General features: G+C 65.0%; 45 protein-coding genes (2 of these 45 cut by a window edge). 15 read left to right on the plus strand and 30 right to left on the minus strand.

Features of this window, described 5'->3' with window-relative positions; genetic code table 11:
* From orn to mntR, 3 genes are all read right to left on the minus strand, one after another.
* Window positions 1-582 carry the 5' portion of an oligoribonuclease gene (orn, locus tag ABQ039_RS10535; RefSeq protein WP_024939185.1) on the minus strand. 3 nt of this gene lie to the left of the window's left edge, so the window shows 582 of its 585 coding nt (coding positions 1-582); the start codon lies at window positions 580-582; the stop codon falls past the left edge of the window.
* A 70-nt stretch (window positions 583-652) separates the two neighbouring features.
* Window positions 653-1162: a tRNA adenosine(34) deaminase TadA gene (gene tadA, locus ABQ039_RS10540; RefSeq protein WP_184609547.1), complete on the minus strand. Its 510-nt coding sequence runs from the start codon at window positions 1160-1162 to the stop codon at window positions 653-655.
* A gap of 2 nt (window positions 1163-1164) precedes the next feature.
* On the minus strand, window positions 1165-1632 hold the full coding sequence (gene mntR, locus ABQ039_RS10545) for a manganese-binding transcriptional regulator MntR (protein WP_024939187.1): 468 nt from the start codon (window positions 1630-1632) through the stop codon (window positions 1165-1167).
* Between the two features lie 144 nt (window positions 1633-1776).
* Here mntR and ABQ039_RS10550 point away from each other — a divergent pair, with 144 nt between their 5' ends.
* Window positions 1777-3123: an Nramp family divalent metal transporter gene (locus ABQ039_RS10550; protein ID WP_047128762.1), complete on the plus strand. Its 1347-nt coding sequence runs from the start codon at window positions 1777-1779 to the stop codon at window positions 3121-3123.
* A gap of 523 nt (window positions 3124-3646) precedes the next feature.
* The gene (locus tag ABQ039_RS10555) at window positions 3647-4471 is read left to right on the plus strand and encodes an alpha/beta fold hydrolase (protein ID WP_184609546.1); all 825 of its coding nucleotides are present in this window, start codon (window positions 3647-3649) and stop codon (window positions 4469-4471) included.
* A 663-nt stretch (window positions 4472-5134) separates the two neighbouring features.
* Here ABQ039_RS10555 and ABQ039_RS10560 read toward each other — a convergent pair.
* From ABQ039_RS10560 to ABQ039_RS10580, 5 genes are all read right to left on the minus strand, one after another.
* Window positions 5135-6763, minus strand: a complete 1629-nt coding sequence (locus ABQ039_RS10560; protein WP_184609440.1) for an MFS transporter — start codon at window positions 6761-6763, stop codon at window positions 5135-5137.
* 85 nt (window positions 6764-6848) lie between these two features.
* On the minus strand, window positions 6849-8690 hold the full coding sequence (locus ABQ039_RS10565) for an amidohydrolase (RefSeq protein WP_349777917.1): 1842 nt from the start codon (window positions 8688-8690) through the stop codon (window positions 6849-6851).
* A gap of 113 nt (window positions 8691-8803) precedes the next feature.
* The gene (locus tag ABQ039_RS10570; protein WP_184609438.1) at window positions 8804-9241 is read right to left on the minus strand and encodes a DoxX family protein; all 438 of its coding nucleotides are present in this window, start codon (window positions 9239-9241) and stop codon (window positions 8804-8806) included.
* Complete coding sequence (locus ABQ039_RS10575) at window positions 9238-9894, minus strand: hydrolase (RefSeq protein WP_065031536.1); 657 nt, start codon at window positions 9892-9894, stop codon at window positions 9238-9240. Before ABQ039_RS10575 ends, ABQ039_RS10570 begins: the two co-directional genes overlap by 4 nt.
* Window positions 9891-10364, minus strand: coding sequence for a helix-turn-helix transcriptional regulator (locus tag ABQ039_RS10580; protein ID WP_104645794.1), 474 nt, complete (start codon window positions 10362-10364; stop codon window positions 9891-9893). Before ABQ039_RS10580 ends, ABQ039_RS10575 begins: the two co-directional genes overlap by 4 nt.
* Before the next feature lie 462 nt (window positions 10365-10826).
* Here ABQ039_RS10580 and ABQ039_RS10585 point away from each other — a divergent pair, with 462 nt between their 5' ends.
* From ABQ039_RS10585 to ABQ039_RS10600, 4 genes are all read left to right on the plus strand, one after another.
* Complete coding sequence (locus tag ABQ039_RS10585; protein WP_184609436.1) at window positions 10827-13919, plus strand: sensor histidine kinase; 3093 nt, start codon at window positions 10827-10829, stop codon at window positions 13917-13919.
* Window positions 13912-14553, plus strand: coding sequence for a response regulator transcription factor (locus tag ABQ039_RS10590; protein ID WP_024939195.1), 642 nt, complete (start codon window positions 13912-13914; stop codon window positions 14551-14553). Before ABQ039_RS10585 ends, ABQ039_RS10590 begins: the two co-directional genes overlap by 8 nt.
* A 413-nt stretch (window positions 14554-14966) precedes the next feature.
* Window positions 14967-16094, plus strand: coding sequence for a Cache 3/Cache 2 fusion domain-containing protein (locus ABQ039_RS10595; protein WP_184609432.1), 1128 nt, complete (start codon window positions 14967-14969; stop codon window positions 16092-16094).
* A 44-nt stretch (window positions 16095-16138) separates the two neighbouring features.
* Window positions 16139-16759, plus strand: a complete 621-nt coding sequence (locus ABQ039_RS10600) for a hypothetical protein (protein ID WP_184609430.1) — start codon at window positions 16139-16141, stop codon at window positions 16757-16759.
* Between the two features lie 90 nt (window positions 16760-16849).
* Here ABQ039_RS10600 and ABQ039_RS10605 read toward each other — a convergent pair whose 3' ends face one another.
* The gene (locus ABQ039_RS10605) at window positions 16850-17413 is read right to left on the minus strand and encodes a TetR/AcrR family transcriptional regulator (protein ID WP_154832108.1); all 564 of its coding nucleotides are present in this window, start codon (window positions 17411-17413) and stop codon (window positions 16850-16852) included.
* 86 nt (window positions 17414-17499) lie between these two features.
* On the opposite strand from ABQ039_RS10605, the gene ABQ039_RS10610 reads away from it, so the two are divergent.
* Entirely contained in the window at window positions 17500-18243 is a 744-nt protein-coding gene (locus ABQ039_RS10610) for an SDR family NAD(P)-dependent oxidoreductase (protein WP_104589926.1), read from the plus strand.
* Between the two features lie 593 nt (window positions 18244-18836).
* Here the strand turns inward: ABQ039_RS10610 and ABQ039_RS10615 are convergent.
* Window positions 18837-19493: a nucleotidyl transferase AbiEii/AbiGii toxin family protein gene (locus ABQ039_RS10615; RefSeq protein WP_184519000.1), complete on the minus strand. Its 657-nt coding sequence runs from the start codon at window positions 19491-19493 to the stop codon at window positions 18837-18839.
* On the minus strand, window positions 19490-19981 hold the full coding sequence (locus ABQ039_RS10620) for a helix-turn-helix domain-containing protein (protein WP_184456040.1): 492 nt from the start codon (window positions 19979-19981) through the stop codon (window positions 19490-19492). The genes ABQ039_RS10615 and ABQ039_RS10620 overlap by 4 nt, the downstream gene beginning before the upstream one ends.
* 212 nt (window positions 19982-20193) lie before the next feature.
* Between ABQ039_RS10620 and ABQ039_RS10625 the strand changes: the two genes are divergently transcribed.
* Window positions 20194-26826, plus strand: coding sequence for a DUF3320 domain-containing protein (locus ABQ039_RS10625; protein WP_184609428.1), 6633 nt, complete (start codon window positions 20194-20196; stop codon window positions 26824-26826).
* Window positions 26827-27337: 511 nt separating this feature from the next.
* On the opposite strand, the gene guaA is transcribed toward ABQ039_RS10625, so the two are convergent.
* The 3 genes from guaA to folD all read right to left on the minus strand — a co-directional run bounded on the left by guaA (window position 27338) and on the right by folD (window position 31466).
* Window positions 27338-28903 (minus strand): glutamine-hydrolyzing GMP synthase, encoded by a 1566-nt coding sequence (gene guaA, locus ABQ039_RS10630; RefSeq protein ID WP_039521782.1) that lies wholly within the window; start codon window positions 28901-28903, stop codon window positions 27338-27340.
* A 130-nt stretch (window positions 28904-29033) separates the two neighbouring features.
* Window positions 29034-30491: an IMP dehydrogenase gene (guaB, locus tag ABQ039_RS10635; protein ID WP_016903541.1), complete on the minus strand. Its 1458-nt coding sequence runs from the start codon at window positions 30489-30491 to the stop codon at window positions 29034-29036.
* 90 nt (window positions 30492-30581) lie between these two features.
* A complete protein-coding gene (gene folD, locus ABQ039_RS10640; protein WP_039521785.1) occupies window positions 30582-31466 on the minus strand; it encodes a bifunctional methylenetetrahydrofolate dehydrogenase/methenyltetrahydrofolate cyclohydrolase FolD in 885 nt (294 codons plus the stop codon).
* Window positions 31467-31515: 49 nt separating this feature from the next.
* Here folD and ABQ039_RS10645 point away from each other — a divergent pair, with 49 nt between their 5' ends.
* Entirely contained in the window at window positions 31516-31836 is a 321-nt protein-coding gene (locus tag ABQ039_RS10645; protein WP_046342931.1) for a DUF1244 domain-containing protein, read from the plus strand.
* A gap of 127 nt (window positions 31837-31963) precedes the next feature.
* Here the strand turns inward: ABQ039_RS10645 and ABQ039_RS10650 are convergent, their stop codons facing one another.
* The 9 genes from ABQ039_RS10650 to cmk form a co-directional block, all read right to left on the minus strand.
* Complete coding sequence (locus ABQ039_RS10650; protein WP_184609426.1) at window positions 31964-33820, minus strand: monovalent cation:proton antiporter-2 (CPA2) family protein; 1857 nt, start codon at window positions 33818-33820, stop codon at window positions 31964-31966.
* 172 nt (window positions 33821-33992) lie between these two features.
* The gene (gene galU / locus ABQ039_RS10655; RefSeq protein WP_016903544.1) at window positions 33993-34886 is read right to left on the minus strand and encodes a UTP--glucose-1-phosphate uridylyltransferase GalU; all 894 of its coding nucleotides are present in this window, start codon (window positions 34884-34886) and stop codon (window positions 33993-33995) included.
* Complete coding sequence (locus ABQ039_RS10660) at window positions 34886-36793, minus strand: nucleoside-diphosphate sugar epimerase/dehydratase (protein WP_024939212.1); 1908 nt, start codon at window positions 36791-36793, stop codon at window positions 34886-34888. Before ABQ039_RS10660 ends, galU begins: the two co-directional genes overlap by 1 nt.
* Before the next feature lie 13 nt (window positions 36794-36806).
* On the minus strand, window positions 36807-37784 hold the full coding sequence (locus ABQ039_RS10665) for a glycosyltransferase family 4 protein (RefSeq protein WP_104568392.1): 978 nt from the start codon (window positions 37782-37784) through the stop codon (window positions 36807-36809).
* Window positions 37784-38962, minus strand: coding sequence for a lipopolysaccharide assembly protein LapB (gene lapB / locus ABQ039_RS10670; protein ID WP_016903547.1), 1179 nt, complete (start codon window positions 38960-38962; stop codon window positions 37784-37786). The genes ABQ039_RS10665 and lapB overlap by 1 nt, the downstream gene beginning before the upstream one ends.
* 6 nt (window positions 38963-38968) lie before the next feature.
* Entirely contained in the window at window positions 38969-39274 is a 306-nt protein-coding gene (locus tag ABQ039_RS10675) for a lipopolysaccharide assembly protein LapA domain-containing protein (RefSeq protein WP_184609424.1), read from the minus strand.
* 65 nt (window positions 39275-39339) lie between these two features.
* A complete protein-coding gene (locus ABQ039_RS10680; protein ID WP_016903549.1) occupies window positions 39340-39651 on the minus strand; it encodes an integration host factor subunit beta in 312 nt (103 codons plus the stop codon).
* Between the two features lie 88 nt (window positions 39652-39739).
* Window positions 39740-41425, minus strand: a complete 1686-nt coding sequence (rpsA, locus tag ABQ039_RS10685; RefSeq protein ID WP_016903550.1) for a 30S ribosomal protein S1 — start codon at window positions 41423-41425, stop codon at window positions 39740-39742.
* Between the two features lie 183 nt (window positions 41426-41608).
* Complete coding sequence (gene cmk / locus ABQ039_RS10690; protein WP_184609423.1) at window positions 41609-42292, minus strand: (d)CMP kinase; 684 nt, start codon at window positions 42290-42292, stop codon at window positions 41609-41611.
* Between the two features lie 172 nt (window positions 42293-42464).
* Between cmk and ykgO the strand changes: the two genes are divergently transcribed.
* The 6 genes from ykgO to ABQ039_RS10720 all read left to right on the plus strand — a co-directional run bounded on the left by ykgO (window position 42465) and on the right by ABQ039_RS10720 (window position 47208).
* Window positions 42465-42590, plus strand: coding sequence for a type B 50S ribosomal protein L36 (gene ykgO, locus ABQ039_RS10695; protein WP_005913193.1), 126 nt, complete (start codon window positions 42465-42467; stop codon window positions 42588-42590).
* A 240-nt stretch (window positions 42591-42830) separates the two neighbouring features.
* Window positions 42831-43160, plus strand: coding sequence for a hypothetical protein (locus ABQ039_RS10700; protein WP_039515118.1), 330 nt, complete (start codon window positions 42831-42833; stop codon window positions 43158-43160).
* A gap of 291 nt (window positions 43161-43451) precedes the next feature.
* Entirely contained in the window at window positions 43452-44486 is a 1035-nt protein-coding gene (locus ABQ039_RS10705) for an agmatine/peptidylarginine deiminase (protein ID WP_102251924.1), read from the plus strand.
* A gap of 80 nt (window positions 44487-44566) precedes the next feature.
* Window positions 44567-45451 (plus strand): carbon-nitrogen hydrolase, encoded by an 885-nt coding sequence (locus ABQ039_RS10710; RefSeq protein WP_102256651.1) that lies wholly within the window; start codon window positions 44567-44569, stop codon window positions 45449-45451.
* A gap of 4 nt (window positions 45452-45455) precedes the next feature.
* Complete coding sequence (locus tag ABQ039_RS10715) at window positions 45456-45983, plus strand: GNAT family N-acetyltransferase (RefSeq protein WP_046342957.1); 528 nt, start codon at window positions 45456-45458, stop codon at window positions 45981-45983.
* Complete coding sequence (locus ABQ039_RS10720; RefSeq protein ID WP_167764168.1) at window positions 45976-47208, plus strand: TraB/GumN family protein; 1233 nt, start codon at window positions 45976-45978, stop codon at window positions 47206-47208. Before ABQ039_RS10715 ends, ABQ039_RS10720 begins: the two co-directional genes overlap by 8 nt.
* A gap of 120 nt (window positions 47209-47328) precedes the next feature.
* Here ABQ039_RS10720 and ABQ039_RS10725 read toward each other — a convergent pair whose 3' ends face one another.
* The 7 genes from ABQ039_RS10725 to ABQ039_RS10755 all read right to left on the minus strand — a co-directional run.
* Complete coding sequence (locus ABQ039_RS10725) at window positions 47329-48297, minus strand: endonuclease/exonuclease/phosphatase family protein (protein WP_349777774.1); 969 nt, start codon at window positions 48295-48297, stop codon at window positions 47329-47331.
* Complete coding sequence (locus tag ABQ039_RS10730) at window positions 48294-51431, minus strand: discoidin domain-containing protein (protein ID WP_349777773.1); 3138 nt, start codon at window positions 51429-51431, stop codon at window positions 48294-48296. Before ABQ039_RS10730 ends, ABQ039_RS10725 begins: the two co-directional genes overlap by 4 nt.
* Before the next feature lie 26 nt (window positions 51432-51457).
* A complete protein-coding gene (locus tag ABQ039_RS10735) occupies window positions 51458-52294 on the minus strand; it encodes a carbohydrate ABC transporter permease (protein WP_016904891.1) in 837 nt (278 codons plus the stop codon).
* On the minus strand, window positions 52291-53175 hold the full coding sequence (locus ABQ039_RS10740; protein ID WP_024940601.1) for a carbohydrate ABC transporter permease: 885 nt from the start codon (window positions 53173-53175) through the stop codon (window positions 52291-52293). Before ABQ039_RS10740 ends, ABQ039_RS10735 begins: the two co-directional genes overlap by 4 nt.
* Window positions 53172-54530: a sugar ABC transporter substrate-binding protein gene (locus tag ABQ039_RS10745; RefSeq protein ID WP_046342965.1), complete on the minus strand. Its 1359-nt coding sequence runs from the start codon at window positions 54528-54530 to the stop codon at window positions 53172-53174. The genes ABQ039_RS10740 and ABQ039_RS10745 overlap by 4 nt, the downstream gene beginning before the upstream one ends.
* 3 nt (window positions 54531-54533) lie before the next feature.
* A complete protein-coding gene (locus ABQ039_RS10750; protein WP_039527041.1) occupies window positions 54534-56153 on the minus strand; it encodes a glucoamylase family protein in 1620 nt (539 codons plus the stop codon).
* Between the two features lie 101 nt (window positions 56154-56254).
* On the minus strand, window positions 56255-57671 hold the end of the coding sequence (locus ABQ039_RS10755) for a TonB-dependent receptor (protein WP_349777772.1). The gene runs 1562 nt beyond the window's last position; the window shows 1417 of its 2979 coding nt (coding positions 1563-2979); the start codon falls outside the window, past its right edge; it ends in the stop codon at window positions 56255-56257.

Here is a 57671-nt window from a genome sequence, read left to right on the forward strand (position 1 = left end):
GGCCGGCACGTCGGCCTGGGAATCGCCGCCCAGCGCGCCCATGAACTGGCGGTAGTGGCGTAGCTCGTCGATCGAATCACGCACATCGCTCAACGCGGTGTGGGCCGAGCTCTTGGCAAAGCCATTGGCCACCGTCGGCGCCCAACGCCGTGCCAGCTCCTTGATGGTGGACACGTCCAGGTTGCGGTAGTGGAAGTAGCGCTCCAGGCGCGACATCTGGCGGTGCAGGAAGCGCCGGTCCTGGCAGATCGAATTGCCGCACATCGGCGAGGCGCCGGCGCGGATCCATTCACTCAGGAAGGCCACCGTCTGCGCCTCGGCCTGGGCATGGGTGACCTGGCTGTCGAGCACGCGCTGCCACAGCCCCGAACGGCGGTGCTGATTGCGGTTCCACTCGTCCATGGCTTCCAGCGTCGCCAGCGGGTGGGCGATGGCCAGCTCCGGTCCTTCGGCAAGCACGTTCAACTGCGCATCGGTCACGATGGTGGCGATCTCGATGATGGAATCGCGATCGGTATCCAGGCCGGTCATTTCCAGATCGATCCAGATCAGTCGGTCGTTGCCTGCAAGGGTGTCTGCCATATCGCCGTCCTGTGGAGGGCCGTCGCCGGCCGGATGCTGAAGGGCGCGCATCATACCGCGGCCGCGCCGCTCAGGGCGCGAGGGGCGGCTTGCCGCGCTTGGCCCTGAAGTAATTGGTCAGGCGCAGACCGGCCTCGGCGGCCAGCACGCCACCGCTGACCTGCACGCGGTGGTTATGGCGCGGGTCGGCGGGCAGATCGAACACGCTGCCGCAGGCACCGGTCTTGGGGTCGCTGGCGGCGAACACCACCCGCGCGATGCGTGCGTGGATCATCGCCATCGCGCACATCGCGCACGGCTCCAGCGTGACGTACAGCGTGCAGCCGATCAGCCGGTGGTTGGCCAGACGGCGGCCGCCTTCGCGCAGGGCCATGATCTCGGCATGCGCGCTGGGATCGTGGCTGGCGATATTGAAGTTCCAGCCCTCGCCCAGCACGGTGCCCCTGGCATCGATCAGGAGCGCGCCGACCGGGATCTCGTCAAAGTCGCGTTCGGCACGCTCGGCCAGTTGCAGGGCGCGTTGCATCCACTGTTGGTCGATCAGCGTCTGCGCCGCGTCTACCGACGTTTCCACCGGCATGCTCACGCGGCGCTGCCGCCCTGGCGATCCAGGAAGGCGGCGAACGCGGCCACGGTGGCTTCGCTGACATGGTGCTCGATGCCTTCGGCGTCACGGCGCGCGGTGGCCTCGTCGATGCCCAGGGCGAGCAGGAAACGTTCGACGATCTGATGGCGCTGCCGGCTGGACGCCGCCAGCGCCTCGCCGGCCGGGGTCAGGAACACCCCGCGGTACGGGCGCTGCACCACCCAGCCGTCGCGCACCAGGCGCTTGAGCATCTTGGCCACGGTCGGCTGCGCCACGCCTAAGCGCGCGGCGATATCGACCTGACGCGCTTCGCCGCCGTCGACCAGCAGATCGGAGATCAGCTCCACATAGTCCTCGACCAGCTCGGCGCGGCGCGCTTCGCGCACCTGACGGAAGCTCTCCATATGCACCTGCGCGTCGATCAGCGCCGGCGCGGCTGCTTCCAGCTTTTCGCTCTTGCCCACCCTCATCCCCGTCATCACGTCCGGCGCCAGTGCCGGGATGTGTAGTTTGAAGCACGCAGCCGATCATTACGATTTAAATTGCCAATGCTCAATAGCATAGCCCTTGCTATATCATCGGTGTGAATCCCCGCCAGCCTGCGCCGCATGTCCGTCGATCTCCGTCCTCACCCGACCTCGCCCCTCCCCTTGCCGGCCGCGGCCAATGGCGGGTTGGGCGATCACCACGCCAGCGTCGCCGTACCCAAGGGCGGGCACTGGTGGTTCCGGCTGCTGGCGTTCCTGGGCCCGGGCTATATGGTGTCGGTCGGGTACATGGACCCGGGCAACTGGGCCACCGACCTGGCCGGCGGCTCGCAGTTCGGCTATCTGCTGCTGTCGGTGATCCTGCTGTCCAACCTGATGGCGATCGTGCTGCAGAGCCTGTCGGCGCGGCTGGGCATCGCGACCGGGCTGGACCTGGCGCAGGCCTGCCGGGCGCGCTACCCGCGCGGAGTGAACCTGGCGCTGTGGGGCATCTGCGAACTGGCGATCATCGCCTGCGATCTGGCCGAGGTGATCGGCACCGCCATTGCGTTGAAGCTGTTGTTCGGCATTCCGCTGACCGTGGGCGCCATCATCACTGCGGTGGACGTGGTGCTGGTGCTGTTGCTGATGAACCGCGGTTTCCGTGCGCTGGAAGCGTTCGTGATCGCGCTGCTGTTGATCATCTTCGTCTGCTTCGGCGTCCAGATCGCGCTGGCGGCACCACCGATCGCCGCCGTGCTGGGCGGCTTCATTCCGCGTGCGCAGGTGGTCACCGACCCGCGCGCGCTGTATCTGGCGATCGGCATCATCGGTGCGACGGTGATGCCGCATAACCTGTACCTGCATTCGTCGATCGTGCAGACACGTGCGTATCCGCGCACCGATGCGGGCCGCAAGTCGGCGCTGCGCTGGGCGGTGACCGACAGCACCGTGGCGTTGATGTTCGCGCTGTTCATCAACGCCTCGATCCTGATCCTGGCGGCGGCGGTGTTCCATGCGCAGGGCCGCACCGATGTGCAGGAAATCGAACAGGCCCATGCCCTGCTCGCGCCGATGCTGGGCGTGGGCCTGGCCTCGACGCTGTTCGCAGTGGCGCTGCTGGCCTCCGGCGTCAATTCCACCGTCACCGCCACGCTGGCCGGGCAGATCGTGATGGAAGGCTTCCTGCAACTGCGTTTGCCGCCGTGGCTGCGCCGCCTGCTGACGCGCGGCATCGCCATCGTGCCGGTGGTGATCGTGACCTGGTTGTATGGCGAGGCCGGTACCGCGCGGCTCCTGGTGCTCAGCCAGGTGGTGCTGTCGATGCAGCTGCCGTTTGCGGTGATCCCGCTGGTGCGCTTCGTGTCGGACCGTGAGTTGATGGGCGCGCTGGTGGCACCGCCGTGGCTGGTGCGCATCGCCTGGGTCATTGCGGCGGTGATCGTCGGCTTGAACCTGAAGCTGCTGTGGGACACTGCGCTGCAGTGAGTGGCGAGCACGACCGGCGTGGTCGATGCGATGCGGCAGCTGCGTGCGCTGCAGAGCCAGGCAGGATGCACGGAGGAGCGTTGATCGGCGCTGCATTGCGTTCGTGCGAGCTGGATACCCGGATGATCCATTACGGCGCATCGACTGCAGCGAACGAGCTGATCCGCAACGCTGGGGATAACCGCTGTAGAGCGCACGCAGATGCAATCTGCGCTGCGACGCAGGCGGTCTACTGCTCGCATGCACCGGCACGCCCGTGGCCTGCGTCGCACCGCGTGGCGCGGGCCCATGCAAGCACGATGCGTATCGCATCGTGCCATCGCCGGGCTGCATGCCCCTCGCCCCAGGAATGTTTATGGATCCGTTAGAGGCGCATCCGGCCGACGCCGGACGCCGCAGCTTTCTCATCACCGGCACGGTCGCCGTAGCAGCGTTGTCGCTGCCCGCGTTCGCCACTGCCGCACCTCCCGCACGCGCCCCCGCCACCACCCCACCCCACTCGTCCACTCACGGAGTCAACCCGATGTCCAATTTCGTCAAACGCCCCGACGGCGCCAATATCTTCTACAAGGATTGGGGCAAGGGCCAGCCGGTCGTCTTCGCACATGGATGGCCGCTCAGCGGCGATGCCTGGGACCCGCAAATGCTGTTCATGGGCCAGCACGGCTACCGCGTGGTCGCACACGATCGCCGCAGCCATGGCCGCTCGTCGCAGACCTGGGACGGTAACGACATGGACACCTATGCGGACGATCTGGCTGCAGTGATCGACGCGCTGGACCTGAAGGACGCGATCCTGGTCGGCCATTCCACCGGCGGTGGCGAAGTGGCGCATTACGTTGGCCGCCATGGCAGCAAGCGTGTGGCCAAGGTGGTACTGGTCGGCGCAGTGCCGCCGCAGATGGTCAAGAGCCCGACCAATCCGGGCGGCCTGCCGATGAGCGTGTTCGACGGCATCCGCGATGGCGTTGCCAAGGACCGTTCGCAGTTCTATCAGGACCTGACCACGCCGTTCTTCGGTGCCAACCGTGACGGCCACAAGGTCACCCAGGGCATGCGCGATGCGTTCTGGCTGCAGGGCATGCTGGGCGGTCACAAGGGTCAGTACGACTGCATCAAGGAATTCTCCGAGGTCGATTACACCGCCGACCTGAAGAAGATCGACGTGCCGGCGCTGGTGGTGCATGGCGACGACGACCAGATCGTGCCGATCGATGCATCGGGCAAGTTGTCGGCCAAGATCATCAGCAACGCCGAACTGAAGATCTACCCCGGCGCGCCGCACGGGCTGACCATTACCCATGCCGATCAGTTCAACAAGGATCTGCTGGCCTTCGCCAAGCGCTGATTCTTGCTTCACTGCGTAAGACAAAGGCCGGCTCGTGAGAGCCGGCCTTTTGTTTTGGTGCGCGTTGCTTTGCTGCGCGCAGATCCGTTGTGATCAGGCTGGCGGCCTCAGCGTCGATAGGCCTGCTGCCAGTGGCGCCCCAATGCGCCCCCTGCAGGCGAGCTTGCGGACCCACGAGGTGCGCGCAAAGATGCAGAAACAGCAAGCGGGATGGCGACGGTGCACCTTCGCAGCGTGGTCGCAACACCGCGCAACGGACCAGCTTCAGGCATGGACCGTCCAGCCACAGGTGAGCACAGCAGCCAGTGCCCGCAAGAAACCGCCACGCAGCACGACCACCAGCAACGCGATGCTCAGCCATGGCGGTGCCAGCAATGGCAGGTCAGGCAGTCGCAGCCAATGTCGATCGGCAGCGCGAGCGATACGCCCACCGCTGAAGGACACGTGCGCTGCCCTGGCTGGCCGTAAGCCGATCGGGCGCAGCCAGCAGGCGGGTTGCGCCCGGTCCGCTTGGCCAAAAGGCGCTCCAGCCCTGGGTCTGCGCAGGCCGGTTACCAGCGCCGGCAACCGGCCTCACGCACGGCAGGCGCGGCCAACCTGGCAGCAGAAAGCGACATCGATTTCAGCGCCGGGCCGATCGGGAGCGTCGTGCTGATGAAGTTCTCAGATATCGGCATGGGCGTGCGGCGGCACCGCCACACCGCCGCCACCGACGAAGTGGCGGACCACCGGCGCGCGCTCGCCTTGATGCAGGGCGCGGATCTGCTCCTGCAGCTGGCGGTCGTCGCCGGTGACGCGCTCGTGCTGACGCAGATGTTCCAGCCACGAGGCGACGATGAAGTATTCCAGTTGCACGCCGGGTGTTGCCGCGTCTTCGGCGATACCCCAGACCACCGCACCATCACGACGCCGCGCGTTGCCCAGTTGCGTCATCAGCTGCAGGAAAGTTACGCGCGCATCGGCAGCGATGCGGTATTCGACCGTCACCAGCACCGGGCCGCGATCGTGTTCAACCGCATCCGATTGCGCCGGCACAGGCCAATGTCCGCCAGGGGCGAGGTCCAGCTGTTCGGTGCCGGCAATGCGCGCGCGCTTGACCAGCAGCGCCGCGATCACCGCGCCAACGGCGGCAATCTGCAGGGCTGTCGCGATCGAGGTGCGTTGCGCCAACGCGCCCCAGACCAGCGAGCCGGCCGCCATACCCGCAGAAAACACCACGATGTACAGCGACAATGCGCGTGCGCGCACCCAGGCAGGCACCGCCGTTTGCGCGGCGATCTGCAAGGACGACAGCACGGTAATCCAGGCCATGCCGTTGACCACCATCACCACGCACAGCACTCCGATCTGACGCGACAATGCCAGCCCCAGCAATGAGGCTGCGCACACGATGGTGGCCACGAACACCAGTAGGTCGCGGTCGTAGCGCGCACGCAGGCGTGGCAACAGCAGCGCGCCACTGATCGCACCGATGCCGATGCAGCCCAACAACACGCCATAACTGCCGGCACCCAACTGCATGTCGCGACGGACCACCAACGGCAGCAATGCGGTCAACGCGCTGGCGAACAGGAAGAACCCGGCGGCCTTGATCAGCACCGCCTGCAAGCGCCCGGCGCGTGCGGCGTAGCGCAGACCGGCACGCAGGCCCGCGCCGAAGCTCTCCGGCGGCAATGCAGAGACATGCGCATCGCGACGCCAACGCCACAACACCAGCAGCATCAGCCCGAAGGTCACGCCATTGAGCAAAAATGCCCACGGCGGCCCGAATTGCGCCACGATCAAACCGCCAACCGCTGGGCCGATCGAGCGGGCGATGTTCATGCCGATCGAATTGAGCGCTACCGCCGAGGCCAGCATCGGCCGCGGCACCAGCTCCGACACGATTGCCGCCTGCGCAGGCATCGCCATTGCCGCGCCCATGCCCATTGCAAAGGTCAATGCCACCAGTACCCGTGGGGTTAGCAACTGCAGATGCGATAGCAAGGCCAAGGCTGCGGCCACCAGCAACATCCAGCCCTGGGTAAGCATCAGGTAGCGGCGGCGGTCGACGATGTCGGCCAGCGTGCCGGCCACCAGTGCGAACAACACCACCGGCAAGGTGGTGGCCGACTGCACCGCCGCGACCATCAATGGCGAGCCCGTCCGTTCGGCCATCACCCAGGACGCGGCGACATCGTTGATCCAGGTGCCGATGTTGCTGCCTAAGATGGCCAGCCATAAGGCACGAAAGATCGGCTCGCGCAGCGGCGCCCAGGCACCGCTATCGGCGGGTGCGGCAGAAGAAGTCATCGCGGCAAGGCTCCAGTGGACGGGGTGAGACAAACAAGGTGACGGGCCTGGATGCGCCGGCAGGCGCATCGCTGTGGTGCCGATCTCAGAACGCGAAACACGCGCAACCCAATGCGCCCCAGAAGCCGCGCAGATCATCGCTGGGCGCAGCATGCTGCGCTGCATGTCCATGCGGCCCGTGCGCGCGACAGCCATGGCCATGCGTGTGCGTGGCACTGGTAAGCCCGCTGGACGTACCGCCCACGTGATAGCCGCCAAACCGGTTGACCGGCGACCAGTCCGGCATCGCCGGCGGCAAGGTGGGCGCCAGTGCGGCGAAGTCGCCGTCGCCATGGACGACGCGCCCACCCAGCACGGTCAGCACGCTGGTGATGTCGGCAATGGCGGCATCGTCGACGCGGAAGTAATCGTCGGACAACACGATGAAATCGGCCAGTTGCCCCGCCGCCAGCGTGCCCTTGTGGCCCTCATCGCCGGAGAACCACGCGCTGCCCTGCGTCCACAGCCGCAATGCCTGCTCACGGTCGAGCAGGTTCTCTTCGCCGTACAACGCCAGACCGCCCACCGTGCGTCCGGTGACCAGCCACGACAGCGCCACCCACGGGTTGTAACTGGCCACGCGCGTCGCATCGGTGCCGGCGCCCACCGGCACGCCGGCGGCCAGCATGCGACGCACCGGTGGCGTCTGCTGCGCAGCCTGTACGCCGTAGCGCTCGACAAACGCTTCGCCCTGATACGCCATGCGGTGCTGCACGGCGATGCCGCCGCTCAAGGCGCGAATGCGGTCGATATTGCGTGGCGTGATGGTTTCGGCGTGATCGACGAACCAATGCAGGCCATCGAACGGAATGTCGGCACTGACCTTTTCGTACCCATCGAGAATGCGTCCGATGCTTTCGTCGTAGGTGGCATGGATACGGAATGGCCAACGCTTTTCGACCAGCAACCGCACCACCTGCTCCAGCTCGGGCTCCAGTTCCGGCGGCAGCTCCGGGCGCGGCTCGCTGAACTGTTCGAAATCCGCCGCCGAAAACACCAGCATTTCGCCGGCGCCGTTGTGCCGCAGCAGATCGTCGCCCTTGCGCACCGGCAGCATCTCGGTCCAGCCGCGGAAGTCGTCGACTTCCTTGCCCTTGTTCTGGGTGAACAGGTTGTAGGCGATGCGCACGCTCAACTGGTCGGCCGCGTGCAACTGTTCGATGACTTGGTAGTCCTCCGGATAATTCTGGAAACCGCCGCCGGCATCGATCACCGAGGTGATCCCCAGCCGGTTGAGTTCGCGCATGAAATGGCGGGTGGAATTGGCCTGATATTCCATCGGCAGTCGCGGGCCCTTGGCCAGGCTGGTGTAGAGAATCAGGGCATTGGGCTTGGCCAGCAGCAAGCCTGTGGGATTACCCAGCTTGTCGCGCTCGATGCGCCCGCCGGGCGGATCGGCAGTGGCCTTGTCGTAGCCACAGGCGCGCAAGGCCGCGCGGTTCAGCAGGGCGCGGTCGTACAGATGCAGCAAAAATACTGGTGTATCCGGTGCGATGGCATTGATCTCGTCCAGGGTCGGCAAGCGTTTTTCGACGAACTGATGCGCGGTGAATCCGCCGACCACACGCACCCATTGCGGCGCTGGGGTGCGGTCGACCTGCGCCTTCAACATCGCCATCGCATCGGCAAGCGAGCGCACGCCATCCCAGCGCAGCTCCAGGTTGTAGTTGAGCCCGCCGCGAATCAGATGGGTGTGGCTGTCATTGAGGCCGGGCAACAGGCGTCGGCCTTGCGCATCGATGCTGCGGGCGCCAGCTGCCAGCGCCATGATCTGCGCATCGTCGCCCACCGCAACGATGCGTCCATCGGTCACTGCAATGGCGGTGGCGCTGGGCTGACGTGGATCGAGGGTGGTGATGCGTGCGTTGCGAACGACCAGATCGACCATCGGAGACTTCCCTGAAGCAGACCAGGCGCCGGGCAAGGAGCCCAACGCAAGACCGGCGGCGGCGGCCTGCATCCACAGGCGCCGCCCGGCATGGTGATCATTCGGTACGCCGCTCATGCCGCACCACGCCTGCGCAGCCCATCCAGCGACCATGCGCCACCGCCAGCGGCAACCAGCCCCAGCAACACCAGCAGCCACATCAGCGGGTATTTCATCCCGCCGTGCATCCAGAACCAGCCCTTGGGCAAGGCCACCACGACGGTGGTGGCGATGAACACCGCCGCCAGTGCAGCACTGACGCGCGTCCACAGACCAAGTAACACCGCCAGCCCAGAGAGCGTCTGCACCGAGGCCAGCAGCAACGGCAACGGTTGCGCAGACGGAAAGCCGAATTGCTGTAATTCAGCGGCAAATCCAGCCAGCCCCGGCCCACCAAACCATCCCAGCAACTTGCCCAGGCCATGCGGCAACAGGAAACCGCCGCCGGCAATGCGCAGCATCAGCAATGCCGCTGCAAGGCCGGCGTTGCCACGTGGTGCCGATGCGTTCAATGCCCGCCTTCCTGCGCGCCGAACATGGTTTTGGCGTACTGAATGCCGATGCCGTAGCCGCCCGCATGCGCACGCGCGATGCCGGTGGTGAGGTCGTAGGTGTCGCTGCGTGCCCAGTCGCGCTGCAGTTCCAGCAGGTACTGCACGCTGGTGATGGGCGCGGCGCCGGCCTGCACCATCCGCGTCACCGCGCGCTCGTGCGCTTCGTCGCTGACATCGCCGCAGGCATCGGTGATGACGTAGACCTCAAACCCCTGCTCGACCGCCGACAGCGTCGGGCCGACGATGCAGACGCTGGTCCACAGCCCGGCAATCACCAGACGCTGCTTGCCGATGGCGTTGATGCGATCGATCACACCCTGGTCTTCCCAGGCATTCATGCTGGTACGATCAAGCACCGGTTCGCCGGCAAAGATCTCCGGCAGCTCGGGAAACAGCGGGCCGGAGAACGACTTCTCTGCAACGGTGGTCAAGATCACCGGCACCTTGAAGCCTTTGGCGCCCTTGGCAATCAGCGACACGTTGTTGCGCAGCGCCGAGATGTCGATGGTATGCGTGGCGAACGCCATCTGCGATTGATGGTCGATCAGGATCAGCGCGTGATCACCGGGCGACAACAGGGACTTACCGGGGACGGCGGTGGCGGTGGTCATGCGTGATGCTCCAGGGAGGATGAAAAAGAACCGGCGCTGTGCCGATGCGCACGCGGCTGGGCACGCGCGGCGCAGGGATCGTTCGCCACTTGCGCGGCAAAGCGCGCCGGCGTGCAGCCGGTGGCGTTGCGGAAGCTGCGGACGAAATGGCTTTGATCGAAGAAGCACAGATCGGTGGCGATCTGGCTGATGGTGTGGCCGCCTTCGCGCAGCATGGCCTGGGCGCGTTCGAGGCGACGACGACGCAGATACTCCATCGGGCTGGCGCCCAGCGCATCGCGAAACACGCGCGCAAAATGGAAGCGGCTCATGCAGGCGGCGCCGGCTAGTTGCGTCACGCCGATGGGCTCATACAGATGCGTGTCGATGTACTGCAGCGCTCTGGCCACGGCACGTGCGCGCGGGGCGTACAGTGCGTTGGTGTTGCCTGCATGCAGATCGGGGCGGCCGGCGGCAGTCAGACGTGCCATATGGCGTCTCCGGCGGGGAATGGCGCCATGGTGGGGCGAACCTGCCGATCGCTCCACCCCTGATGGTGAGGCCGATCGCTCACTCTTTCGGGTGAGCGACACCCGTGCTGCCACAAGCACGCATGGGATCGCATGGGTGCATCGCCATGGCATGCACCGCGCATGCACGCCGATGCAGCGGCGATACCGCGCCGTTGTTTCTGTCGCGCTTTGCAGTGTCCAAGCCGACACCCGCACCACACGCAAACCAAGCGGACGCCAGCGCACGAATGCCACGCTACAAGGCGGCGTCATCACTGCTGCAGCCAACCGATGGCATCCAGCTCGGCGCACACTGCATCGCAGCGACACGCACGCACCCCACGCAACATGCCGGTCCATGCGTAGCCGATTTCCTGCCCGACCTGCCTCCCCCGAAAGAGGTGGTGGTGCTTGGCCCCGATCTCGCCCGACAATGCTGCAATGCCGCGCGAGCCCCCCAACCGATCCCACCTGCTCTGGCGCCTGTGCGTGGCGGTGATCGTTGTGATGTGTAGTTGCGGGTGGCCGTGCAACACCGTGTACGCCCAAGGCATCGCCGCAACGCGTGCGGGGCTGCTGCAATTCCACCACACCGCCTGGAGCACCGAGCGCGGCGCACCGGCCGATATCTGGGATATCCAGCAAGCCGAGGCCGGGCCATTGTGGCTGGCGACCGGATTTGGGCTGTTTCAGTTCGATGGCGACCGTTTCGCGCGGCAGGCGGCGCCGGATGGCGAGGCCTATGCATCGCACAACATGACCACGCTTGCGCTGGCGCCGGACGATACCGCCTGGATCGGCTACTTCAACGCCGGCATCGATCGCGTTGCCGACGGTCACCTGACGCACTTCAGCCCGGGCAAGGACGTGCCAGCCGGCATGGTGTTCCGCATTGAGCACGATGGCAGTGGGCGCTGGTGGGCCGCCATCGATGGCGGTTTGTGCTGGTTCGATGGGCAACGCTGGCAGCGTGCAGGCGCCGACTGGGGCTACACCGCCGAGCGCGCGCATTGGCTGCTGCGCGATGTGCGCGGCACGCTCTGGGTCAGCGACGGTACCCAGATTCTGTCGTTGCGGCCTGGCGCCAAACGCTTCGAACCCAGCGGCCAGCAGGTGGGTCTCTACGTCACCATGGCCGAAAGTCCGGGCGGAGCGATCTGGGTCGCAGACCCGTACCGCGGCGTGTTTGCGTTGACCGATGCGCAGGGCCACGTGCTGCCCGCCACGGCCCGTGCCCGGCTGCAATTTCCCGGGCTGTCCGCGCGGCGCATCCGGTTCATGCGCGATGGCGCGCTATGGGGCAGCGACTACGCGGCGCATGGCCTGTTCCGGATCGCCTTGCCCACATCGCCCACGCCGGTGCTGGAACGCTTCGGAACCGTACAAGGCCTGACCTCGGCCACTGCCGGCCCCTTGCTCGAGGACCGCGAAGGCAATCTGTGGGCCGGCACCAATCTGGGCCTCAACCGGTTCCGACACCGCGCGTTGCTGCCGTTGGCGTCCTTGCTGCCGGGCCAGGCGATGGCCGTGGCGACCTTCAATCCCGCCCCGGGCACCGCCGCACGCCCGCTCCTGGCCAGCCTGCGCGATGGCCGGCTGCTGGCCTTGAGCCGCGATCGCGTGGAAGGTTTGCAGCGTGGTGCGTCCCACCACATCCTGGATGTGCCGGCGACCGCCAATGGCTGGGTGCTTGGCGAGCACGCCTTGCTACGTCTGCAGGTCGGCCGCGTGCAACCGGTGGCGCTGCCGCTCGGCCTGGCGACCGGCGCCATCCGCGCCTTCGTCGTGGACAACCGCAACCATCCCCGGATCTGCCCGGATGCCGGCGGCCCCTACGCTTTCGACGGCAACGTCTGGCAGCCGCTGCCCGATCTGCAGGATAGCCCGTGCACGGTGCTCGCCAATACGCGCGATGGCGGCCTGTGGATGGGCACCATCAAGGGCGATGCGCGCCTGCTGCAGGGCCGGCAGGTGACGCGCTACAGCGCAGAAGATGGCCTGTCGGTGGGGCCGATCACCGCCATCTGGCAAGGCCCGTCGCTCACGCTGGTCGCCGGCGAAACCGGGCTGGCAGCGCTGGGCGCCGACGGCCGGTTCCGGCAAGTGGCCGATCAGACCAATCCGCTCCTGCAGGGCATCACCGGCATCGTGCAGGACCGGCACGGCACGCTGTGGTTGAACGGCAACCGCGGTGTGGTGCAGATCGCTCAACGTGCGCTGCTACAGAGCGTGCAATCGGGCTTGGTCAGCCCGGCGCTGCGCCTGTACGACATCATGGACGGGTTGCCCGGTGTCGCCCAGCAGGCCACACCGGTCCCCACGGCCATCGCCGCCGACGACGGCCTGTTGTGGTTCACCACCAACCAGGGCCTGGCCTGGCTGGACCCGGAACAGACCTACCGCAACCCCACCGCGCCGGAGGTCTTCATCACCGACGTGGTCGCCGACGACCGTCCCTACCCGCGCACCGCCGGGCTGCGCCTGCCCAAGTGGACGCACCGCCTGCGCATCGGCTACGACGCTGTGAGCCTGACCCGGCCCGAACGCGTGCGCTTCCGCTACCGGCTGGAGGGCGTGGACGCGCAATGGCAGGACGCCGGCAACCGTAACGAGGCGTTCTATACCAACCTCGCGCCCGGCCGTTACCGCTTCCGCATTGCCGCCGCCAACAACGATGGCGTGTGGAACGCGCGCGGCGACGCGCTGGATTTCGTCATCGAAGCGGCCTTCGTGCAAACCTGGCAATTCAAGGTGTGCGTTGCGCTCGCCCTGCTGCTGACGCTTGCGATGCTGTGGCGCATGCGCACCCGGCGTATTGCCGGACGCCTGCGTGCACGCCTGGAAGAGCGCTACCGCGAACGCGAACGCATCGCGCGCGAGTTGCACGACACCTTGTTGCAGGGCACGCAGGGCCTGATCCTGCGGCTGCATGCCGCCAGCCGCTCGTTGCCGCAGGACGACCCGCGGCGGCTGGAGCTCGAACAGGCGGTCGACCTGGCCGAGAATGCGCTGGTCGAAGGCCGCGACCGCGTCAACGGCCTGCGCGACAGTTATTCGCTGCGCCAGGATCTGCCCGCCGCACTGCAGCGCGCACGCGAGGCCACCATGCCACCGCCGTCTGCCGAACTGCAGGTGTCGGTCGAAGGACGCCCGGTGGCGCTGCGTCCGATGGTGGCCGACGAAGTGTTCCAGCTTGGCCGCGAAGCATTGGCCAATGCCGATCGCCATGCAGGCGCCGCGCGCATCGCGCTGGAACTGCGTTACGGTTCACGTGACTTCGTGCTGCGCATCCGCGACGATGGCTGCGGCCTGGATCCGGACGTGCTGCATGGGCATGCACGCACCGGCCACTGGGGGCTGACCGGCATGCAGGAACGCGCCAAACGCATCGGCGCCAAGATGCAGTTGTGGTCGCGTCCAGGCAGCGGCACCGCAATCCAGATCACGCTTCCGGCCCGCACCGCCTATGCGACGCCACCGCGCTGGTGGTGGCGATTTCGACCTGCACGATCCACGGAGAGCTCCAATGGCTGAGATGGTCAAACCGACCGACGTGCTGGTGGTAGACGATCATCCGCTGCTGCGCGACGGTCTCAGTGCCATGCTCGCCGCCGAACACGACATGCGTGTGGTCGGCGAAGCCGAAGACGGCGAACAGGCCGTGGCCTGCTACGCCAGCCTGCGCCCGGACGTGGTGCTGATGGATCTGCAGATGCCGCGCGTGGATGGCGTCGAAGCCATCCAGCGCATCCGCCGTGTCGACCCCGCCGCCAAGGTCATCGTGTTGACCACCTATACGGGCGATGTGCGTGCGGTGCGCGCACTGCAGGCCGGCGCCTGCGGCTATCTGCTCAAGAGCGCGCTGCGCCGCGAGCTGGTCGACACCATTCGCGACGTGCGCCGCGGCCAGCGGCGGCATGTTCCGGCGTCGGTGGCCGAAAACATCGCCGCCCACGTGCTCGACGACGCGCTATCCGCCCGCGAGACGGAGGTACTGAGCCTGGTGGCCACCGGATGCTCCAACAAGCAGATCGGCAATGCCTTGAGCATTTCCGAAGAGACGGTCAAGGCGCATATGAAGAACATCCTGGCCAAGCTCGGCGTGCGCGATCGCACCCATGCGGTCACCGTTGCCCTGCGCCGGGGAATCCTGTCGCTGGAAACCTGAGCCGCCTGCGACCAGGCAGATCGCAAGCGCAGGTCGCTCTTCAAACACCGCTACATCCGGTCATCGCGGTAGCGCGGCAACGGCAGGCGCGACACAAAGACGCCACCGCGCGCATCGGCCGGCTCACCGACGGCACCGCGATGGATCGCCCCTGGAGGGCTAGCCGATCTTGCCGCCCACCGCGCCCGCCAGCCCGAACTCTGTAACCCGGTCCACCATTCTTGAACACAAGGCGCACAATGCGATCGACGCGCACTGTCAAATCGATCGGCTTGAGCTATCGTATGCACCGCCAGCGGCGTGGGGGCCGCTTCAGCATCATGCGCAACAGCCGATAACGGCTAGGTCCGACCGCTGCCGGGGGGCTGCGACGGCGTTCGATCCAATCACTAAACGCGTTCAGGGGAATTGCGATGCTTCGTCACTCTTTGCGGGTGCGCCTGCTGTTGCCGGTGCTGGCCTTGGTGCTGGTCGTGGTGGTGGCACTGACGGTCATCCTGGCCATTACCGAAGCGAACCGGGTCAAGTTCGAGACCGGCGACGCGATCGAGCGCCAGTCGGTGTCCTTGCAGACCCTGTTCTCGGTCACCCGCGCGATGATGCTCGATCGCGTCAATTCCTCCATGCGCCAGCTGCGCAAGGAAGCCAACGCACACGGCGCCGCCAGCGTCGGCAACGAAGTGCGCGTGGGCGAGCGCAGCGCCAACGACCTGCTGCTGGGCCAGAAGGCGCAGGCCAACGTCTTCGACATGCTCGACGAGGTCACCGCCATCCACGAAGGCACCGCCACGCTGTTCTCGCGCACCGGCGATGACTTCGTGCGCATCTCCACCAACGTCAAGAAGGACGACGGCAGCCGCGCCATCGGCACCTTGCTCGATCCCAACGGCCAGGCCGCCGCCAAGCTGCGCAACGGCGAAAGCTTCTACGGCGTGGTCGACATCCTCGGCAATCCGTACGTCACCGGCTACGAGCCGATCTTCGCCGGCAACGACAAGCGCGTGATCGGTGCCTGGTACGTCGGCTACAAGGCCGACACCCAGGCGCTGGAAAACGTGGTCAGCAGCCGTCGCGTGCTCGACTCCGGCTTCATCGCCGTGTTCGACAGCAAGAACAAGCTGCGCTTCCAGTCCACCACCGGTGCCACCACCGACACCGCCACCATCGAGCGGATCGTCAAGGAAACGCCCAACGACTGGGTCGTCACCAAGCAGGAAGTGCCCGATTGGGGCTTCACCCTGGTTTCGGCTTATCCCAAGAGCGACGTCAATGGCGTGATCGTGCGCCAGTCGCTGTGGATCGCCGGCATCGGCCTGCTGGTGTGTGCGCTGTTGCTCGGCCTGCAGTGGGCGTTGATCTGGAGCCGCGTGTTGCGCCCGATCCAGCACCTGACCACCGTGGCCGAAGAGCTGAGCCTGGGCAAGTGGAACCACACCATCGACGAGGTCAACCTCAAGGATGAAATTGGTACCCTGGCGCGCGCCATCTCCCGCCTGTCCAACAGCGTCCGGCTGGCCATGGAGCGGCTCAGCAAACGCTGAGCTGCGCGCACCCATTCCGTACCAGATGATGCAAGGAAGACGCCATGTCCACTGAATTCCGTCCGCTGATCGAGGTCCTGCGCGAGCTCAAGGCGCTGGCACTGAAGAAGGCGTCCGGCTTTCTGTTCATCGTCACCGAGGAGAATCACTCCTGCATCATCCGCCTCAATGCCGGGCAGATCGAGGAAGTGGTGTTCCGCATGCTGCGCAATGACGAGGCGGTGCAACGCCTCACCATGGTCAATGCGGCCAAGGCCCGTTTCCAGGCCGACCCCGGCGCCGGCATGGGCAAGCCCTCGCTGCTGAGCGACGACTCGCGCCAGTGGTTGATGGGCGGCTTCGAACAGGATCTGGGTGGTGCGCCGGCACCACCGCGTGCGGCGGTTGGAGCGGCCCAGGCACAGGCCGCAGCAACGCCGCTCGCCGCACCGAACGCAGCACCTGCAGGCGCTGGCTCCCCACCCGACGAGCGCGTCCGCGATGCACTGGAAAAAGTCGCGCTGAATTATCTCGGCCCGATCGCGGGTATGCTCTGCGACGAAGCCTGGGACGCATCGAGCGACATCGAACAAGTGCTCAATCAGCTGGGCGCCAACCTCTCCACGCCGCAGGAAACACAGAAGTTCATGGCCGATGCGCGCGTGGCGCTGGCCAAGCTGCGCTGACAGGCAACTGCAGTGGATCCAGGATCAAACCGCGCATTGCGCGGTTTTTTTTCGCGCCCACTCGTGCGGAGATAGCGGAATTATCGCTGGCTAATCCAGACTTTTCACGCTTATGCCATTCAAGAACAAGTCGACGAAATGCCCGATACGCGATTTCGATGATTGGTCATTTTCGACTGCAAGGGAGATGGCAGTCACCACGCAAATGAAATCCTCATACGTGACGTCGCCACGGATCGCACCCGCGTCCTGCCCGCGCTGAAGCAGCCGGCGCCCTTCATCGGTGATCGCATGACAGCCGGGTGTCCCGCATTGGATAACAGCCCCGATCGAAGCAGCAAGGCTCTGATAAATGCTCGTGTTCCTGGCAAGTTCTTCCAGGTACGCGCGTACCGCCTCGCCTGGAGCAAGGTCTCGGTCGCGCGCACGGCTGGCTTGCGCCAGCGACAGGAAACGCTCGTTGCTGGTCGCGGCTAACAGTGCCTCGCGCGTGGGAAAGCGACGATACAGCGTACCGATGCCGACACCTGCGCGCTTGGCAACTTCCTCGAGCGGGACACCAGCTCCTTTTTCCAGAAAGAGCGCTTCAGCTGCAGAAAGGATGAGTTCCCGATTTTTCTGCGCGTCAGCCCGAAGGGCAGGTTCATCACTCATACGTTTTCCTCCCTCTCTTGTCAAGTGGAGGTTACCTCCATATCATAAGTGGAGCAATCCTCCACATTTGAAGAAGGCACCGGAAGATGACGAACCGTTTCGAAGACAAAGTGGTGGTGATCACGGGGGGCAGCGACGGCATCGGCCTGGCAACGGCGAAGCTGTTCGCAATGGAAGGCGCGCACGTGTACATCACCGGGCGTCGGCAGGACGCACTTGCCGAGGCCGTCAAGGAGATCGGCTACGGAGCAGTCGGTGTGCAAGGCGATGTCACCAATTCCGACGACGTCGCGCGGCTTTACGAACGCATCCAACGCGATCACCACAAGGTCGATGTCGTGTTCGCCAATGCGGGCATCTACGAGGTCGTCTCCCTCGATGCGATCGACGCTACGCATTTCGACACGACCTTCGACGTCAATGTGAAAGGCATGGTGTTCACCGTGCAAAAAGCGCTACCGCTGATGACTGCGGGCAGCGCTATCGTCCTCAACGGCTCCATCGCCGGCAGCAAGGGCCTGCCAGGCCAGTCTCTTTACAACGCCAGCAAGGCCGCGGTGCGCTCGTTCGCTCGAAGCTGGACCACCGACCTCAAGGAGCGAGGCATCCGCGTAAACGTCGTCTCGCCTGGTGGCACGCAGACGCGCCTGATACGCAGCTACCTCGATTCGCAGCCCGAAGTTGAAGAGGCGCTGAGCAAGAGTGTTCCGCTCGGGCGGTTGGCCGAACCGAACGAGGTAGCACGGGCAGTCCTCTTCCTGGCATCCAGCGAGAGCAGCTTTGTCGCCGGCCATGAGCTTTTCGTCGACGGTGGTGTCGCTGCAGTTTAGGCATTGGGCTAGGCGCGTGCGGTGCATGGCGATCCTGCTTGTCGAAGCCGTGCGGATCGTGCAGGCATGACTGCGGCTCTGGTCGAAACGCTTCGTCGAGCGCAGGGTATCCCGCTATGTGGTCTTGTTTGACGCAGAGACCTGACGCAGCCCGCGCGTCTAGGGCACGGTCCTGTCATCCAGCAACAGCACGAGCGCAGGCCAGCATCCCATCATCCGCGAAGGTCGAACGTACCTAAGTGCAGCACGCCTCACCCTCCCCCGCCAACGGCGGGGTCCGGGCGCATGCGCACCCGGACTATTTCACCATCATCGATACTTGCGTCATCTTTTCGACGACCGGCGACAGTCCTCGAAAGGCCGATGTCACTCCTCCTCTGTCATCAACGGGCCTCGTAAATCCCTATGATTTAAGGGATTTCTAGTGAGGGATTTCTAGTGATCGACAAATGTATACCGTCGCGATCTACCGTCAAAACACGCGTTTAATGCTGGTGCGGGTTATAGAGCGACCTGCGCGGCGTAGACACTTCCGGGCTTATTGTCGATTTAGCGCGCTCCACTACGACCGGGAACGACCACACGCTAAGGGATTACAGTTCGCCCAGGAAATCCCCGACCACGGCGACGCAATGATCGAAGCTGGGCGTGTAATCCAGCATGGCGATGGCCTTGAACGCGGCGCGCAGGCCGGCATGCGGCGCTTGGATCTGGGACAGAAACGCCTCCCGATGGCGTAGGAGAAACGGCGTCGCCGCCAGAAGCTGCTGAGGCTCGCGCTCAATCACGAGCGCCAGGTCGAAAAGATCACGCGCCGTGACCCGATCGCCACGGTGATACATCTTCTTGGCAATGATTTCGGCGGCTGTCTCCACCTTCACGGCGCGACCGCCGATATCCCAGGTGTCCCAGGCGTCGTTCAGCAGATTGGGAGCGGCAACGAAGTCGACCTCGCCCTCCTCGAACTGCAGTTTGACGAAGGCGCCTGGCTGCTCAGTATAGTCCTGCGTCAAGTCCGCCGCCGAGTCGCTCAAACGAGGCGTGACAAAGCCGAGGTACTGCGGATCGGGCACGAAAATGTCGATATCCTTGCTCAGCCGATGGCGGTGACGGAACATCAGCACGGTTCCACCGCCCAGGGTCCAGAACGGGTCCGTGATGCCGCCGTACTGGCTGATCTCGTCGATCAGCACCAACGCCCGCGGGAAAAGCCTCTCCCATGGACCGCCGGGCAGTGCCACGGGCTTCATGCCCACAGCGCCCGACGGTGCACGGACAAGGACCCGGCCAGCTTCGCCACGTTGCGCCAGACCTGCCTTGGCGGCAGGTGTGCACGCGAGGCCGCCTCTTCCACGGCCATCACGACGATGGGCACAGGCGCCTCGTCGAGTAAATGTGTCAGGTGAGGGGCAAATGGAGCAGGCACTTCGCCACTCGCCAGGGCCTGCTCCAGCGCCTCGGGCGCCAGTTCACGTGCATAGCTGACGCTCACCGTCTTGGCCGCCATCCACAGGCCGCGCTTCTTACGCCTCGCTTGCGTATCGAGCTTGGGACTGTCCAAGCCCAGTACCGCCGTCACCTGCCCCACACGGTTGACGCCAAGATCGCTCAGCGTGCCATTTTCCAGGCCGACCAGGGTCTGGCGAGACAGTCCGCTCAAGTGTGCCAACTGCGCCTGGGACAGGCCCAGCTCAGTGCGCCGGGTCCGCACGGTATGGCCGATATCGATGAGGTTCATGGCAGGCGCGATCGCTAGGTTAAATGTCTAATATTTTTTACATAATATACCCAGTTATCACCACCTGCAAGAAGGCAGATTTGGCAAGCCGTCGTCCCTATTTCGCTGCGATGGCTCTTATCTAGCCGATATCTTTGCCAACTGGCGCTAATATCCTGGCAGGGCGTAACGGGGCGTAATGCGCGTTATGACAGGGCACTGCAGGGGATTCCATGGACGAGACACAACTGGAAGATTCGGCCACCGCTGCCGAATTGAAAATCGACGTTACCCTGATCGCCAAATTGAACTTGGCGGACTTTCAAAATGCGGTCCCACTGTTGCGGGATCTCTGGCTGGTCAACGAGACCGATCAGAAGCATGAGCAGGTCGAGTTGGTCCTGACGTCCGATCCGCCCTTTCTGAAGCCGCGCCGTTGGCGGATCGACGCGCTGGCCGCGGGCTCCCGCTATCCGATCCGCGACCTGGACCTGAATCTGGACGGCGGATTGCTGGCGCGGCTAACCGAGGCCGAGACGGCCACGGTCTCGCTGGCCTTGCGCTCCGTGGGCGCGGATGCGTCCATCCCGGCCCTCGCGCAGCGCGACAGCCATCTGGAGCTGCTGCCACGCAACCAATGGGGCGGCATCTCGCATCTGCCGGACTTGGTCGCCGCCTTCGTCCAACCCAACGATCCGGCCGTGGATCGGCTGCTCAAGCGAACCGCCGAGGTGTTGCGGCAGAACGATCGCAACCCCGCACTGGATGGCTACACCGGCGGCGCCAAACGCGCCTGGGAACTGGCTTCGGCCCTCTGGGGGGCCACGGCTGGCATGCAGTTGGACTATGCCCTGCCCCCGGCCAGCTTCGAGCAGTCGGGCCAGAAGGTGCGCAGTCCCAGCCAGATCGAAAGCTCGGGGCTGGGGACGTGTTTCGACCTCACGTTGCTGTTCTGCGCCGCACTCGAGCAGGCAGGGTTGAACCCCCTGTTGGTCTTCACAGAGGGCCATGCCTTTGCAGGTGTCTGGCTGCAACCAGAGGAGTTTTCCAACACGGTCGTCGACGACGTGACCGCTTTGCGCAAGCGCCTCAGGCTCAAGGAACTGGTGCTGTTCGAGACCACCCTGATCACCCAGCGCCCCACTGTCCCTTTCAGCTATGCCACCGAACGCGGTGCCCAGCAGGTTGATGAATCTCAGGATGCGGGATTCCGCCTGGCTGTGGACATCCGCCGGGCGCGGCTGCAGCGCATCAAGCCATTGGCCAGTGCGGAGACGGCAGTTGCTACGGCGTCGGACACCGAAGGGTCACCGTCCACGCCCGCCGTGCCAAAGATCGAAGACGCGCCTGACCTGCCTGACAACGCGCCGGCCAATGCGGAAGATGCCAGCCAGCTCGATCCCAAGGACCGGCTGCTTCGCTGGCAACGCAAGCTGCTGGATCTGTCGCTTCGCAACAACCTGCTCAACTTCAAGGCCGGCAAGAAAGCACTCAAGCTGGAAGCACCGGACCCTGGCGCGCTGGAAGACCTGCTGGCCAGCGGCCAGTCCCTGAAGCTGCGCACGCGTCCGGACCTGATGAACGGTGCCGATCCGCGCGATCAGACCATCTACGAAGCACGCGAACGCGAGAACGTGCGCCGTGCGCACGCGCTGGAAGCCCTGCAGAAAGGCGAGGTTTTCGTTGGCGTTCCCGAGATCGAACTCGATTCACGCCTGGTCGATTTGTTTCGCAGCGCTCGCACGACTTTGCAGGAAGGTGGTGCCAACACGCTTTATCTCGCCCTGGGCTTCCTGTCCTGGACCCGCGAAGACCGTGACGGTCAGCGCTACCGCGCGCCCTTGATCCTGGTGCCGGTCAGCCTGCAGCGCAAGAGCGCCCGCTCGGGCTTCACGCTCAGCCTGCATGACGACGAGCCCCGCTTCAATCCGACCTTGATCGAGATGCTGCGCCAGGACTTCGAACTGAGCCTGGGCACGCTCGAAGGCGAACTGCCGCGGGACGATGCCGGCCTGGACGTCGCTGCGGTATGGAAGGCTGTCGGCCACGCCATCAAGGACATCAAGGGCTGGGAAGTGACCGAGGACGTGGTGTTGTCCATGTTCTCGTTCGCCAAGTACCTGATGTGGAAAGACCTGGCCGAGCACAGCGAACAGTTACGCGAGAACCCGGTCGTGCGCCACCTGCTGGACACCCCGCGCGATGCCTATCCACTGGGCGCTCCGTTCCCGCAAGTGCGCGAACTGGACCAGCACTTCGACCCCAGGCAGGTGTTCTGCCCCTTGCCGGCGGATTCCTCGCAGTTGTCAGCTGTGCTGGCCGCCTCGCAGGGCAAGGACTTCGTCCTGATCGGTCCACCGGGGACTGGCAAGAGCCAGACCATCGCCAACCTGATCGCCCAATCCCTGGCACAGGGCCGACGCGTCCTCTTCGTATCCGAGAAAATCGCGGCGCTGGATGTCGTCTACCGGCGCCTGCGTGAAATCGGCCTGGGCGAGTTCTGCCTGGAACTGCACTCGAGCAAAGCCCGCAAGCTCGACGTGCTGACGCAGTTGCAATCGGCTTGGTCCAGCACTGGCCAGGCCGATGCCGAGCAATGGCGGGCCGAGGCTGAGAAACTCAAGCGCCTGCGCGATGCGCTGAACATCTATGTGGAACGCCTTCACCAGCGTCGCCGCAACGGCTTGAGCCTGTTCGGTGCCATCGGCACCGTCAGCGCGGGACACGACGTCCCGACACTTCACGTGGCCTGGCCCTCGGCCGATCAGCACGATCATGCTGGCATCGAACAGTTGCGCAGTGCCGTGGACCGCCTGGAAGTCAACGCACAGGCCATTGGCCATGCCGCGCTGGCGCAGCACCCCTTGGCCCTGGTCGGCCAGGGAGACTGGTCGCCCACCTGGCAGCAGCAACTAATCGCCACTGCACGTGATGTGCTTCCCGCCGCCCAGGCGACGATCGAATCCGCCCAGGCGTTTGTCCAGGCCGTCGGCCTGCCCTCGCCCACCTTGACGCCCGAAACCTGCGAAGCGCTGCTGCTCCTGGCCCAACGCCTGCCTGTGGCGGCGGGACATGATTGGCGCTTTGTCCTGCGGCCCGACGCACGCAGCCTGAGCCAACGCCTTCAGGAAGGCGCGGCACTGGTGCGCCGCCATGCGGAACTGAACATACAGCTGTCCACGCCGTGGCCCGCTTCTGTCATAACCGCCTGCGCCGACGGGCTGGCCCTGCTCGCCGAGCACCGGCAGACTCGCGCAGAACTCGGCGAGCCCTGGCCGATACGCATCACCGTGCAGCTCAACCAAGGGCTGGGCTTGCTGGCCCAACTCGGCGAGCACCACTCGGCACTATCGGCTCCCTACGGCAAGGCGATCGAACAGCTCGACGTCGCCCAGTTGCAGCAAATGTGGGAACAGGCCGAGCAGACGTTCTGGCCCAAGTCCTGGCTGGGTAAACGCAAGGTCACAGCACAACTGTCCAGCGCTATCACAGGCGGCGCGCAGCCCGACGTCGCCAACGATCTGCAGCATTGGAAGGCCATCCGCGCCTTGCGCCAGCAGATCCAGGCCATCGCTCCAGGCCAGCAATGTGCGGACGTCTGGGCAGGACTGGAGACACAAGAGGACAAGATACGCACGGCCCTGCGCTGGCAAACCGCCCTGGCCGCCGTACGCGAAGGCCAGCCCTGGGAGGACGACGGCTTCGATGCCATCGCCAACGGCCAATGCGGGGCCGCCCTGCAAGCCGATCTGCAACGAGCACGGCGACTGCGCCAGCTCGACCAAGACATTGCGGCACAGGCATCGCTGGAAACGGCGACCGACGGCCTATGGGCAGGCCACGCCACACCAGTCGACCGCATGCGTGCCGCACTCGACTTCCTGAGCGACTGGCGCAGCCATGCCCAGCTAGGTGCGTTGGATGCCCACAACTTGGTTGAGGAAGGCGCTTGCGGCCCCACGCTGACACGTGACCACCAAACGCTTCGCCAGCGGGCCGATACGGAACAAGCACTGGCCGCCCTGGACGACTTGCGCGAGTCCACCGCAGGCCTGTGGAAAGGTCTCGCCACCCACCTGGATGACCTCGAGCAGGCCTGCCAGCTCCGAGAGGATCTGGCTGCCGTGCTGGCCCGCCTGGCCACCACGCCCGAACAGATCTCTGCCTGCAAGGCACCGCTGCATACGCTATTGGGCGATGCCAATGCACTGCTGGAGCCCGGTGGTCGAATCGTGCTGGCCGGCGCTCGATACGTGGAGAAATGGGAACAGCTACTACCCCGGCGCGAGGCACTCGCGACAACCGGACATTTTGCCGAGGCCGCCCAGGCGCAGTGGCAGTCCATATCACTCGACGGGCTGATCGAGCAAAGCCAGTCCATCGTGCGCGCCGAACACGGGCTGCGCAGCTGGTGCGCATGGCGCCAGGCGCGCGACGAGGCGCTCGCACTCGGGCTGGCCACCCTGGTCCAGGCCATCGAGCAGGGCCAGGTCGGCCCGGACCAGGCACGCCGAAGCTTCGAGACCAACTACGCACGCTGGTGGCTCAACGCCGTGGTCGATCACGAGCCGGTCATTCGCGGCTTCGTCAGCGCCGAGCATGAACAGCGCATCCGCGATTTCTGCGAACTCGACGAACGCTTCACCGCCATGACCCGGGACTGGCTGCGCGCCCGCCTGTGCGCCGACCTGCCCTCGCAGGACAACGTCAGCCGCAACTCCGAATGGGGGCTGCTACGGCACGAAATGGGCAAGAAGCGCGCGCACCTGCCCTTGCGCGAACTGATGGCTCAGATTCCCGTGGCGCTGACCAAGCTCACGCCCTGCTTGCTGATGAGTCCGCTGTCCATCGCGCAGTATCTCCAGGCCGGAGCCAACGCGTTCGACCTGGTGATCTTCGACGAAGCTTCGCAGATCCCGGTCTGGGACGCGATCGGCGCCATCGCCCGCGGCCGCCAGGTCGTCATGGTCGGCGACCCCAAGCAGTTGCCGCCCACCTCTTTCTTCGACCGCGCCGAATCCGGGCTGGACGACGAAGACGTCGAGGCCGACCTGGAGAGCATCCTCGACGAGTGCATCGGCGCCAACTTGCCGACACGGAATCTGAACTGGCACTACCGCTCCCGTCATGAAAGCCTGATTGCGTTCTCCAATCATGCCTACTACGACGGCGAACTGGTCACCTTCCCCTCACCCGTCACCAACGATCGCGCGGTCAGCCTGCAGCCGGTCTCAGGCACCTACCAGAAAGGCGGTGCGCGGACCAACCCGGCCGAAGCGAAGGCGCTGGTCGCCGACGTGGTGGCGCGCCTGACGGCGCCCGGTTTCCGCGAAATCGGGCTTACGATTGGAGTGGTCACCTTCAATGCGGAGCAGCAAAAACTGATCGAGGACCTGCTCGACGAGGCACGCCGCCAGGATCCAAGGCTAGAGCCCTATTTCGCCGAGAGCGAACTGGAGCCGCTGTTCGTCAAGAACCTGGAGAGCGTGCAGGGCGACGAACGCGATCTCATCTATTTCTCCATCACCTACGGCCCGGACCCCGCAGGCCAACTGGCTATGAACTTCGGTCCACTCAACCGCCAAGGCGGCGAGCGCCGGCTCAACGTGGCTATCACCCGCGCGCGTCACGAACTGCGCGTATTCGCCAGCGTCCGCGCGGAGCAGATGGATTTGGCGCGAACCCAAGCCATCGGCGTGCGCGATCTCAAGCACTTCTTGGAATTCGCCGAACGCGGCGCTCGCGCGCTGGCGGAAGCGAACAGAGGCAGCCTGGGGGGCTTCGACAGTCCCTTTGAACAAGCCGTGGCCACCGCCCTGACCCGGCGCGGCTGGCAGGTCCAGCCACAGATCGGCGCCTCCTCGTTCCGCGTCGACCTCGGCATCGTCGATCCCGACGCCCCCGGACGCTACCTGGCCGGTGTGGAATGCGATGGCGCCACCTACCATCGCAGCGCCACCGCGCGCGACCGCGACAAGCTGCGCGAGCAGGTTCTGCGCGGCCTGGGATGGGACATCGTGCGGGTCTGGTCCACCGACTGGTGGATTGATCCGGCCGGCACGCTCGACAGGCTGGACGCCCGGCTGCAAGCCGTGCTCACGGCCCAGCGCAAGCGGCGCTCCGAACAGGCCGAGCACGAAGCTGAGGCCGAGCGCCTAGCGCAGGCGGCCATCGCGCAAGCTATGGCGTCAGTAACGAAGCCAGACGAGGAAACGGCGGCCCCAATCCAGGATGCGGGTCCGGTCGCACCAGAAGTCCCGGCGACAGCTCCATCGCAGCAAGTCGAGGAAGTCTTTGCTCGCCAGGTCTCCGCAGCACCAGCCCATGCCGGTATCGCAGAAACAACGCCACCCGAAGCCTCGCTCTATCGGGTCACCCACCCGGCCGAAGCGGTCGCCGGCGCTAATCCCGATCGCTTTTTCGACGGCGATTACAACGACACCCTACTGGCCATGATCGCCCACGTCATCGATCATGAAGGCCCCGTGCTCGACGCCCTGCTGGCTCGCCGCATCGCCCGTGCCCACGGCTGGGTACGTACAGGCGGGCGGATCCGCGAACGCGTGTTCCAACTTGCTCGGGCCCGCCATCGGACGACGGATGAAGAGGTCGGCACGTTCTACTGGCCCGAGCATCTTGATCCTGCAACGGAGCCGCCTTTCCGAGCGCCTGCCGACGAGGACAGCGTGCGAGCGGTCGACGAGATCAGCCTGCAGGAACTGGCTTCGCTGGCCCGTGCTGTGATCGCACAAGGAACGAAAGACGAAGCTGTGTATTACGCAATGGCGCGGAGACTGAGCCTCCAGCAGCTGCGGGCCTCCAGCCGAATGCGCTTGGAGCAGGCCGTGCATTCGACAGGGCATTAGGTAGACATTCTCAGGAGGGGAGCCATGCCACACCAGGAGGCGCTATCGTCGAACCCGGAACAGGGCCTTGCAACGCCCAAGATGGTCCCGGCGGAGCCTTGGCCGCAGGCATCCTCCGAGAGCAGCGAGTGATTGGATGGCGCCACAGAACTACTTGACCTGTCACGTCAGCAGCGCAACCTGCTACTCCTGCGGCCCATCTTCCAACTCGAGCGCTACAAGGCGATGCTTGGTGATGAGGCTAGTGGGGACAGGACACTGTTCCACGGCATCGATGCCCACTACCTCGCGTTGTCAGCGCAAATGTGCAAGGCCACGAAGATGTCCATCGCCTGCCGCGACAGTAGGAAGGTCTGGATCCGACCTCCGGGGGGCTTACCGTCAGTTCTGTCGCCGACCCGTTCTGCTGGTCGGCAATAGCCACAGATAGAAAACTCAACTTATACTTTTATAATCAAAAAGTTAAGTTACTTCTACCGATATCGGGCGATAGCCCCCGAAAGACGCTCCGTCACTCCCACTCGATCGTCGCCGGCGGCTTGCCGGAGATGTCGTAGACCACGCGCGAGACGCCGCGCAGTTCGTTGATGATGCGGTTGCTCACCGTGCCGAGGAAATCGTACGGCAGGTGCGCCCAGTGCGCGGTCATGAAGTCGATGGTCTCCACCGCGCGCAGTGCGATCACCCATTCGTAGGCGCGTGCATCGCCGACCACACCGACCGACTTGACCGGCAGGAACACCGCAAACGCCTGGCTGGTCTTGTCGTACAGATCGGCCTTGCGCAGTTCGTCGATGAAGATCGCATCGGCCTTGGCCAGCAATTCGGCGTATTCGCGCTTCACTTCGCCCAGGATGCGCACGCCCAGACCCGGGCCCGGGAACGGATGACGGTACACCATCGTGCGCGGCAGGCCGAGTTCGACACCGAGGCGGCGCACTTCGTCCTTGAACAATTCGCGCAACGGCTCGACCAGGCCCAGCTTCATGTGCTCGGGCAGGCCACCGACGTTGTGGTGACTCTTGATCACGTGTGCCTTGCCGGTCTTGCTGCCGGCCGACTCGATCACGTCCGGATAGATCGTGCCCTGCGCCAGCCACTTGGCATTGGCCAGCTTGTTGGATTCCTCGTCAAAGATATCCACGAACAGGTTGCCGATGATCTTGCGCTTGGCTTCCGGGTCGCTGACGCCTTCGAGCTTGGCAAAGTAACGATCGGCCGCGTTGACGCGGATCACCTTCACGCCCATGTGCTCGGCGAACATCGCCATCACCTGGTCGCCTTCCTGCCAGCGCAGCAGGCCGGTATCGACGAACACGCAGGTCAGCTTGTCGCCGATCGCCTTGTGCAACAGCGCGGCGACCACCGACGAATCGACGCCACCGGACAGGCCCAGGATCACTTCATCATCGCCCACCTGCTCGCGCACGCGCGCGATCTGGTCGTCGATGATGTTGGCCGCCGTCCACAGCGTCTGGCAGCCACAGACATCGACCACGAAGCGGCGCAGCAAGGTCTGGCCCTGCAGCGTGTGGGTGACCTCGGGATGGAACTGCACGCCGTACCAGCGCTTGTCCTCGTTGGACATCGCCGCCACCGGGATGCGGTCGGTCACCGCGGTGACGGTGAAGCCCGGCGGCACCTGCGACACGTGGTCGCCGTGGCTCATCCACACATTGAGACGCGATGCGCCGGCATGATCGGTCAGCCCTGCGAACAAGGCATCGGCGGCCACCACATCGACTTCGGCATGCCCGAATTCGCGCTGGTCCGCCGCCTCGGTCGCGCCGCCCAGCTGCGCTGCCAGCGTCTGCATGCCGTAGCAGATGCCGAACACCGGCAAGCCGCTGTCGAACACTTCCTGCGGCGCGACCGGCGCACCCGGCAAGGTGGTCGACTCGGGACCACCGGACAGGATGATGCCTTTGGCGCCGAAACCGGCGATCTCCGCCGGGTCATGATCCCAAGCCCAGATCTCGCAATACACCCCGATCTCGCGGATGCGCCGCGCAATCAACTGGGTGTACTGCGCGCCGAAATCGAGGATGAGGATCTTGTCGCTGTGGATGTTGGTCATTGGGGCCGGGATTGGGAATTCGGGATTGGAGATTGGCAACAGCGGGATGGCGGCGATGCGCCCTGCCGAAGGAGATGCGGCGGGCTAATACCAATCCCCAATCCCGAATCCCCTATCCCGCGTGGAGGCATCAGCCCATGCGGTAATTCGGCGGTTCCTTGGTGATCTGCACGTCGTGGACATGGCTTTCGCGCTGGCCGGCACCGGTGATGGTGACGAACTTCGGCTTGGTGCGCATTTCCTCGATGGTCGCGCAGCCCACGTAGCCCATCGTGGCGCGCAGGCCGCCGATCAGCTGATGGACGATGCCACCGACCGGGCCGCGATACGGCACGCGCCCTTCGATGCCTTCCGGCACCAGCTTGTCGGCATCGCTGGAATCCTGGAAATAACGGTCCTTGGACCCCTTCTCCATCGCGCCCAGGCTGCCCATGCCGCGGTAGCTCTTGTAGCTGCGGCCCTGGAACAGCTCGACCTCGCCCGGGGCTTCTTCGGTGCCGGCGAACAGGCCGCCGACCATCACCGTGGAGGCGCCGGCGACCAGCGCCTTGCCGATGTCGCCCGAGTAGCGGATGCCGCCATCGGCGATCAGCGGAATACGGTCCTGCAGCGCCTCGGCGACCATGTCCACCGCGGTGATCTGCGGCACGCCGACACCGGCGACCACGCGCGTGGTGCAGATCGACCCTGGGCCCACGCCGACCTTGACCGCATCGGCACCGGCGTCCATCAGTGCCAGCGCGGCATCGCCGGTGACGATGTTGCCGCCGATCACCTGCAGCTGCGGATACGCCTTCTTGACCCAGGCGACGCGATCGATCACGCCCTGCGAGTGGCCGTGCGCGGTATCGACGATGACCACGTCCACGCCGGCCGCAGCCAGCAGTTCGATGCGCTGTTCGGTGTCGCCGCCCACGCCGACCGCCGCGCCGACCAGCAGGCGCGTGGACCCGTCCTTGGCCGCGTTGGGGTTGTCGGTCTTCTTCTGGATGTCCTTGACCGTGATCAGGCCGCGCAGCTCGAAGCTGTCGTTGACCACCAGGATCTTTTCGATGCGGTTGCGGTGCAGCAGCTCCAGCACTTCCTCGTCACTGGCGCCTTCGCGCACGGTGATCAGGCGATCCTTCTTGGTCATGATGTGGCGGACCGGATCGTCGAGCTTCTTCTCGAAGCGCATGTCGCGGCTGGTGACGATGCCGACCAGTTCGCTGCCATCCACCACCGGCACGCCGGAGATGTTGCGCGCGCGGGTCAGCTTGAGCACCTCGCCGATGGTCGTGTCCGGGCTCACCGTGAACGGCTCGGTGATGACGCCGGATTCGAATTTCTTGACCCGGGCAACTTCGCCCGCCTGCTGCGCAGGGGTCAGATTCTTGTGGATGATGCCGATGCCGCCCAGCTGGGCCATGGCCACCGCCAGGCGGTGCTCGGTCACTGTGTCCATCGCGGCCGAGAGAATCGGCAGTTTCAGGCGCAGATCGCGGGTCAGCCGGGTTTCCAGGCTGACGTCCTTGGGCAGGACGATCGAATGAGCGGGGACGAGGGAAACGTCGTCGTAGGTGAGAGCTTCAGCCTGGATGCGGAGCATCGGCGGACCCGAGTTTGGGGAAGCGCGGCATTTTACCCTGAAAGCCTTCACGAAGACACAACGCGACTGCAATGCAGCGTTACACGCGCCTCAGCCAGCCGCGTCGGCCGCTTCCAGCGTGTTCTGCATCAGCGTGGCGACCGTCATCGGCCCGACTCCACCCGGCACCGGCGTGATCCAGGCCGCACGTTGCACCGCTGCGTCGAAACCGACATCGCCGACCAGGCGGCCGTCGTCCAGCCGATTGATGCCGACGTCGATCACCACTGCGCCCGGCTTGACCCATTCGCCCGGAATCAGGCCCGGGCGACCGACTGCCACCACCAGGATGTCGGCATTGCGCACGCTGGCTTCCAGCACCTCGGGCGGGGTGAACTTGTGGCAGCTGGTGACCGTGCAACCGGCGATCAGCAGCTCCAGACCCATCGGCCGGCCGACGTGATTGCTCACGCCCACGATGGTCGCGTTGCGCCCACGCACCGGCTGATCGGTGTGCCCCAGCAAGGTCACAATGCCGCGCGGCGTGCACGGACGCAGGCCGAATTCGCGCAGCGCCAGGTGCCCGACATTCTGCGGATGGAAGCCGTCGACGTCCTTGCGCGGATCAATGCGCTGGATCAGGCGATTGGCATCGGGGATGCCCGGCAACGGCAGCTGGATCAGGATGCCGTGGATCTTGGGATCGGCATTGAGCTGGTCGATCAGCCGCGCCAGTTCGGCCTCGCTGGTGCCCTGCGGCAAATCGTAATCGAAGGCCTCGATGCCAACCTTTTCCGCGGCACGCCGCTTGTTGCGCACATACACCGACGAAGCCGGATCCCCGCCGACCAGCACCACCGCCAGCCCGGGGCGCGTCTTGCCGGCGGCCAGGCGCGCATCCACGCGCAGCTTCAGCCCGTCGAGCAGTTCCTCGGCGATGCGGCGACCATCGAGAAGGCGGGCCGGAGCAGAGGCAGCTGGCGCGGAAACGGTCATGGGGCGTCAGGTGTAGAGTCGAAGGCCGTCTATTGTCCCCGATTCCGTCATGACCGACACCACCTCGACACCCGATTCCATCACCACGTCCATCGAAGCGGCCGCATTTCGCCGTCTGTTGCAGCATCTCAACCAGCAGCGCCCGGATGTGCAGAACATCGATCTGATGATCCTGGCCGGCTTCTGCCGCAACTGCCTGGGCGACTGGTACCGCGAAGCCGCCGAAGCGCACGGCCAGCCGATGAGCAAGGAGCAGGCACGCGAAGCGGTCTACGGTATGCCGTTTGCCGACTGGAAACGGCAGCACCAGAAAGACGCCACGCCCGAGCAACTGGAAGCCTTCGCGGCCGCTCAACGCCGGCACGGCTGAGCCGGTCGACTTGTCAGCTCAGGCCGGCAGCTTGGTGCCGGCCGCTCTATCACCCCAGGTTTTTTCTCGACCAGCCGAGGCAATCCCAGCGCCGAACCCGCTTCGGCGCTCGCCAGCTGCACACGACTCAGTCGCGGGTCACGGCTTCGGGCTGAGTGGCCTGCGGTACCGCATCGGGATTGAGCGTGCGGCTTTCGCGCCGCGGCGGGGTGAACGGCGTAGGCTTGGGCACGGTCGGCGTGAGATTGCCGTACATCAGCCCTGCCACGGCGCCGGCACGCGTGTTGCCGGCCGCAATCTCCAGTTCGAACCGCTCGGCATCGCGACGCCGGATCTCGCGCGCGATGGTGACCGCCTCGTCCTCGTCCACGCCCAGCTCGACCAGGGCCGCCTGCCCGAACGCCACCGCCGACTCGAAGGTCTCGCGAATCTGGTAGTCCACCCCGGCGGCGACCAACTGCAATGAATGCTCACGGTCGAACGAGCGCACCAGCAACCTGGCGTGCGGGAACTCGCGCGTTGCCAGCTCGACGATGCGATTGGCCGCCTCGCGGTTGTCGATGCACACCGCGATCGCGCGTGCGCTATGCGCCCCGGAGGCGTGCAGCACATCGAGCCGGGTACCGTCGCCGTAGTAGATCTTGAAACCGAACTGTTCTGCGCTCTGGATCATCTCGATGTCGTTATCGATGATGGTCACATCCACATCGCGTGCCAGCAGCGACTGGCTGGCAACCTGCCCGAAGCGCCCGAACCCGATGATCAGCACGCTGCCGGTCTGCCCACTGACGGCGTCCACGCCTTCCAGCGACGGCTGGGCGGCCGGCGTCAGCCGTCGCTGCAACAGCACGAACAGCGGCGTCAGCGCCATCGACAACACCACGATCGCCGTCAGGCTGGCGTTGACCTGCGCGTCGATGACGCCGGACGCCGATGCCGCCGCGAACAGCACGAAGGCGAACTCGCCGCCCTGCGCCATCAGCACGCCCCGATCCAGCGCCTGGCGATGGTCGCTGCGCATCAACCGCGCCACCGCGTAGATGCACACGCCCTTGCCGAGCATGAGCGCCAGCACACCGGCCACGATCAGCCGCCAGTCTGCCGCAACCACATGCAGGTCCAGGCTCATGCCGACGCCCAGGAAGAACAGCCCGAGCAGGATGCCGCGGAACGGCTCGATATCCGCCTCGATCTGATGCCGGAAGGTGGATTCGGACAGCAGCACACCGGCCAGAAACGCGCCCATCGCCATCGACAGCCCACCGACCTGCATCAACAGCGCCGCGCCCAGCACCACCAGCAAGGCCGCCGCCGTCATCACCTCGCGCGCCTTGGACGCGGCCAGGATGCGGAACAAGGGATTGAGCAGCCAGCGCCCCGCCACCACCAGGCCGACGATGCAGGCCAGACCGATGCCGATGTCCTGCCAGCGTTGCGTCGCCGCCTGCGGGTCGCCGTTGGCGCCCATCCAGGCCACGATCGCCAGCAGCGGCACGATCAACAGGTCCTCGAACAACAGGATCGCCACGATCTTCTGGCCCGGCGGCAAGGCGACATCGCCCCGCTCTGCCAGCAACTGCATCACCACCGCCGTAGAGGTCAGCACGAAGCCGGATGCGGCCACGAATGCCACCGGCGGCGCGAAGCCGAGCAACAGGCCGATGCCGGTCAGCACCAGCGCGCACACTGCGATCTGCAGCGTCCCCAGGCCGAAGATTTCCTTGCGCAGGCTCCACAGGTGCGATGGCCGCATTTCCAGCCCGATCACGAACAGGAACATCACCACGCCCAACTCGGCCACGTGCAGGATCGCCTGCGGGTCATCGAACAGGCCCAGGCCGAACGGACCGATCGCCAGACCCGCAGCCAGGTAACCCAGCACCGAGCCCAGGCCCAGACGTCGGAACACCGGGATGGCGACCACGGCAGCGCCCAGCAGGGCCACCACGTTGATCAGTTCGCTGGATTCGGCAGGCTGGCTCATGCCGAGGATTCTAGCCGCAGGCGCGTACCACGGACTTGCACCAGCGTGCCGCGCTGGCAAAGCCGCCTGACGTGTCGATCAGCCAGTGGTACGGCGTTCTCGCCCAGCGAGGCCCCAAACGACGAACGACGCCGGATGGCGTCGTTCGTGGATGCAGGCGATGGCCAGGCAATCAGCCGCGCGCGTCGGCCTCGGCCAATGCGGTGCGCAGGATTTCCTTGGCCGGCCCGCCATGCTTTTCGTGCTCGAGCGCGAAATGCACGGTGGCCTCGATCAGACCGATATGCGCGCCGCAATCGAAACGACGGCCCTCGAAGCGGTAGGCGTCGACGGTTTCCTGCTGCAGCAGTCCGGCAATCGCATCGGTCAGCTGGATTTCGCCACCGGCACCGGCGCCGGTCTCTTCGAGCAGTTCGAAGATCTTCGGGTTGAGCACATACCGGCCGACCACGGCCAGATTGCTCGGTGCCACTTCCGGCTTGGGCTTTTCGACGATGGCGTTGATGCGCCCCTTGCGACCATCGAACGCATCGGTGGCCACGATGCCGTAGCTGGCGGTCTTGTCGTGCGGCACATCCTCCACGGCGATGACGCTGCCGCCCGAGGCTTCTGCCACATCGGCCATCTGGGTCAGCGCACCGGCGCCCCGGTTCCAGATCAGGTCGTCCGGCAGCAACACCGCAAACGGCTCGTCACCGACCACGGCCTTGGCACACAGCACGGCGTGACCCAAACCGAGCGCTTCAGCCTGCGTCACGAAAATGGCGCGCACGCCTTCCGGCAAGGCATGTCGCACCAGCTCCAGCTGTTCGAGCTTGCCGGCGCGCTCGAGCTTTTGCTCCAGCTCGTAGGCTTTGTCGAAGTAGTCGGCGATCGAGTGCTTGTAGCGATTGGTCACGAAGATCAGCGTGTCGCAACCGGCCTGGATGGCCTCGTCGACGGCGTACTGGATCAAAGGTTTGTCGATGATTGGCAGCATTTCCTTCGGCACCGTCTTGGTTGCCGGAAGAAAGCGGGTCCCAAGACCTGCGACGGGGAATACGGCCTTGCGAATACGCTTGCTCATTAAAGTCTTCTGACCTCACGTGCGGGGAATGGAACGACCGTATCAGATCGCGCGTCGACTTTCCGTCGAGCAGCCGCAAAATCCGGCATCAGACTGCCCAGCACAGTCTCCATCGCCTTGATGTCGTAACGGTTAACCGCCTCACGCAAGCGCGTCACCAGCTGCAACACCTGCTCGTGCGAGAACTCGCGCACACCGGCTTCCAGAATCTTGGGATGCGCGGTTGGGCGATAGTCTTCGTCGGAATAGAACAGGGTTTCGTGCAGCTTCTCGCCCGGACGCAGACCGGTATAGAGGATCGCCACATCCTTGCCGGGTTGCTTGCCGGCAAGACGGATCATCTGCTCGGCGAGCAGGCGGATCGGCACCGGCTCACCCATGTCCAATGTATAGATCGCGCCATGCGAGGCAGAGGCCGCGGCCTGCACCACCAGCTGGCAGGCTTCCGGAATGGTCATGAAGTAACGCGTCACATCCGGATGGGTCACCGTGACCGGGCCCCCCTGGCGGATCTGCTCGCGGAACAACGGCACCACGCTGCCGGCCGAATCCAGCACGTTGCCGAAACGCACGGTGATGAAGCGCGTTGGCGCATCGCGCGCGTCCAGGCTCTGGCAGATCATCTCCGCATAGCGCTTGCTCGCGCCCAGCACGTTGACCGGCTCGACCGCCTTGTCGGTGGAGATGAAGACGAAGGTCTCGATGCGTGCGCGCTGGCAGGCGCGCGCCACGTTTTCGGTGGCCAGCACGTTGTTGCGTACCGCCTCGCGCAACTGCTCTTCCAGCAGCGGCACCTGCTTGTAGGCGGCGGCATGAAAGACGGCATCCGGCAGCGCGGTGTTCAAGGCATGCGCGACCACCGCCGGGTCGCCGCAATCGCCAAGCACGCGCACCACCTCGATATCGGGGAACAACCGACGCAGGTCCGAATCGACGGTCAGCAACGCCAGCTCATCGATCTCCAGCAGCACGATGCGGCGCGCACCGTGCCGGGCGCACTGGCGGCAGACTTCCGAGCCGATCGAACCACCCGCGCCGGTCACCATCACCGTCTTGTTGGTCAACCAGTCGCGAATCAGGCGCCAATCCGGGGTAACAGGTTTGCGGTTGAGCAGGTCCTCGATCGCGACTTCTTTCAGTTCGCCAGGCAACGAGCGCCCTTCCAACACGTTGATCAGCTTGGGCACCATGCGGAACGGCAGCCCGGTACTTTCGCAGATGGCCACCACGCGCTGCATGCCCGAGGCATCCAGTGACGGGATCGCGATGACCAGCAATTTGGCCGCCGTCTCCTTGGCGATGGCTGCAGCCTGGTCCAGGTTGCCCAGCACATTGAGGCCCTGGATCTTGGCGCCATGCAGATTGTTGGCATCGTCCAGATAGCCGACCGGCACGAATGCGCCGGTGCGGCGCAGATCACGGACCAGACCTTCGGCGGCACGGCCTGCGCCAAGGATCAAGACGCGTTGCGCAGCATCGCCGGAGTGCGCGATCTGGTAATCCTTCCAGGCGCGGTACAGCAGCCGCGGCGTGCCCAGCAGCGCAGACAGTGCGAACGGATAAACGACCAGCACCGACAACGGCACCCCGTCCAGGCGGTCATAGGACAGCGCCAGCACGATCGCGACCAGGCCGAGAAAACTCGACTTGAAGATGTTCCACAGGTCCGGCACCGAGGCGAATCGCCACAGCCCGCGATACAGGCCCATCTTCCAGAACACCAGGCCTTGCGCGACCAGGACCACCGCGGTGCGCCAATCCCATAACGGCAGATCGGGAGCCTCGCGCAGCATGGAGTAGCGGCCTGCATGCAGCAACTGCCAGCACACCCACACCATCAACAGGTCATGCAGCACCACCGCTGCTTGCGGCAGGGCCTTGGTCAAACGGTCACGCCAGGAAATCATAAAAGTCCGTTACTCAGGAATTGCGCAATCCATCGCGCAGGAAGTGCCAGATTGCGGTGGCACCCAGTCCCCATACCAGGGCTCCGGATACCTGCAGCCAAGTTGCATCATGACGAAGTAACACATACAAGCAGACGACGGCGACGCTGAAAGCGAAATAAATACCGGTTACCGGAACGTGCGTCTCAAGCCTGCGTGCCAGACGCTGATAGAGATGTTGGGCGTGTGGCTCCCACCACCGTTGCCCGGCGAGCATGCGAGACAGCAGCGTGAAGCCGGCGTCTACAAGAAATGCTGTCAGTGGCAACCAACTGATCCACCAGCTCACCTGGCCGCTGGCCACCGTCAGCGCCAGCAGCGCAGCCAGCACATATCCCAACGCACCACTGCCGCCATCACCCAGAAAGATGCGCGCACGCGGAAAGTTGAACGGCAAAAATCCCAGGCAGGACGCGGCGACGGCAAGACCGGCCCACGCCCAGGCACCAGGCAAGACCGCAGCAAACGCCAGCGCGGCCAGCGCCGCCTGGCTGCTGGCCAGGCCGTTGATGCCGTCCATGAAGTTCCAGACGTTGATCAACACTACCGACGCCATGGCGGTGAGCACGCCATCCCAGAGCCTGCCGGTGTAATGGCTGACCAGCCAGCCCAGCATGACCGACGCCAATAGGTGGATCGCAAAACGCAGCCTGGCCGAGAGCGGACGATGGTCGTCCCACCAACCCACCCCGGCCACCAGCACCAGCCCCGCCGCGAACCAACCAAGAATCGGGCCTGCAGCCGGCCAGATCACGCCGGCTGCCACGCACCCGGACAGCAGCGCCGCCACGATTGCCATGCCACCGCCACGTGGGGTCGCGACCACATGGCTGCGGCGTTCACCCGGATGATCGAGCAGCCGCCGATGCAGCGCGTAACGTCGCAACAACCAGGTTCCCAGTGCCGCGACCGTCAGGTGCAACAGACACCACCACAGCCAGGCCTGCGGCATCAGACCACCGCGTAGTTCAACAGCGGCTTGACCGTGCCCCATTCCTTGCAACTCGGGCATTGCCAGTGATGGGTCTTGGCGCCGAAGCCGCAGCGGGTGCAGCGGTAACTCGGGTTGCGCACCAGCAACTGGTCGGTGATGTGCTTGAGATCCTGCAAGGTGCCGACCGGGTCGCTGCCTTCGGCCAGGGTCAGGTCGATCAACGCCGATTCGCCGCGGACCGAGGGCCGGTCCTTGAGCTGGCGGCCCAGGTAGGCCAACGCAGGTGCCACACCATCCTGGGCTTCCATCAACTGGGTCAATGCCAGCACCGGGGCGATGCCGCGATAGTGCTCGGTCATCTCGGACAGGAAATTACGTGCGCCGGCGATATCGCCGACCCGGCGATAGGCCGCCATCAATGCGGGAATGATCTCCGGCAGGTATTCCGGATCGTGCCGCGCAGCGCGCTCGAACGCGCGCACTGCCGCTTCGTCGTGTCCGCGCTCGGCTTCGATGCGTCCCTCCAGAATGCCGGCGCGCACCGAGGTGCCATCGGCCTGGTAGGCGCGCGCGATCGCCTGCAATGCTTCGTCGGGCTTGCTCAGGCCACGATAGCGGTCGGCCAGCTCGCACTCGAATTGCGAAATCAGCTTGCCCATCGGCTCGCCGGTGACTTCTTCGTAACGGGTGGCGTTGTCGATCGCCTTTTCCCAGTCGCGCTCGGCCTGATAGATGCCGATCAGGTGACGCAGCGCCTGCGGCGCACGCTGATCCAGTTGCGCCAGTTCGGTGAACACGGTCTCGGCACGATCCAGCAGGCCGGACTTCATGTAGTCCTCGCCCAGCGCCAGCAAGGCCTGCACGCGCTGCTGATCGGTCAGGTCGGCGCGTTGCACCAGGCCCTGATGCAGCCGGATCGCGCGGTCGACCTCACCGCGGCGACGGAACAAATGCCCCAACGCGACCTGGGTCTCGAAGGTTTCCTTGTCCAGTTCGGCGATATGCAGAAACAGCTCGATCGCCTTGTCCGGCTGCTCGTTGAGCAGATAGTTCAGGCCACGAAAGTAGGTGCTGGACAGGCGACTGACCTGGGTATCGCCGTGGCGTTGACCACCGCGGCGGCCAACGACCCAGCCCCCCAGCGCTGCCAACGGCACGAACAGGAAGAACCAGATCCACTCGGTCAGAAAGTCCATACGCGCTTACAGTCCATCAAAGGGGCGCGGCTCGACTGCGGCAGGCGTGATCGGCCTGGCGTCGGCACGACTGACTGCAACCGCCTTGTTGGCCTGGCGCAGCTTGGAATAGAGGGGAATGACCACGCTGACCAGCACCATGCCGGCGCCGATCAACACACCGACCAGCAGCGCGACGATGATCGCGATTCCGGAGGTCGTGTGCACACTGGAGAAAAGGAAGTCGAGAGTGACGTCCTGGGAATTGACCGCACCAATGATCAGACCGACCAGCAGGAAGGCCAACATCACCAGCAAGCGAAACACCTTCATGGCCAGACTCCGTCGAAAGAGGCTTAGCTTAACCGAGCCGACATAAACGCAGCGGCAGAATGACCTCAGTCAGCCGCATCCAGCAGATCGACCGGGACCACGGAGCTGACACGCTCGCGCAATTCCTTGCCAGGCTTGAAATGCGGAACATGCTTGCCCGGCAACGCGACCGACTCGCCGGTCTTCGGATTACGGCCAAGACGTGGCGGGCGGTAATGCAGCGAGAAGCTGCCGAACCCGCGGATTTCGATCCGATCACCATCGGAGAGCGCCTGCCCCATCATTTCCAGCAGCGATTTGACTGCCAGATCCACGTCGTCCGCCTTCAGATGCGCTTGACGTCGCGCCAGGATTTCAATCAATTCGGACTTGGTCATGGGAAGACTTGCTTTTTTCGACTGACACATCGGAATCGGCCCGGGCAAGCCCGGGCCGATCCATCACGCTCTTGCGAGCGCTACGCGCTTACTCGGACTTGTTGCTGTTCAACTGTGCACGCAGCAGCGCGCCCAGCTGGGTCATGCCACCGGATGCGGCCGAAGACTGGTATTCCTCCAGCGTTTCGCGCATTTCGGCATCGTCCTTGGCCTTGATCGACAGCTGCAGGGTGCGGCCCTTGCGGTCCATGCCCACGAACTTGGCTTCGATCTTGTCGCCGACCTTCAGGTGCTGGGTCGCGTCGTCCACACGCTCGTTGGCGATGTCGCGTGCAGCGACGTAGCCTTCGATGCCGTCGGCCAGGTCGATCGTGGCGCCCTTAGCATCCACTTCACGCACCACGCCTTCGACCTTCGAACCCTTCGGGTTGGACGCCATGTACTGGCCGAACGGATCCTGCTCCAGCTGCTTGACGCCCAGGCTGATGCGCTCACGTTCCGGATCGACTGCCAGCACAACGGCTTCCAGCGTGTCGCCCTTCTTGTAGTTGCGCACGACATCTTCGCCGGTGGTGTTCCAGCTGATGTCGGACAGGTGGACCAGGCCGTCGATGCCGCCGTCCAGACCGATGAAGATGCCGAAGTCGGTGATCGACTTGATCTGGCCGGACACCTTGTCGTTCTTCTTGTGGGTGGCAGCGAAGGTTTCCCACGGATTGGCGGCAACCTGCTTCATGCCCAGCGAGATGCGGCGACGCTCCTCGTCGACATCCAGCACCATCACTTCGACTTCGTCACCCACCTGCACAACCTTGGACGGGTTGACGTTCTTGTTGGTCCAATCCATCTCGGAGACGTGCACCAGACCTTCGACGCCCGGCTCGATCTCGACGAATGCGCCGTAATCGGTGACGTTGGAGACCTTGCCGAACACGCGGCTGTTGGCCGGGTAACGACGTGCGATGTTGTCCCACGGATCTTCGCCCAGCTGCTTCAGGCCGAGGCTGACGCGGTTACGCTCGCGATCGAACTTCAGCACGCGCACGTCCAGCTCGTCGCCGACGTTGACGACTTCGGACGGATGGCGCACGCGCTTCCAGGCCATGTCGGTGATGTGCAGCAGGCCGTCGATACCGCCCAGGTCCACGAACGCGCCGTAATCGGTCAGGTTCTTGACGACACCCTTCAGGATCGCGCCTTCCTGCAGCTTGTCCATCAGCTGCTCGCGCTCTTCCGAGTGCTCGCTCTCGACCACGGCACGACGCGAGACCACCACGTTGTTCCGCTTGCGGTCCAGCTTGATCAGCTTGAACTCGAGTTCCTTGCCTTCCAGGTAGGCCGGGTCGCGCACCGGGCGCACATCCACCAGCGAACCAGGCAGGAACGCGCGGACATCCTTGATGTCCACGGTGAAACCACCCTTGACCTTGCCGCTGATGCGACCGGTGATGGTTTCGTTCTTTTCCAACGCCTCTTCCAGCTCGTCCCACACCATTGCGCGCTTGGCCTTCTCGCGCGACAGCACGGTCTCACCGAAGCCGTTCTCGATGGAATCGAGGGCAACCTTGACCTGGTCGCCTACGCCGACATCGATCTCGCCAGCGTCATTACGGAACTGCTCGATCGGCACGATGCCTTCGGACTTCAGGCCAGCGTTGATCACCACCACGTCGCCGCGCACTTCCACGACGGTACCGGTGACAATGGAGCCCGGCTTCAGCTTCGCCAGATTGGCTTGACTGGCTTCGAACAGTTCAGCAAAAGATTCTGTCATTTGAATTTTACTCAGTTGAACACACGGGCGTTGATCGTCGAATGCGACAGATGCCAAGCGCCCAGCCTGTTGGTCGACTCCGGACAGCGAGTCGGTTAAGTAGTAGTAGAACCGCCACACGGGATGTGCGACGGAGCCTTGGAACGCCTTACGGTCGGCGGGACATGCCCGCTTGCGGAACGCTTACGACGACGTGCGAACGGTCAACAACCCGACCACACGTTGGACGACATCCTCGATCCCCATTCCGCTGGTATCGATCAGCACGGCGTCTTCGGCCGGCCGCAATGGCGCCACCACCCGCTGCGCATCACGGGCATCTCGAGCCATGATCTCGCGCAGCAGGTCGTCAAAGATAACCGAAACACCCTTTTCCATCAACTGTTTATGGCGACGGGCCGCACGTTCTTCGGCACTGGCGGTCAGAAACACCTTGAAGGCGGCATCGGGGAAGATCACCGTGCCCATGTCACGCCCGTCCGCGACCAGGCCGGGGGCCTGCCTGAATGCGCGTTGGCGTTCCTTCAACGCGCTGCGCACCTCGGGAATGGCCGCAATCGCCGAGGCAAGTGCGCCGGTGGTCTCCAGGCGCAGTTCGCCGGTGGCGTCCACGCCATTGACCAGCACCCGCAGCCCCGCCTCACCGGCATCGTCGAACTCCACCCTGGTGTCGAAGGTGCAGCGCACCAGCGCAGCCGGATCGGAGACATCCAGATCGGCCCAGCTCGCTGCCACGCCCACCGCGCGATACAGTGCGCCCGAATCGAGGTAATGCCAGCCCAGCCGGGCGGCCACGATCCGGCTCACGGTGCCCTTGCCGGCGCCGGAGGGACCATCGATGGTAAGGACGGGCGAAAGGTCGGTCATTCAGGTTTCCGGAAGGTCATCAGGCGGTAGTGTAGCGCCGCTCGCGGGGATTGCGATGCAACCACTTGAAAGCACGACGAAAAGCCGGTTAGAATTGCCGGCTTAATTCCGGGTGCACCCTCGATTGCGGGCACTCTTCCATCGAATCCAACCGTTTACGCCGAGGTGTGCCATGAAAGTCCTGTCCTCCCTGAAGTCTGCGAAGACCCGTCACCGCGACTGCAAGGTGGTCCGCCGCCGCGGCAAGGTCTTCGTGATCTGCAAGTCGAACCCGCGTTTCAAGGCGCGTCAGCGCTAAGCTTTCGCCGCGCGTGCAAGACCCGAGAAAGCCGCCTCCGGGCGGCTTTTTCTTGGCCGATCCTTCACGCCGACGATTGCCTGATGCAGGCTGGACTGCGCGGATGCCCGCCCGGCTCCGCGTGACGGTTGCGCTGGCAGGCAACACGCCGCGGCGTTGTGTACCACCGATCAGCAAGCACGCCGGCCCTGGTTTTGCTGTAATCACCATCCGAATCTTGTCCACTGGGGAGTAGATGACATGCGCAACCGTTTGTTTGTCCTGCCGCTGATCGCGCTGATGGGGATCAGTGCCGCTGCGTCGGCCGATACGCTGCTGATCGACCGCGCACAGCAGAAGCCTGCCGCTGCCCTGCCCTTGCGCGGCGACAGCATGAGCCAGGTCGAAGGCCGTTATGGCGCGCCGCAGGAAAAGCTGGCGCCGCGCGGTGGCCAGAAGCGCCAGTGGCCGACCATCCATCGCTGGGTATATCCGGCCTTCACCGTGTACTTCGAAAAGAGCCGGGTGATCGACGTGGTGGCCAACCAGGCCGATGCCAACGAGATCGGGCCCAAGCCGCCGATCAAGTGATCGCGGGTTGTTCGGGTTCCATCGGAGGGTGACTGCAACAGTGGTTTGATCCAATGGTGTGCGGGAAGCGATCACTGCGAGTCGGTAAGGCGAGTCCTTCGCAAGGGGCGATTCGACGCGAATTCCTCGAACGAGCCGATTCAACGCGAGTCCCTCGCAAGAGCCGACTTAAGGCGAGTCCCTCGCAAGAGCCAACCTAAGGCGAGTCCCTCGCAAGAGCCCGCACATCCATGTGCGGGGATTGAATTAACGGCCCGGCGTTGCCTGGCATTGATTAGGTAGTTGCAAGTTATGACCGATAGCGTTCGCTTTCCTGCCGAGTGGGAATCTCAGTCCGCCGTGTTGATTGCGTGGCCGCATGCGGGTACCGATTGGGCCGAGCGTCTTGCCGAGGTGGAAGAGACCTATATCGCGCTGGTCACGGCGATTTCCCGTTTCGAGCCGGTGATCGTGTGCGTGGCCGATGACGACCTGCAGATCTACGCGGAAGCGCGGCTGCGCTCGGCGCGGGTGGACATGGCGCAGGTGCGCTTCGTGGTTGCGGCCTACAACGACACCTGGCTGCGCGATTCGGGCCCGATCACACTGCGCCAGGACGGCGGTTTCCGCCTGATGGATTTCCGCTTCACCGGCTGGGGCGGCAAGTTCGAGGCCAGCCTGGACGATCAGCTGGTCACCTCGCTAGATGCGGCGCAGGTATTTGTGCCCTCGCAGGTGCAGACGGTGGACTTCGCGCTGGAAGGCGGCGCGATCGAGACCGATGGTGCGGGCACCTTGCTGACCACCTGGAAGTGCCTGCACGAGCGGCATCCGCAGCGCACACGCGATTCGCTGAGTGCCGATCTTGCCGCGTGGCTGGCGCAGGACCGCGTGCTGTGGCTGGATCACGGCTATCTGGAAGGCGACGACACCGACGCGCATATCGATACGCTGGCACGCTTCGCCGGCCCGGATGCGATCGTCTACCAGGGCTGCGATGTGGCCAGCGATTCGCATTACACCGAACTGCAGGCGATGGGCGCCGAACTGGCTGCGTTGCGCAAGGCCGATGGGCAGCCGTATCGGCTGTTCGTATTGCCGTGGGCCGAGCCGATCCTGGACCAGGGCCGGCGTCTGGCCGCCTCATACGCCAACTTCCTGATCGTCAACGGGGCGGTGCTGATGCCGGCTTACGGCGACAAGGCCGATGCGCGCGCGCAGGCGGTGCTGGCCGAGGCGTTTCCGCAGCACGTCATCGTGCCGGTGCCGTGCCGCCCATTGATCTGGCAGAACGGCAGCCTGCATTGTCTGACCATGCAGCTGCCCGCCGGTCTGCTGGCTGCCTGAGTCACTCCTGTTCCGGCCGGCAGGCCGGTGTTACACCATCGCGCGCTACCTTAGTGCGCCACTTCGCTGGACGAATCGCCATGACCCGTCATCTCCTTCCCGTCGCGCTGATCCAGGAGCGCAACCACGGCGACGCCGCGGCCAATCTGGCCATCATCGAATCGCGCGTGGCCGAAGCCGCCGCTCAGGGCGCCAAGCTGGTGCTGCTGCAGGAACTGCACAACGGTGCGTATTTCTGCCAGCACGAGTCGGTGGACGAATTCGAGCTGGCCGAGCCGATCCCCGGCCCCAGCACCGAGCGGCTGGGCGCGCTCGCCAAGCAGCACGGCGTGGTGCTGGTGGCCTCGCTGTTCGAGCGCCGCGCGGCCGGGCTGTATCACAACACCGCGGTGGTGTTCGAAAAGGACGGCCGCCTGCTCGGCAAGTACCGCAAGATGCACATCCCGGACGATCCCGGATTCTATGAAAAGTTCTATTTCACGCCAGGCGATCTGGGCTTTGCGCCGATCGATACCTCGGTCGGCCGCCTCGGCGTGCTGGTGTGCTGGGACCAGTGGTACCCCGAAGCGGCGCGCCTGATGGCGCTGGCCGGTGCGGAGCTGCTGCTCTACCCCACCGCGATCGGCTGGGATCCGGATGACCAGCAACCGGAGCAGGAGCGCCAGCGCGATGCCTGGGTGCTCAGCCATCGCGGCCATGCGGTCGCCAACGGGGTGCCGGTGCTGTCGTGCAACCGCGTCGGCCATGAGCCCTCGCCGTTGGGCGCCTCGGGCATCCAGTTTTGGGGCAACAGCCATGTGCTGGGGCCGCAGGGCGAATTCATCGCCGAAGCCGGACAGGACCCGACGGTGCTGGTCTGCGACGTCGACCTGCAGCGCAGCGAACACGTGCGCCGCATCTGGCCGTTCCTGCGCGATCGCCGTATCGATGCGTATGGCGACCTGCTCAAGCGCTACATCGACTGACCGCATGCCAGTGGAGTTGCGCGAAGTCCGCGACGCGGACATCCCGGCCATCACCGCGATCTATGCGGAGCAGATTGCCGGGGTCAACAGCTACGAATACAGCGCACCATCGCGCGATGAGATGGCTGCACGGGTGCGCGCGAGCGTGGATGCCGGCTACCCCTATCTTGTTGCCGAGCGCGATGGCGTGGTGGTGGGCTATGCCTACGTCGGCGCCTATCGCGCACGCGCCGGCTACCGCTGGACCGTTGAGAATTCGATCTATCTCGCCAGCGCCGCGCAGGGCCACGGCATCGGCAAGGCCTTGCTCGGCGAGCTGATCGCACGCTGCCAACAGCGCGGCTATCGACAGATGATTGCGGTGATCGGCGATGCCGACAACCTGGCATCGCGACGGCTGCATGAACGTTTTGGTTTTCGCACGGTCGGAGTGTTCACCGGTATCGGCCGCAAGCATGGTCGCTGGCTGGACGGCGTGCAGATGCAACGCGCGCTCGGCTCCGGTGACACCGCCCCTCCTTCTGATGAATGACCCCATGACTGAGCAAACCACCCACGTTCTGGACGATGCGCTGTCCGGCCAGCCGCATCGCATCGTCGAACGCGATGGCGTGCGCTATACCCTGCTCGGCACCGCGCATGTCTCGCTGGCCAGCGTGGCTGCGGTGCAGCGGGCGATCGGCAGCGGCCGCTACGATGCGGTGGCGGTGGAACTGGACGCGCAGCGCCTGCAGGCGCTCAGCGACCCGGATGCCCTCGCCCGCCTGGACCTGGTGCAGGTGATTCGCAAGGGCCGGGTGGCCTTGTTTGCGGCCAACCTCGCCCTGGCCGCCTACCAGCGCCGCCTGGCCAAGCAGCTCGGTATCGAGCCGGGCGCGGAATTGAAGGAAGCGGTGAATCTGGCGCGCGCGCAAGGCCTGCCGGTGCACCTGATCGATCGCGAGGTCGGCCTGACCTTCAAGCGCGCGTCCGGGCGGCTGGGATTCTTCGGCAAGATGAAACTGGCCGGCGGCCTGCTCGGCGGTCTGTTCGCGGCTGACGAGGTGGGCGAAGAGGAAATCGAAAAGCTCAAGCAGGGCGACATGCTGGAGGCGAGCTTCGGCGACTTTGCCAGCGAAAGCCCGGAGCTGTACGAGACCGTGATTGCCGAGCGCGACCAGTACATGGCCACGCGCCTGCGCGAGGAAGCCACCACCGATCAGCGCGAGATCCTGGCGGTGGTCGGTGCAGGACACCTGGCAGGTCTTGCACGCCACCTGGAACAGGACACCGCCGCACCCGGCCCATTGCGCGAATCGCTGGAATTCGTGCAGCAGCGCAAGCGCATTCCGTGGATCACGCTGGGCATCCTGGCGATCATCATCACCGGCATCGGCATCGGCTTCTGGCGCGGCGGCCTGAGCATGGGCGCGGACCTGTTGTTGCAGTGGGCGATGTATACCGGAGGACTGGCCGCGCTGGGCTGCCTGCTGGCGGGCAGCCACCCGTTGAGCATCCTCACCGCGGCGGTGGTGGCGCCGTTCAAGCCGTTCCGTCTGAGCGTGCCGACCGGTGCATTCGCCGCCCTGGTCGAAGTGCATATGCGCAAGCCGGCCTATGGCGATTTCCTGTCGCTGCGCGACGATGCGCAGACCTTGCGCGGCTGGTACCGCAATCGCGTCTCGCGCGTGGTGCTGACCTTTCTGCTGACCAACGTCGGCAGCATGGCCGGCGTGTGGCTTGCCGGTGTGCAGATATTCAATCGCCTGCATGGGTGAGCGTGGCGGCGCTGCAATCCGTTGCTTCTCGTAGGAGCGCACCTGGGCGCGATGGGCGTTATCGGTAACGCCCCATCGCGCCCGGGTGCGCTCCTACGGCATTCGATCGCTTGCGCGCGGCTACGGCGCGGACTGCGCCTGTGGCGCGAGCTGCAGGCGCACCCAGACGCCGTAGTGATCCGAGGCCCAGCGCCCTTCGGCATACGGGGTGTCGAACAGGATGCGCGCTTCGCGCGCCAGCAGGCGGTTCTGCTGGAAGAACACGTGGTCGATCCGCGCTGGCGTGTCGAACACATGCAGGTTCAAGGTGCTGACGGTGGCATCGCTGTTGCGATGCACGCTGCCGTAGCTGTCGCCGTAGCCCTTGCGTAGCGCTTCCAGATCCAGGGCGTCGGCGGCGGTGTTGAAATCGCCGGCGATCACGACCGGTGCCTGCTCGCTGTTGGAGGCAATGAAATCCAGCAGGTCGGCGACCTGACGCGTGCGTGTGGCGGTGCCACGTGCATCGGCACGTTCGTTGAGGTGGGTGACGTAGACATTGATCGGCTGGCCGTCGACATCAACCTGCAGATGCGCGGCAACACGGTAATCGTCCAGCGGCTGCAGCAGGCGCTGATGCCGGGCCAGCACCGTGCGCCGGCTCAGCAACGCGTTGCCGTAGCGCTTGGGCGCACCGACCGGATCGGCCGAGGCGAAGGTGTAGTCGTAATCCAGCTTGCGCGCCAGCCAGGCGGCCTGGTTCTCCACGCTGCCGCGGCGCTCGATCACTTCCTGCAGCGCGATCACGTCCGGCGCCAGTTGCTTGAGCTGTCTGGCGATATAGGCGCGACGCGCCGGCCAGTCTTCGCGGTCGTGATGCAGGTTGAGCGTGACCAGGGTCATCTCGCGCTGCGCCGCGCCCGGCGACTGCGCTGCCGGGGATGCGTGTGCTGCCTGATCGGTCTGGTTGAGCTGTGCGGGTTGTACGGCCTGCACGGCCTGCGTGGCGTGTGCAGCGACAGCGCACAGCAGCAGCGCCAGCCACGCGACCGGCCACCCGACACCGCGCCGCACCAGCGCTGCCCGGGTCGGTCGAGCTGCGTGGATCATTGCGAGGCGCGCTCGGCCCGCCGCACCGCGCTGGGCACATCGATCTGCACATTGGCCGGCAGCTGTTGAATCCGCAATTCGCCGTTCTGCCATTCGGCAGATTCACCGTTGATGCTGGCCTTGCCCGGCGTGCCCTGGTACGGCCACGGCAACACCACCCCGCCCGGCGGCAGGATCAGGCCGGGCTGCAGTTGCAGTACCAGCTGCTTGTCGGTGCGCTGCAAGGTGTAATTGAGGCGCCCGTAGGGTGTGCGCAGCTCGGCGATGCCGATGCCCTTGCCCTCGAACCAGCGCGTCGGCGTGCCGGCAGCGATGACCAGGCTGGCGTCGGATTCGCGTCCGTAGGCGAACATGTCCAGCACCGAGCGCACGAAATCCGAGGCGACCCAGGCATGCGGCAGGTCGCCGACGAAGAACGGCGTGCGCGGCGTGCGCGAGACCACTTCCGCCCATTGGTTCCAGGGTTGCGGCGCACGGTCCTTGAAGAAGAACGCGGTGGCGTCCCAGGCGCGGTCGCGCCAGCCCAGACGCACGAACGCGGCCACGTTGCGCCATTCGTAGGGCGTGTAGTCCTTCCATGCGCGCTTGCCGTCGCGGCGATCGGAAAACTCCTTCCAGTAGCGCTCGAAGGTATTGGTCAACAGGTCCTGCGGCAGGCGTTGCTGCTCGCCGCCAGGGGCCAGCGCGATGGTGGTCGAGGTCGCATCGAAGTCGCCCAGCTCGGCCGAGCCGGGCAGGAAATCGAGACTGTGCTGGCGCACCGCCGCCCCCAGCGAGGCGACCAGGTCGCCACTGAATTCGTCGCGTGCGGCGCTGAAGCGGGCGACCTCGTCGGGCTTGTCGAGTGCGCCGGCCAGCATCGCCGCATCCTTGTAGCCGCGCAGCGCCCAGAAGTTGTCCCAGTACGAATGCACCGGCTTGGCCGAATACCCTTCGTGGCTGATCGACACCGGCATCATTCCGTAGAAGGCCGGATTGCGCATGAAGTTGTCTTCGGTGCGTTCGCTGGCGCGCAGCTTTTCCATGTAGTCGTAGGCGCCGGTCACGTGCGGCCACATCTTTTCCAGGAACGCCTTGTCGCCGGTGTAGCGGTAGTACTCGGCGATGTTGAAGATCAGCTCGCCATGGCTGTCGTTCTCGGGCACCGGGTCGCTGCCGCGGTCGTCCACGCAGCACGGCACCATGCCGTCGGCGAACTGATACGGGGCGAACCAGTCGACGTACTCGCGCACCACGTCTTCGCGGCCGAGCCGCAGCAGGCCTTCGGAAATCATCGCGCCGTCGCGGATCCAGCTGCGCGAATACGAGCGCGTGCCCGGCTGCAGGCGCGGGCCGATGCGCGAGATCAACATGTGCGCCAGCGCGGTGCGCAAGGTGTCGACCACCGGCTTGCCTTCGGCCGGCACGCTGATGCGCACGCGATCGAGCTTGCTGCGCCACTGCTGGGCCACCTGCTGCTGCGCCTTGTCGGCATCGAAGCCGGCCGGCAGTTGCGCGGTGCCGGTCTGCGGAATCACCAGCGCCACCTCGCGCTGTTGGCCGGGCTCCAGCTTCCAGCGATACAGCAGCACGCCCGAAGCCAGGCCGGTGTCGTCCTTGACCTGGGTGATCGTCGGCGGCGTGGCGGCGGTGAGATGGCTGACATCCATGCCGCTGTCGAAGGCGCTGGCAAAGCCGGCATCCGGACGTTGTGCGGCGAATACCCGCGGCTTGCCGTTGACGCTGACCTGCGCGCCCTCCACCGCCAGTTGTTCGATCCGGCTCACGCCGCCCAGGGTATTGAGGAACTGCGCCGGCGGGTTGACCTGGAACGGCCGCACCGCCAACGCCAGCGTGAAGTCGCGCGCCTCCTTGCCGGTGTTGTGCAGCTGATAGCGTGCGACCAGTTGCGCCTGATCCGGGGTGCCCTGCACGAACGCGGTCACGCGCAGGTTCATCAGGTCGTGGTGCCAGTCGACGCTGGGAATCGGCAGGTAATCGTCCTGCAGGCTCTGTTCGCTGCTGACGTCGGACCAGTGCAGCAGCTTGCCGCCGGTGACCACGAACGGCTCGATGCTGAAGCCGCCCTTGCCCACTTCCACCGCGCCGTCCTCGCCGATCAGGCCCTGCTCGGTGCCGCCATCCAGACCCAGGATGGTCCAGTACGGCTGCTCGCCGGAGAAACCGCGCGGATAGCTGCCGCGCGGCATCTGCGCGGCCAGCGACTTGATGAAGTCGTTCGGGGTCGCCGCAAACGCCAGCGGCTGCAGCTGCACTTCCTTGATGCCGTAGCGCCAGTTGGGGCCGTCCTTGAGATCGAAGCGCAGGTAACGCGCCTCGGTGTCCGGCAGCGCCAGCCAGTCGGTGCCACCGGCACCGGCCGTGACGGTGCGCAGATCGCGCCAGCCGCGCCCGTCGCTGGACGCGCGCACCACGTATTGCGAGGCCTGCAGGCCGGGGACCCACTGCACCACCGCGCCGCCGAATTCGCGCACCTTGCCCAGGTCCAGCGTGACGGTCTGTTGCTTGACCGCGCCGCTGAGCCAGAAGGTCTCCGGCTTGCCGTCGGCCAGGCGTTGTTCCAGTGCGGGCGCGGTATCGGTGATCGCCTCGGCCTTCAACGGCGAGGTGTCTTCCGGCGGCAGCGGCGTGAGCGTCAGGCGGTCAAAGCACACCGTGCCCTTACCGCCGACCTTGTTGTAGATGGTGAACTCGACATCTGCGCTGCTGCGCAGTTGCTTGTCCTGGCCCGGGCCCCAGGCCTTTTCGATGTTGCGCTTGCGATAGCCGACGGTGGTCCAGTTCTTCGGGAAGTTGAAGCCGGGCCGGTTGACCCACCACACGTTGTCGCCGCTGGCATCGATCAGCTTGACCTGCAGATCGTTGGACGGCGAGTCGCCGCGCAGCGCAAAACCGATGCGGTAATTGTCCGGATAGTCGATCGGCAGGTTGCGACGGATGCCGACATAGCCGGACACGCCGTTGAAGTTGTAGTCCAGGCACAGCGCATGCCCGCTGGCACTGGTGGCGACCGGCCGCAGCGAGCCGCTGACCTGGTTGGACACCACCAGGCGCCAGGCGCCGATGTCGTTGAAGCCGTCGAGCACGCGTTCCTGCGCCTGCGCCGTGACCGCAGAGGTGGCAACAGCGGTCATGGCAAACAATCGCAGGAACATTGGCTTCACCCCTTCACACTCCCCAGCAGAAGACCTTGGATGTAGTAGCGCTGCAGCGCGACGAACAATAGCAGCACCGGAATCACCGTCACCACTGCGCCGGCCATCATCAGCTCCACGTCCATGATGTGCTCGCGCGACAGTGCGGCCAGCGCCACCGGCAAGGTGTACTGCTCCTGGTCGGTCAGCACGATCAGCGGCCACATGAAATCGTTCCACGAGCCCATGAAGGTGAAGATGGTCAGGGTGACCAGCACCGGCTTGAGCATCGGCAGCACGATCTGGAAGAAGATCCGCATTTCGCTGGCGCCGTCGATGCGCGCGGCCTCGATCAGTTCATCGGGAATGCTGCGCGCGTACTGGCGCACCAGGAAGATGCCGAACACCGTCGCCAGCGCCGGCACCACCACCCCGCCGATGTTGTTGACCAGATGCAGCTGCTTCATCAACAGGAACAACGGCAGCATCGCCACCTGCGCCGGGATCACCAACGCGGCCATCAGGATCTTGAAGATGCGCTCGCGGCCAACGAACTGCAGCTTGGCGAACGCATAGCCGGCCATGGTGTTGATCAGCAGCGAGCCGAGCGTGATCAGCCCGGACACCATCAGGCTGTTGGCGAAGTTGCGCGCCATGCCGGTACGCGCGAACAGCTCGTGGTAGTTGGCGGTGGTGAACGCCGAGGGCAGCATCGGCGGCGGGAAGCGGCTGGCCTCGCCGGTGGGCATGAACGACACCGACAGCATCCACAACAGCGGCGCCAGGCTGACCAGCGCCAGCAGCAGCAGGCCACCGTTGATCAGCACGCCATTCCAGCGCGATTGGCCGACATCACGACTCATATCAAATCCCTCTTGCGGCCGAAGCGCAGCATTACGGTGGTCACCGCCAGGATGATCAGGAACAGCAGGAACGCCACCGCCGACGCGCGGCCGAGGTTCCACCACTTGAAGCCTTCCTCGAACATGAAATACAGCACGCTCACGGTGCTTTGCAGTGGGTCGCCGCGGGTCATCACGTAGGGCTCGGCGAACAGCTGGAAATAGCCGGAGATGGTGATCACCCCGACCACCATCAGCACCGGGCCGAGCATCGGCAGGGTGATATGCAGGAACTGCTTCCAGCGCGAGGCGCCATCGATGCGCGCGGCCTCATACAGGTCCTGCGGGATCGCCTGCAGCCCGGCCAGGAAGATCACCATGTTGTAGCCGAAGTTCTTCCACACCGCGAACAGCATGATGGTCGGCATCGCCCAGCGTGGGTCGCCCAGCCAGTCGATCGGGGCGATGCCCAGATGGCTCAGACCGAAGTTCACCAGGCCGTACTTGATGTGGAACAGATAGCGCCAGATCACCGCCACCGCCACCAGCGTGGTCACCACCGGGGCGAACAAGGCGGTACGGAACAACGCCTTGAAGCGCGAGGCCTTGGCATTGAGCAGCAATGCCGCGCCCAGCGACACCCCGATCGACATCGGCACGCCCAGCAGCACGAAATACGTGGTGTTCCACAACGACTTCCAGAACAGTGGCGTCTGCAGCAGGTCGATGTAGTTGCCCAGGCCGACGAAGCGCAGATGGCCGCTGTCGGCCAGTGCGTACAGATCGAAGTCGGTGACGCTGAGCACCAGCGCGGCGAACACCGGCACGCCGAAGAACATGCCCAGCACCAGGATCGACGGCGCGGCGAACACCCAGCCGGCGACGGAATTACGCTTCATCATCGTGCCGCTCCCTCGCCCGCTGCCGGTGCTGGCGCTGCGGCAGGTGTCGCCGCAGGCGTTGCCGGTGCACCGGCCGGACCGACATGCCCGCCCTCCTGTTCGAAGATCCAGCGGCGCTTGGCCAGGATCTCGTCCACGCGTTTATCCAGTTCCTGCACGGCGGCCTCATGTGATTGGCCGCCACGCACCACGCGCTCGGTCACCAGGCGCATTTCCTGCACGATGCGCTCCCACTCCAGCACCTTGGGCGTGGCCTTGACCCGCTCCAGCTGGTCGCCGAAGGCATGCGCCAGTTCGTCGTTGGCCAGCGAGGGCAACTTCCAAGTGCTGCGACGCGGCGGCAGGTCGCCGATGATGGCGTGGAAGCGCGCCTGCACCTGCGGCTGCGACAGGTATTCGATCAGCTTCCAGCTGGCGTCCTTGTGCTGCGACGACTTGAAGATCACCAGGCTGGAACCGCCGGCAATGCCCGCGCCCAGGCCGTTGGGTCCCGGTAATGGCGCGGTACCCCACTTGCCTTCCATGCCCGGCGGCTGGCGCAGCTTGAACTCGCGCACGTTCCACGGGCCGGACAGATAGAACGCGTAATAGCCGTTGAAGAATTCGTACCAGACGTTGGAGACCTGGGTCTCGGAGACCTTCGGCGCCCAGCCTTTCTGATACATGGTGTCGTAGAAGCCCAGCGCCTTGCGGAAGCCCTCGCCGCGGAAGTTGCCGTAGTTGTCATGGTCGCGCAGCAGGCGGTCGTCCTGCTGCAGCGCGAACGACAGCTGCTGCTCGAACTCGTTGAGCGGCATCAGGATGGCGTAGCGGTCCGGGCCGACCTTGCGCTTGATCGCCGCCATCACCTGTTCCATCTCGGCCCAGGTCTTGGGCATCTCGCTATAGCCGGCCTCGCGCAGCAGGTCCTTGCGATAGAACAGCAGCCGGGTGTCCACATACCACGGCACGCCATACAGGGTGCCGTCGACCAGATTGGTGTCCCACACGCCGGGAAAATAATCCTGCGGGTCGACGATCCTGGAACGCGCCACATACGGCTGCATCGGTTCCAGCGTGTCTAGCAGGGCGAACTCCGGCAGCCAGGTGTTGCCGAGCTGGCACACGTCCGGCAAGCCATCGGCGGCAAAGGCGGTCAGCAGTTTTTCGTGCGCCGCCGTCATCGGGATGTTCTGCACATCCACGTGGATGTCGGGGTTCTGCTTCTCGAAGTCGGTCACCAGCTCGGCGACCACTTCGGCCTCCTTGCCCATGGCCCAGAAGCGCACGGTGGTCTTGCCGGGGTCGGAGCGTTCGCATCCCGCCACACCCAGACACAGTGCGGCGGAGATCATCAACAGTTTCAAAAGTCGCACGGATTACTCGGGTTTTTGGCGTTGCGAGGGGTCTTGCTGGGCCTGGGCGGCGGCGGCACGCGACTCGGCCATGCCCAGCGCGCGGGCGGCGGCCTTCTGCTCGTCCTTCTGCGGCGCCGGCTGCGGCTCGCCTTCGGGGGTGAGCCAGCCGCCGGTGAAGCCGGCGCGTTCCAGACCGGCCCGGATGTAGGGGTTCTTCTTCATCACGGTCCAGACGAATTCGTTCTGGTAGTTGGCGATCATCGCCAGGATCGGGCCCTGGTCGATGGCGATGTAGTCGCTGGCCACCCAGCCACGGTCCGGCACCATGCGCCCGGTCTTGAGCGGGATGTCGTAGTTGAAGCTGGGATTGAACGAGTCCAGAAAGCCGTAGCTGGAATACAGGAAGTCGCCATAGCGCTTGTGCATTTCCTCGGTGGCCGGGATCACCACTTCCGGGGCGAACACGATCGAGGAGATCGCCGCCGACGGCACGATGGTGCCGTCGTCGAAGTTCTCGCGCAGGCCGGCGCCGCGCGAGGAGTAGTGGCGGAACTGGCGCTGCTCGCCACGGTATTCCTGGCTGGTGTTCTGCGGGCCGTCGCCGGCGGTCAGGCCCCAGACGTTCTCGCCGTAGTCCTTCCACTTCATCGGGTTGTCGATGGCGTAGTCGCGCTGGGCCAGGGTGGCGCGGCGGCTATTGAGGAAATAGTCGATGCCGCGTTCGCGCATGTACTGATCCTGGATATCGCGGAAATCGATCCAGACATGGCTGTACTGGTGACCGAACAGCGGGCCGAAGGACAGGTATTCCTGGCCCTGGTAGACGCCCCAGTCGTTGTTGTAGGTGCGGGTCCAGCTGGTCCAGGCATCCACGTCCACGCCGTGGGTCGGCGAGCCCAACGCGAGGATGTACAGCATCATCGCCTCGTTGTAGCCCATCCAGTCGTGGTCGATGAAGCCGCTCTCGGGGAACCAGCCCATCGAGATCAGCGGCGCACGCTGCTGCAGCCAGCGCCAGTCCACGCGCTTGTACAGCGCATCGGCGATCTGCCGGATCTCCTTTTCGCGCGGGTCGTCGCCGTCGTAATACGACTGGGTGAACAACACGCCCATCATCAGCAGCGCGGTATCCACGCTCGACAGCTCGACCCAGCTGTCGTAACGGTTGCCCTGCTGCATGTCCAGAAAGTGGTAGTAGAAGCCCTTGTACCCGGCCCTACCGGTCCGCTGCGGCCCCATTGGCGCATCGCGGAAGAATTTGAGTGTGGTCAGGGTGCGGTCGATCGCCTGATTGCGACTGACCCAGCCGTTCTCGATGCCGATCGGGTACGCGGTCAGCGCGAACCCCACCGAGGCGATGCTGGCGAACGGACGTGACGGAAACCGGTCCGGCGACAGCCCATTGAGTTCGTTGGTGGTGTCCCAGAAAAACTGGAAGGTGCGGCGCTCGATGTCCGAGAACAGCGGTGGCAGCGCGGGTTTGACCGGCTTGGGTGGCAGCTGCGCTTCCACCAGGATGACTTTCACCGGCGCCTTCTTTTCAGCCACCTTGGGTTCCTCGGCCTGCTTGCAGGACGCCAGCACCAGCGCACCCAGCAATAGTGGAATCGTCAACCAATACGAAGTCCTGCCCCTGTTCATCCGCCCCCCACGTGTGTAATCGATTACATCTCGCACGCCAACCTACCCTATCCAAGCGCCGAGTTCGACCGCCCCGGCAGCTGCCGGGGCGGTCGAGTACCTCACCAGTTCAGGCCGAAGGCCAGACGGAAGGTACGCATCGGCGACGCCAGCACACCGGTCGGGGTGCCGTAAGCCGTGTTCAAGTCTCCGAGTGTCCCGGTCTCGCCGTTAAAGTTGGCGTAGTTCACCCAATTGAACACGTTGAGGATATCCGCACGCACGTTGAATTTGACACCTGCGCCGGTATCCCACTCTTTATTGGCGGCGATGCTGAACTCCTTGTAGCCCAGCGTGCCGTCCGGCTTGAACTGCACGATGTAGCACTGGTCGTTGCCGGCCAGGCAGTTCTGCCCGTAACGCGCGGTCTGGCTGGCCAGCGACAGCTTGCCGGACAGCTTGATCTCGTACGGCAGCTCGTAGATGCCGGTGACCACCAGGCGATTCTTCGGAATGCCGCCGGCCTCGCGCCAGCCGTAGTCCTCGATGCGTTCGCGATCCAGGGCGTAATGCTCGCCGAACTGGCGGTTCTCCTTGGCATCGGAATAGGTGTAGGCCACCGTCAGGCCCCAGCCGGACTCCTCGTCGAACGGCTTCTCGACCTGCAGGGCGAGCTGGTTGTTGCGGGTTTCCACGCCGTTGGTCCCCAGCACGATGGCGCTGTAGCCATCTGGGCCGTCGGTCGGCGAGCCGGAGGTGGTGCCCGGCTGGAAGAACGACCCGTCCGGCAGACGGTTGCCGCGCACGAACGCGAAACCGTCATGGCTTTCGATGCGGCTCAGGGTCACGTCGGTGAACCAGTCCTGGCCCCACAGCGGCACCATGTTGCGCATGCCGATGCTGAATTGATCGGAGTACGGGGTCTTGATGTTGTTGTCGATCAGGTAGACCTCGCGACCGCCGCCGCCACCGCTGCTGGCTGTCAGCGTGTTCAGGCCCTCCTGGGTGTTGTAGGCCGGATTCCATGCGGTACACGGGTCGCCCAGGCAGGCCGGGTTATTGGCGCTGGTGAAGTAGTAGCTATAGGAGTTGAATGAGTTGTTGAGCTGCTCGAGCGCCAGGTAATCGAAGATGTTGCGGTCGTAGGCACGGCCGGCACCGCCATAGATCACATGCGCCTGATCGCCGAACAGGTCATAGGAGGCGCCCAGGCGCGGCTGCCAGGCATTCTTGAATGCCTTGCGATTGTTGCCGGTGCTGATGAAGTTGTTGATGTCGTAGTTGGCGTTGCGCAGGTTGGTCCAGTTCTGCAGCGCACCGGCGACGTCGGACGGGGTCACGAAGTCCAGGAACGCCGGGGTTTCTTCGTAGTCGTAGCGCACGCCCAGGTTCAGGGTCCAGTGCTCGTTGACCTCCCAGTCGTCCTGCAAATAGATGCCGTACTGCTTGTTCTCAGACACCACCGAACCGCCACCTTCGACCAGCGGCGCACCGAAGCGCACCCGGTACGGCGTTTCGACATCGCTGAGGATGTTGTAG

This window comes from Xanthomonas sp. WHRI 6108 (assembly GCF_040202385.2).
GTDB classification, from domain to species: Bacteria; Pseudomonadota; Gammaproteobacteria; order Xanthomonadales; family Xanthomonadaceae; genus Xanthomonas; species Xanthomonas arboricola.

Coding starts and splice junctions, on each gene's coding strand:
- ABQ039_RS10565 (WP_349777917.1), bottom strand. CDS start 8,690: ATGGTCGATCTGGTCGTTCGCAACGCACGCATCACCACCCTCGATCCA.
- ABQ039_RS10725 (WP_349777774.1), bottom strand. CDS start 48,297: ATGATCCACGCAGCTCGACCGACCCGGGCAGCGCTGGTGCGGCGCGGT.
- ABQ039_RS10660 (WP_024939212.1), bottom strand. CDS start 36,793: ATGATTTCCTGGCGTGACCGTTTGACCAAGGCCCTGCCGCAAGCAGCG.
- guaB (WP_016903541.1), bottom strand. CDS start 30,491: ATGCTCCGCATCCAGGCTGAAGCTCTCACCTACGACGACGTTTCCCTC.
- ABQ039_RS10650 (WP_184609426.1), bottom strand. CDS start 33,820: ATGAGCCAGCCTGCCGAATCCAGCGAACTGATCAACGTGGTGGCCCTG.
- ABQ039_RS10605 (WP_154832108.1), bottom strand. CDS start 17,413: ATGAGTGATGAACCTGCCCTTCGGGCTGACGCGCAGAAAAATCGGGAA.
- lapB (WP_016903547.1), bottom strand. CDS start 38,962: ATGGACTTTCTGACCGAGTGGATCTGGTTCTTCCTGTTCGTGCCGTTG.
- ABQ039_RS10680 (WP_016903549.1), bottom strand. CDS start 39,651: ATGACCAAGTCCGAATTGATTGAAATCCTGGCGCGACGTCAAGCGCAT.
- tadA (WP_184609547.1), bottom strand. CDS start 1,162: ATGCCGGTGGAAACGTCGGTAGACGCGGCGCAGACGCTGATCGACCAA.
- ABQ039_RS10600 (WP_184609430.1), top strand. CDS start 16,139: ATGTCCACTGAATTCCGTCCGCTGATCGAGGTCCTGCGCGAGCTCAAG.
- ABQ039_RS10700 (WP_039515118.1), top strand. CDS start 42,831: ATGCGCAACCGTTTGTTTGTCCTGCCGCTGATCGCGCTGATGGGGATC.
- rpsA (WP_016903550.1), bottom strand. CDS start 41,425: ATGACAGAATCTTTTGCTGAACTGTTCGAAGCCAGTCAAGCCAATCTG.
- ABQ039_RS10555 (WP_184609546.1), top strand. CDS start 3,647: ATGTCCAATTTCGTCAAACGCCCCGACGGCGCCAATATCTTCTACAAG.
- folD (WP_039521785.1), bottom strand. CDS start 31,466: ATGACCGTTTCCGCGCCAGCTGCCTCTGCTCCGGCCCGCCTTCTCGAT.
- ABQ039_RS10550 (WP_047128762.1), top strand. CDS start 1,777: ATGTCCGTCGATCTCCGTCCTCACCCGACCTCGCCCCTCCCCTTGCCG.
- ABQ039_RS10730 (WP_349777773.1), bottom strand. CDS start 51,431: ATGACCGCTGTTGCCACCTCTGCGGTCACGGCGCAGGCGCAGGAACGC.
- ABQ039_RS10645 (WP_046342931.1), top strand. CDS start 31,516: ATGACCGACACCACCTCGACACCCGATTCCATCACCACGTCCATCGAA.
- ykgO (WP_005913193.1), top strand. CDS start 42,465: ATGAAAGTCCTGTCCTCCCTGAAGTCTGCGAAGACCCGTCACCGCGAC.
- galU (WP_016903544.1), bottom strand. CDS start 34,886: ATGAGCAAGCGTATTCGCAAGGCCGTATTCCCCGTCGCAGGTCTTGGG.
- ABQ039_RS10675 (WP_184609424.1), bottom strand. CDS start 39,274: ATGAAGGTGTTTCGCTTGCTGGTGATGTTGGCCTTCCTGCTGGTCGGT.
- ABQ039_RS10735 (WP_016904891.1), bottom strand. CDS start 52,294: ATGAGTCGTGATGTCGGCCAATCGCGCTGGAATGGCGTGCTGATCAAC.
- ABQ039_RS10665 (WP_104568392.1), bottom strand. CDS start 37,784: ATGCCGCAGGCCTGGCTGTGGTGGTGTCTGTTGCACCTGACGGTCGCG.
- ABQ039_RS10560 (WP_184609440.1), bottom strand. CDS start 6,763: ATGACTTCTTCTGCCGCACCCGCCGATAGCGGTGCCTGGGCGCCGCTG.
- ABQ039_RS10590 (WP_024939195.1), top strand. CDS start 13,912: ATGGCTGAGATGGTCAAACCGACCGACGTGCTGGTGGTAGACGATCAT.
- ABQ039_RS10595 (WP_184609432.1), top strand. CDS start 14,967: ATGCTTCGTCACTCTTTGCGGGTGCGCCTGCTGTTGCCGGTGCTGGCC.
- cmk (WP_184609423.1), bottom strand. CDS start 42,292: ATGACCGACCTTTCGCCCGTCCTTACCATCGATGGTCCCTCCGGCGCC.
- ABQ039_RS10580 (WP_104645794.1), bottom strand. CDS start 10,364: ATGGCACGTCTGACTGCCGCCGGCCGCCCCGATCTGCATGCAGGCAAC.
- ABQ039_RS10750 (WP_039527041.1), bottom strand. CDS start 56,153: ATGAACAGGGGCAGGACTTCGTATTGGTTGACGATTCCACTATTGCTG.
- ABQ039_RS10740 (WP_024940601.1), bottom strand. CDS start 53,175: ATGATGAAGCGTAATTCCGTCGCCGGCTGGGTGTTCGCCGCGCCGTCG.
- guaA (WP_039521782.1), bottom strand. CDS start 28,903: ATGACCAACATCCACAGCGACAAGATCCTCATCCTCGATTTCGGCGCG.
- ABQ039_RS10710 (WP_102256651.1), top strand. CDS start 44,567: ATGACCCGTCATCTCCTTCCCGTCGCGCTGATCCAGGAGCGCAACCAC.
- ABQ039_RS10625 (WP_184609428.1), top strand. CDS start 20,194: ATGGACGAGACACAACTGGAAGATTCGGCCACCGCTGCCGAATTGAAA.
- ABQ039_RS10610 (WP_104589926.1), top strand. CDS start 17,500: ATGACGAACCGTTTCGAAGACAAAGTGGTGGTGATCACGGGGGGCAGC.
- ABQ039_RS10705 (WP_102251924.1), top strand. CDS start 43,452: ATGACCGATAGCGTTCGCTTTCCTGCCGAGTGGGAATCTCAGTCCGCC.
- ABQ039_RS10585 (WP_184609436.1), top strand. CDS start 10,827: ATGCCGCGCGAGCCCCCCAACCGATCCCACCTGCTCTGGCGCCTGTGC.
- ABQ039_RS10615 (WP_184519000.1), bottom strand. CDS start 19,493: ATGAAGCCCGTGGCACTGCCCGGCGGTCCATGGGAGAGGCTTTTCCCG.
- ABQ039_RS10620 (WP_184456040.1), bottom strand. CDS start 19,981: ATGAACCTCATCGATATCGGCCATACCGTGCGGACCCGGCGCACTGAG.
- ABQ039_RS10715 (WP_046342957.1), top strand. CDS start 45,456: ATGCCAGTGGAGTTGCGCGAAGTCCGCGACGCGGACATCCCGGCCATC.
- ABQ039_RS10575 (WP_065031536.1), bottom strand. CDS start 9,894: ATGACCACCGCCACCGCCGTCCCCGGTAAGTCCCTGTTGTCGCCCGGT.
- ABQ039_RS10720 (WP_167764168.1), top strand. CDS start 45,976: ATGAATGACCCCATGACTGAGCAAACCACCCACGTTCTGGACGATGCG.